The organism is Candidatus Binatia bacterium (assembly GCA_029243485.1).
GTDB lineage: Bacteria > Desulfobacterota > Binatia > UBA12015 > UBA12015 > VGTG01.
In genome coordinates, this window is the sequence record JAQWRY010000062.1 from 1 (window position 1) to 57,671 (window position 57,671).

Genomic DNA, 57,671 nt, shown 5'->3' on the forward strand with positions numbered 1-57,671 from the left:
CAATTGCGCCCCAATCGAGTTCAAGCATCGATTGCGAAATCGCGGTTCGCCTTCCCCAGACGCAGAAAAGCCCCGCCGAAGCAGGGCTCTTCAAAGTGCGCCCGGAGGGACTCGAACCCCCGGCCCTCTGGTCCGAAGCCAGATGCTCTATCCAACTGAGCTACGGACGCCTATGTCATCGCTCGGGCGCGGCTTGCCGGACCTACTGTCCGCCACTCTACCCCGAGACTGCGTGCAATGTGCGCTCTCTACGTAGACGACTCCGATCGATCGCGCCAGCACCTGACCGTGTAAACCACGCACGCTTCGCGCAGGTCGTCCTCCGTATAGCCATCGCCGCGGTTCACAAGGGCAGGCCGCGCGACCGGCCGAAGGGCCCATCACTGCAATGCACAGTTGCCCCTACTCGCCCGGAGCGCGCATCAGGTACCAGGGGAACCGATGCGCTCCCCCAACACTTCACGGCCCACCCCATCTTCCGCCCTGCGGTCGAGCCCACTTCTCGTCGCGGCCGCGATCGTGGCCCTCGTCGCGACCAACGCCGCCGCAACCACCCTCTGCCTAAACCCTGCCGGCACCGGCGGCTGCTTCGCCGACGTCCAGACCGCCGTCGACGCGGGCAGTCCCAAGCACCCCAAGACCAAGAGCTTCAACTGCCACCCCACGGACCAGCGCGGCGCGGCCCGCAACTGCGACATCGGCGCCTACGAGTCCTGATCGAGCGACCCGCGCCTCACCGCGGTGCTACGACATACAGATGTCGAGCTCCGGCAGACCCATCCGAGAGGGGTACGAACGACCGCCCCGGCCGCACGATCGAAACCCGCCCCAACCTGCGCTAGATCCTCCGGACCCATGCATTTCGGTCGCGTCTCCTCCCCCGAGGGCATCCACTTCGATCCCGTGCCATCCGATCCCCGAACGATCGGCGTTCTCGGCGGCCGGCCCACAGCACACCCACAGCTCTTCATTGGGGCACCGATCTGGGGCGTCCCCGGGTGGGTCGGCGAGGTGTACCCGCCGCGCACGCCGGCGAAACAGTTCCTGCGCCACTACGCGCACCGATTCCCGACCGTCGAATTGAACCCGACGTTCTACACGATCCCACCCGCCGCGCGCCTCGAAGCGTGGCGCGACACCGTCCCCGACGGTTTTCGCTTCTGCCCTAAGGTCCCTCGCGACGCCTCGCATGCTCGACCAGGAAAACAGCGCGACGACGCACTCACCGCATTCTCAGAAGCACTCGACATCCTCGGAACGAGCGCGCCCCTGCCCTTCCTCCAACTCCCTGCGGAGATCGCCCCGATGTCGCGCGCGCAGATCCGCAACATGATCGACCGGCTTCCCGAGCGACATCGCCCAGCAATCGAGTTCCGCCACCACGGCTGGTTCCACGACCAACGACTCGACGACGAAACGTTCGCGTGGATGCAGGACACGAACCTCGCGGTCGTCGTGACCGACGTCGCCGGCCGTCGCGACGTCTTGCACGGGTCACTCCCCTCGCGCCGCGTCGTCGTTCGCTTCGGCGGCAACCGGCTACACGAGACCGACTACCAACGGATCCGAAGTTGGGCCGAAACCCTTACGAACTGGTTCGAACTCGGGCTCGAGGAAGCCTACTTTTTCGTCCACCAGCCCGAGGATGAGTTCACGCCCAGGCTCATCTCGGTCCTCGAAGAGGAAATTCGAGATCGAGCCCCGGAACTCCTCCCCCCGCTCCCACACCTCCTGCCGGAGCCGTCGGGAGACGGACAGCTCAGCCTTCTATAAAGGAAGGAGAACTCCGCAGACCGATGATGGGAGCCCCATGAGCCATTCCGACGATAAAACCTCGAACCCGGCGGACAAATCCGCCCCCCTGCGCAGCGAATTGGGCGACGGCCACGAGGATGGGCTGGAGCCCGTCCGCTCCCTCGACCTCGGCGCCGTCGGCTCGGTGGATGACCTCGTTCGAGGAATGGCGAAAACCTCGTTCGGCGGACGGAACCTGGGCGAAGCCGCCGACGTCTTGGAGACGATGGTCCGCGACCCCGACTGCTTCGTCGTCATGACGCTCGCCGGTGCGATGACCGTCGCGAAGCAGGGCCTCGTCATCGCCGAGATGATCGATCGCGGATGGATCCAGGCCGTCGTTTCGACCGGAGCCCTCATGACCCACGGTCTCGTCGAGAGCGCGGGCATGGTCCACTTCAAACACGACCCGTCCATGCCCGACGAAGAGCTGCTGAAGAAGGGATACAACCGGGTTTACGACACCGTCGAGCTCGAGAAGAACCTCGACGACACCGAGCGGCTCTTGCACGGCATCCTCGATGCCGTCCCCGACGGCGAGACGCTCTGCAGCCACAAGCTCAACCGCATGATCGGCGAGCTTCTCAGCAAGCAAGACCAGGGGCGCGGCCCGCTCCGCTCCGCCTACGAGAAAAACGTTCCCGTCTACGTCCCGGCCTTCACCGACTCCGAACTCGGCCTGGACTACGCAACGCACAACCACCGCCGGCTGTCGCAGGGACGACCGCGCATCCCGTTCGATCCATTCTTCGACCTCGACCACTTCCACCAGCGATTCATCGCGGCCAAGCGACACGCGATCTTCACCATCGGCGGCGGCGTTCCGCGCAACTGGGCGCAACAGGTCGCGCCCTACATCGACATCCTCGGCAAGCGCGTGCCTGAGCTCTTCCACAAGCCGTGTCGCTACCGGTACGCGGTCCGCATCTGTCCCGAGCCCGTCGAGTGGGGTGGACTGTCCGGCTGCAGCTACAGCGAATCCGTCAGCTGGGGGAAAATCATCCCGGCGAGCGAAGGGGGTCGCTGGGCCGAGGTAAAGGCGGATGCGACCATCGCGTGGCCTCTCATCGTCCGCGCGGTCATGGAGCGCCTCGACCGAGCCGCTTAACTTGGGCTTCCCGCAGGCTCACATCTCGGCTCGCAGGGGGATCTGGGAATGGGACGAAGATCATCCGCCGGGACCCTGGCGCGGGGCCTGCTCGCCAGTGCCTGCGGCAATGTCGCGATCGAGTAATCGCCCAAAGGGACGGTGCTCGCGGCCTACGTGCTCCTCGGTCCGTCTACGAATGCCCAGCCACGCGCTAACGCACGCGTGATCGTCCCGGGCGAAGAGCCCTTCTGCTCGGAATTGATCGCCACCGATGGCCGCGGCTACTCGATGCAGTTCCGCGACAATCTACACGGCTTCTCGGTTCGGGTCTGCGAGACTCAGATCTCGTTCGAGACCGGGTCGTCGAGGCCGGCCATCAGATGGAGCAAGCCGGACTTGCCCGACCCACTCGCACCGACCAGGCTAACGCACTCTCCGCGCCCGATCTCGAGTGAAACGTCGTGGAGGGGGCGGACCGCTCCGCCCCCTTCTCGGTAGATCTTTGACGCCGCTTTGACCTCGATAGCTCGAACGTCTGCCACGAGCGGGCGTTCGCAGCGCTCGCGAAACACGGTCAAGAATAAGCGGAATCTATCACCCGCACTCATACGCGTCCGCCGCGCAGCAGAGCTCGCCCGAATCCCGCGAGTTCCGCCATGGAGTGCAGGTGCTCCACTCCATGGCCGCGCGGCAGATCCGCGGACGAAAAGCCCGCGCCGCCGACTATGAAGCCGGGGCGGCGGTCGGGGGCGAGCGAGCGGAAGTGCCGAACCTCGGGCCGCAGGGAGCGGCCCGCCCCCGGGATCGAGGCGCATCGCCACACGAGTAGTGGGCCATAGGTTTCCGCAGCCGACACGAGGGCCGCACTCGGGACGTGCGGCCCTAGGTTGAGCGAGCGGAATCCGACGTCCGCCAGAACTACGGAGGTCATGATGGACGGCAGGATGTACGGGTCGCCCTCCACCGCACCACCCAACGCGACGGGAGCCGCGAGCCGGTCCGGGATGGCGCTGCGAATCTCCATCAGCGCGTGAAGGCAGGCATCGACGGCACGTTTCTCTTGCACGATCCCCGCGGGGCCCTCCCTCCACAGGAACCCGATCTCGCGCAGCGCTAGGCGAATCGGACCGTCGCACAGGGTCGATAGCGGGGTTCCGTCCAGGAATGCCGAGACCAACATCCGCCGGACCGCCGAAGTGTCGGACGCCCGAAGGGCGGCGAGTAGCGCCTCCGCCTCGGGAGCCGAAGCGAGCCCCCGGCTCGGCTCGCTCCGCGGAAAACCCAGCAGGTCCGGCCGCAAGAGCTCCAGCCCGGTCTCCCGGATGAACCGCACGGCCTCGGCCCGCGCGATCCGTCGGTGCCCCCCCGCAGTGCGCTCGGCGCGCAACCGACCGTCATCCGCCCAGCGACGGACGGAGGATTCGGACAGCCCCACCGCGCGGCCCAGATCGCGGGGAGAAAGGTATTCGGCGATATCCACGATCTACCAGTTCTGAAGGATATGAAAGTTCTGTCAATTTAGCCTTCAGGCTTGACTCGGCTTAAAAGCTCTCATAGTGACAGTTTTGAAAGTTTTAAATGAGTACGGGAGGAGCCATGAGCAAAGAAATCACCAGGTTGATCCCCTCCGGCCGAGGCCGGGATCTCGCGAAGCTCGACGAGGTCATGGAACGAATTCGGCCCGAATTCGTGTTCGTGGATCCGCAGCAGGCGCCGTTCTACCACCGCGATAACCAGGAGACGGGCGAGAGCCGGCTGGCCCTCGCCATCCTGGAAGACGCGCTACGTTGCGCGGTCCGCCACGCCGACTCGTCGCTGGAGATTCAGCGTCTCGAGGCGGCGGAGGCGCTGGAATGGATCCAGTCCGACGACGACAACTATTGGCTCGCGTTCGAACCGATCTGTCAGCGGTTCGAGCTCGACCCGGGGTGGATCCGGCAGAAAATCGGGCGCCAGCTCGACACCGCCACCCGCGCCACGGACGCTCACGCCGCGTAGCGCGTCACGGACCTGCAAGCAGGCAAGGCCCCGTTCGCAGTCGCGAACGGGCGCCTACGATCGTTCTAGGCGCAAACTCCTAAGGTCGCGACCGACTGCCCGGCGCACTGCGCCTCGCTTCACTGTCCCAGATCTGCCCGTCGCATCCACAGACGGGGTCGATGACCAGTGGTTCGTATCGAATCGGCTTCATCCCGTTCGTGGTGCGCGAGCGCACGTGGTCGATCGTGTCGGTCGTCGCGCTCCTCCGCGGGACCCGCGGTCACGCGGCCTGAGGCTCCTAAGCCAGCCGGCCAAGGGCACCCGCCCGACGTGCCCATTCGAGCGCCAGACAACCAAAGGACACGAAGAAGACCCCGACGATCAGGAGGACGTCGTGCTGCCCGTACCGATCGACGGCCGCGCCGACGACCGGACCGACGACGAGGAAGCACATCCGGAAAAGTAGGCTCCGCAGCGAGAGGAAGCCGGCGCGGTCCGACGAGGGAATGAGCCGTTGCTCCTGATGGGCGAGCGCGGGTCCGATGAAGCCACGCATCGTGGTCAGACAGAAGTAGAACGCGAAGCCGAAGAGCGCGTGGGCGAGACCCAGCCCCGCGTACCCCACCCCGATCAACACGACACCGACACCGAGGAGAGGACCGAGACCCAACCGGCGGCGACCGGGATCACTGGCAAGCGATCCCAGTGCGACCGTGTAGTTCGCGACGGCCCACAACGGACCGAGCCAAATTACGGGAACGCCGGCACCCTCGGCGTAGAGCGGCACGAGCCACACGGGCAGGAACGAGGACATGCCCAAGACGATCGCAAGAACGATGATTGCGGTGAGCTTTCGATTCGACACCAGAGCGGTCCGCACGATGCCACGCACGTTTTGCCAGTGCCCCCTCGTCTCCGGCGGATGACGCCGCGGCTCGAGAAGCGACCAAGCAACGAAGAAATTGGCGGACCACAGACCCACCTCCAGGAGAAACGGCAACCTTGGCGACCACGCGTACATGACTCCGGCGAGCAGAGCCGCCGTCCCTTCCGCGCTCTGACCGAAGAAGCGCACGCGCCCCGTCCACTTCGCAAACGACTCTTCGTCGTCGGTTTCTCGCAGCGACTCGTAGAGGAGCGCGCTATCGCATCCCGAGACCAGCGCCATCCCCAGACCGAGAAGGACCTCTCCGAGGAGGATCATCGCGAACGTGTCGGCGTACGAGTAGATCGCCCACGCCACGGCGTTCACGGCCGAAGCGGCGATCAGCGTTCGGCGGTACCCGATCCGATCCGCGACGTACCCCGAAGGGAACTCGAAGACCGCCATCGAGAGACCGAAGAAGCCCTGCAACAGCAGGATCTCGGCCATGTCGAGACCGATCGAGTGCTTCCAGAAGAGAGTGATGACGGCGACGGGAAACAACGCCATCTGCAGCGCGTGAAAGAGGCAGAGTCGCGACGGGTTCCGCGCCAGGCTGGGGCCCGAAGGAATTATCCGGTCCCCTCCCCGCTCCCGGCGGTCTCCTCGTCGTCGTGGTCCTCTGCAGAGAGCACCTGCACCCCGCCCGAGCCGTCGGTCGTGACCACGAGAATCTCGCAGTTGCCCGACACACTCGAGTGCTCCCACGTCCCGGTCAGATGGGAGCGCAGCGCCAGCATCACACCACCGTGACTCACGACGACGGTTTGGTGGTCCTCACGAAGAAGCGCATCGACGATCGGACCGGCGCGATCGACCACGTCGAGCAGCGATTCTCCCTGGGGCGGACGCCACTCCCAAAACCGCGCGGGGTCATAGTCCGGATGCTCACGCATCGCATCGTACGGGGCGCCCGCGAGCGCCCCGATCTCACGCTCGCGGATCTCGGGAACGGTTTCGATCTCGCCAGCGTGCCCAATCGCGTCGGCAATGATCGCCGCGGTGCGCTGGGTCCGGTGGTACGGACTCGCCACCATACGGGTGGGCGCAAAGCGGGCTCCGATCGTGACGCCGGCCTCACGCGCCTGCTCGGTGCCCAGCCCAGTGAGGTCGATCTGGTTATCGCGCGAAAACTGCCGGAGCCGATTCCCCTCGCTCTGCCCGTGCCTAACGAGAAGAAGACGTACGACCCTGAGCCCACTCACGGGCAGGTTCCGCTCGGGCCCTGGAGAGCGTCGAGCCCGATTGGGCCCGGCGTGTGCGTGAGCACCATTCCGGTCGTCTACACGTCGGGGCCTGCTCGGTCCACGAAGCCGATTCCCGCTGTCGCCCCGCCGCCACAGGCTCCAATACGATTGCCTGGTCGGCGCACCCGTCGCGATGGAGAATCACGCGTGGCTCGGCTGTCAGGCAGCGCTCCATCTCGATCGATCGCTTCGGGAGCTGGCGCAAGAGCTGCGGCGGACCGTGGGTATCGGCCTCTCGACCCAGATGGGCCTGCACTCCGCCGAAACCGTCCTCGGCGCGATCGGGCACTGCCCGGGCAAATCTGGATCAGCGACTCCACGGCGCGGCTCGTGTCGGACTACTACGAGCTGCGAGACCTCGGGCACTCACTCTGCGCGGTCCGGCACCCGCTGCTGCGAGCGGCGGCGTATCGATTTTCTTGGACGAGCCCCGAAGCGAGGCATCCTCTCCGCTCTGTCCCCAACAGTGAGGGCATGCAGGGATCCGATTCAAGCCGAACGACTCACTCGGGAAGCGCTCGAACTGTCGCGCGGTCACGCAGCGCGGGTGTACGAACTCGGCGCTCGGCTTTCTCGCGCGCACGCCGCACTCGCCGGTCGCCAGGCGTTCCGCGCCGATGAGATCGCCTGCGAACTCGCCCAGATCGAGCAGGCCATCGGCGTCGCAGGCGTGCGCAGGGCCGCGCCCGACCTGCACTGCTACCTGGCTCGCCTCGGGCGGCTCATTCGCGACGAAGACACCTACGAGCGGGGAATGGAGCGAACCCGCGCGCTGTACGTCGAACTCGGAGCCCCCGCGCGGGCCGACCGGCTTCTCGCGACCCCCGACTGATCGGTCGAGATTAGTGATCCCCGCATGGCAGCTGCCCTTTGACTGCCCACGCGGTCCTGCCGTAGCTTGACCGCCATGATCTCATTGCGCGCTCGCGGCCGTGCCTTCCTCCCTCTCCTCCTCGGACTCTCCCTGCTCATCACCGCTTCGGTTGCGGGCTGCGGCGACAGCGCGACGACCGGAGGTAAACCCGCGCCGCTGCCCATCGACGTCGACACGCCCGATGCCGACGTCTGCGAGATCCTCTCGGACCAAGAATGCCTTCTCCCCTTCCCCAGCGACGCACTGACCGTCGCCGACGGATCGATGGACACGGGACGTCGCGTGAACTTCGCGCGCGCCGCCATGCCGAGCAACGCGTCGGGCATCCGAATCGACCCGACCGAGTGGAACCGCAACGACGGCTTCAGCCCCGGAGCCCAGATCATGGTGCGAATACCAGGCCTCGATGACACCGCGTCTGATCTGCCTCCCGTGACGGACCTCGCGCGCTCGCTCGATGCGGACTCCGGTCTCGTACTCCTCGACGCCGACACCGGCGAGCGCGTCCTCGCATGGGCCGAAGTCGACTCGCACGACGAAGATCCCGCGCGCCAGGCACTCCTCATCCACCCCGCACGAAGCCTCCGCGAGGGACACCGGCACGTCGTTGCCCTGCGCCGCCTGGTCGACGGCTCCGGCAACGCGATCGAAGCCCCGGAAGTCTTCCGCGTGCTGCGCGATGGCATCGCGACGACGAACGATGCGGTCGAGGCGCGCCGATCCTCCACGGAACGTATACTGATGGATCTCGCCGACCACGGTGTCGACGCCACCGACCTCTACCTGGCGTGGGACTTCACCGTCGCGAGCGCCCGTAACCTCTCCGAACGGCTCCTATACATGCGCGACGATGCGTTCGGCGCGCTCGGCGGCGACGCCCCGGCATTCAACGTCGACACCGTGACGGAGTCGGACACCTCACGCGTAGTCGTGGGGACGTTCGACGTCCCGCGCTACCTCACCGGGGACGGCTCCCCGGGGACCGTTCTCAACAACGCCGGCGACGACCCGCGCCCTCGCCGCAACGGGACCCAGACCGCCAACTTCGTCTGCGTAGTCCCCACCGCGACCGTCGCCTCCTTCATTCCCCGGAACTTCCTTTACGGCCACGGCCTCCTCGGCACCGCAAGCCAGGTCATCGGCACGGGTCAGGCCGGGGCGGCGGCGAACATCACGTCGTGCGCCAGCGACATCATCGGAATGTCGAACGAGGACATCGGGAACGCGATCGCCATCCTGCAGGACTTGTCCACGTTCCGCGCGTTCCCCGACCGACTGCAACAGGGCCACCTGAATTTCTTGTTCCTCGGCCGCCTGATGCTCCACCCCGATGGCTTCGGCAGCGACCCCGCCTTCCAACTCGACGGGGAGTCCGTCTTGTCCACGAAGGACCTCTTCTACCTCGGTGCGAGTCAGGGCGGGATCACCGGCGGCGCCCTGGCCGCCGTCGCACAGGACTTCACCCGCGCCGTGATGGCCGTCGGCGCGGCGAACTACAGCCTCCTCATTCCGCGCAGCGTCGACTTCGACGAGTTCGACCCGCTGTTCGGCGAGTCGTACCCGGACGCGTTCACCCGACGGCTCGGATTCGGTCTCGCGCAAATGCTCTGGGATCGCGGTGAGGCGAACGGCTACCTCGAGCATTTGACCTCGAACCCGTACCCGGACACTCCGGCGAAGGACATCATGTACTTCATGGCATTCGGCGACCATCAGGTGGCCAACGTCGCGACCGAGGTTGCCGCGCGCACGATCGGTGCCTCGGTACGCGAACCCGCTCTCGCCCCCGGGCGCTCGACGTCCGTCGAGCCGTTCTTCGGAATGCCCGCCATCCCGAGCTACCCGTTCGAGGGATCGGCGCTCGTTGTGTGGGACTTCGGCACGCCCGCGCCCCCCGACACGAATCGCCCTCCGCGCGACGGAGAGGATCCGCACGGGAAGGCCGGAGACGTGGGCGAAGTCCTCGGGCTCATCACGGAGTACATGCGGGCCGCCGGCACCGTCGTCGACGTCTGTAGCGGGGAGCCCTGCACCACGCCCGAGTGAGCGTGTAACCAGAATCGGACTCCTGGGCGTGGTACCGGTAGACGGCGCCTGCGCGACCGTCGCAACCGGGGGGAACCCATGACAGAAGCGACATCTACGAACCGCAGCAGCGACGTCCTGATCGTCGGAGGCGGCCTCGACGGCCTATCGGCCGCCGCCCATGCCGCACCCACCGGCGCCTCGATCACAGTCTTGGAGAAGGCTCGCGAGCTTGGCAGACGCGGCTCCACGCAGAACCGGGACGGCTTCCTGCTCAATCAAGGCCGGCACGCGCTCGACCCGCGATCCGAAACGAGCTTTCATCGCAGGGTGGACTACCGAAACAAGGTCGTGATCGTGACCGGCGCATCTTCGGGCATCGGCCTCGTCACTGCGAGGGCCTTCGCCGCCCGCGGCGCCACTGTGATGTGCGTCGCCCGACGCGAAACTCTGTTGAAGAAGTTGGTCAAGGAGTGCCGTGACTCCTCCCCCGAGACGACCTACCTGTGTGGCGACCTCGGCGAACGGGCCTTCGCCGAACGCGTGGTCGACAAAACCGTCGAGCGCTTCGGTCGCGTCGACGTTCTGGTGAACAACGCCGCCGTGTCCAAACACAAGGAGATCTACCACTCCTCGATCGAAGAGGCGGAATGGGTCATGCGGGTAAACTACCTCTCGCCGGTGTGGCTGAGCTTCACCGCGATCCCGTACATGCTCCGGGCCGGCGGCGGCACCATTGTCAACGTGTCCTCGATGGGAGGGCGAATCCCTCCACCGCGCGAGGCGCTGTACGCCGCATCCAAGAGTGCACTCAGCGCATTCTCCGAGGGGGCGCTGGCCGACCTGGAGGGCTCCGGCATCCACGTCGCCCTCGTCCTACCCGGCGCGATCGACACGGAGATATGGGACAAGGAAGACGAACCGGTCGGGTTCATCGGCAAGAAGTACCCGCCCGAGTTGGTGACCGACGCCATCCTCGACGCGATCGAGAACAGACGGGCGGAGGTCATCGTGCCGCGCTTCGCACCCGGGCTTCTCGCCGCACGCTTTCTGCAGACCTTCTTCCCGAGTTTCCTTCGTCGCGCGGTGGCGCGAACGCATCCGAGCCAGCCCGACGTCATCGCGCGCGCCCGAGCCCGCGCCGAGAACGGCAAACGGCTGGGCGACCTCAGCGAGGGCTGACCGCAGGGCGGGCCGGACGGAGCACCCCACTTCGCGCCGTATCCCCGACGACGGATGCCCACGGCATCGCGGCCGCGTTGCACGCGTACCCAATCCGACCTTCGCGATCGACCAGGATGAGCCCGCCCTCGCCGCCCCCGACCTCGGCGATCTCCAGGGCGACCGCCTCGGCGACCACGATCGGCAGGTGTCCCGAGGCCAGCATTTCGACCGCACGCCGCGCACTCAGCGCCCGAATGATCGCTTCGCCGTCGCCGGTCGCGGAAACGGCGCCGTACGCCTCTTCGGCCCAGGTCCCGGCGCCGGGCAGTGGAGAGTCACCCACGCGCCCGGGCCGCTTGCGCGCGATCCCGCCGGTCGACGTTGCCGCCGCCAGGCCACTGTCCCGATCGAGCGCACACGCTCCGACCGTGTCCCCGCGCCGGTCGGTTCGATCCTCGAAACGCGCGCGAGCCCGGTCGCTGATCATCTGCGCGGGCGCATCCGGCTCGATGCCGTGCTCGCGTGCGAAGCCGAGCGCGCCCGGGCCGCACAAGAGTACGTGCTCTCCGTCGTCCAGGACTAGCCGCGCCAGGCGGACCGGATGACGAAGCCAGGGCACCGCGGCAACCGAGCCGATGCGACGCTCGCCCGTCATCACGCAGGCATCGACCTCGATCTCACCCGCCCGGTTCAGCACCGCACCATGTCCCGCGTTGAACTCCGGATCCTCCTCCAGCACCTCGACCGCGGCGACCACGGCATCCAGGGCGGGCCCCCCGGCCTCCAGGACGGCCGCGCCAACCGCCGCGGCTTTCGCACACCCGGCCCGCAGCAGTTCATCGCGGGCGCCGTCGATGGACCCGGCGCCCCCGTGCACGACAATCGACGAGCTCGGATCAGTAGGTGAAATGCTTGATCCTCTCGCCCTTCTCGTCCATCTCGGTCATCGCTTCGATTCCGATGTCGAGATGTATCTCCGACCACAGCTCGGTGACCTTCGCGTCCGACTCTTCCGTCTTCACGCCTTCGGGCGTGATCGGCACGTCGGAGACCAGGAGCAACGAGCCTCGCGCGATGGCGTTGTCGTGACCGACGATGAAGAGCGTCGCCACCTCCATGTCGATCGCAATGCAGCGTAGGCGCTTCAGCCGATCGAGGAACGCGTCGTCGTGTTCCCACACGCGGCGGTTCGTCGTGTAGACGACGCCGGTGCGGTACTCGTGGCCGTGGCCCACGATCTTCTCCGACACGAACTTGTGCAGCTTGAACGACGGCAGCGCCGGTACTTCGGGAGGCATGTAGTCGTTGCTCGTCCCCTCGCCGCGAATCGCGGCGATCGGGAGTATGAAGTGACCGATCTCCGTCGTGGGTTTGAGGCCACCGCACTTGCCGAGATGCAACGCGGCCTTCGGCTCGCGCGCGGCGAGAAGGTCCATGATCGTCGCCGCGTTCGCAGAACCGATTCCGAAATTGACGATCGTGACGCCAGCACTGCTGGTCGCGGCCTGCATCGGGCGCCCCTCGCCGTACAACTTGCAGCGAAACTTCCCACAGAACTTCTTCACGTAATCGTGGAAGTTCGTGAGCAGGATCCAATCGCCGAACTCGTCGATCGGCATTCCTGTATAGCGAGGAAGCCAGTTTCGAGCTAGATCAAGGCGCTCCGTCACGGCGTTCAGACTACCGCAGACCCGCAGGCACGACTACTGGCGGCTCTCCGGATTTCCGAGAAGGACCAGGCGAACGAGCGCCGCTACCGAGGGAGCTTCCATCTTTTTCATGACGCGAGCCCGGTAGACCTCCACGGTCTTGGGGCTGAGGCCCAACTCGGCGGCAATGGCCTTCGTGGTCCCCCCGGCGACGAGCAGCTCCATCACCTCGCGCTCGCGCGGGGTGAGCGCGGCCGAGCGACTCGCGAAGTCGCGACGTTCGGTGTTCTCCCCTCCCTGCAACCACAGTGGGCTCGGGCCGGAGGCCGTGAGACCGCGCGGGTCCCCGCCGCGGACGATCCCCTGCGGATCCTGCACCGTCTGCACCAAGCGCGCAGCGTGTTGGCGCGCCTGCGCGAGCATCTCGGCGGCCTTCTTACGGCCGGTCACGTCTTCGACGATTCCGGCCACGTGTGTCACGGCGCCGACCGAATCCTGCAAGCCGAACATACGCATGTGCAGCCAGGCGCGGATCGACTGGTCGGAATTGACGAGCCGAAGCTGCAGATCGACGCGCTCCTTGTGGATCCGCGCCACCTCCCCCACCAGCCGCTGGCGGTCGTCCGGATGCAGGGCCGCGAGCGTCGCCGGGCCAGCGACCGCGCCTTCATCGGCCCCGGCGAGGAGTGCCACGAGCCCCGCGCTCGCGTGAACGACCGTCTGCAGGTCGGGCGTGAGCAGCATAAAGCCATCGTGAACGTTGTCGCTGAGCTGCTGAAACCGACCGCGCGCCACCTCGAGCTCGCGGGCGAGCCTGCGTTCTTCGGTTTCATCGCGAACGAGAACCAAACGCGCCTTGGCAGACTTCCCGGGTGCGGTCGCCTCCGCTTCGGAGACGTGAACCCAAACCGGAAGGTCGCCCTTTGCGAGCAGACGGACCTCGCCGCCCGTCGCTTCGGGCCACTGCTCGTCGGCACACAGAAGCGATTCCAGCGTTCGCCCGCGCAGCTCGTCCTCGGTCTGCGCGAGAATCGTTTGCGCTGCCGGGTTGGCGGCCAGAACCTTCCCCGCGCGGCTGGCGAGAAGCACGCCGATCGGCGAGGCCTCGTACAACGGAGCAAGCGGCAACCGATCGAGCTCCATGACCTCGGACCCCGCAAGGGCTTTCGGCTTCGCCCGGCCAGCTCCACCTCTCGAACCTTTGGCGCGACCGTTCGGCCGCACCTCCCCTCGCTCCGCCATCACCACCTCGCGGCCGTCGCCACTAGAGGCGCGCCTTCAGCGCCGTATAATGTACACTAATCGACGAAGTGTCAACTTTTTGATGCTATTTGTCGGCGCTGCGCGACGGGCCCGCGTCAATCCGCAGCGTTTTTGCAAACGTGGTGCTCACAGACGAGGCCCGCGTCACAGCTTCCGTCGGGACTACAAGGACCTCCGTAGTGGCCCGGCGTCCCGTCTTCAACGCTCACCGTTAGCGGATCCGGTGCGCCGCCATCGCAGCCCCCGAGGAGCGCCAGCGCGCAGAAGATTCCTGGCACCACCGAGCGCCACGACCGCAAATCCGCCTTCAATCGCCACATACCTTCCCCCTTGGTTTTTCGTCGCGCGAGCGGACCGCGAGCGACTCCCTCAAGAACCGCCTTTCTCCGGCGCGCTCCGTTCGATATATCATCCGCGGTCCCCTGTTCGAAGGTCGTTTGCGTTTTTTGCAGGCAGCCCTTCATGGAGAACCGCGCCTTCGGCGCACATAGCTCATGCAACTCGAGTGCTACGCAAGGACAGAGACCGGTCGGGTCCGGCCCACGAACCAGGACGCGATCGGCTGCTTCCCCGACATCGGCCTGTTCGCTGTCGCCGACGGCATGGGCGGCCACGAAGCCGGCGAGGTCGCGAGCCGGATGGCCGTCGAGAATCTCCACTCCTCGTTCGCCGGCAACCCGGCCACAGAGCACGGAGACCGACTCGCCCACGCGATTGCCCAGAGCAATGAGGCGATCTTTGCCGCCGGCCGGCCCGGAGGAAAGACCTCTTCCCGACCGATGGGCACGACGGTCGTCGCCCTCTCGTTGTCGATGGCGCCCCGTCGCGCGAACTGGGCATACGTCGGCGACAGCCGCCTTTACGTCTGCCGCAAGGGCGAGCTCCGATTGCTCACCGCCGACCACACGCGCTTCGGAGGAAAATTCTCGAAGAGCGGCGAGATCCCGCTCGACGTCGCCCACACCAACGAACTGCTCGCGGCGCTCGGCATCGAATCAAGGGTTCAGCTGGGAAGCGGCTCGGACTCCTGGCGCAACGATGACGTCTATCTTCTTTGTAGCGACGGAATCTCCGGGCTCGTGACGCCCGAACAGATCCGAGAAGGCCTGTCGCAATCCGCACCGGTCGACGAGATCGGCGCACGCCTGGTCGACCAGGCGATCGACGCGGGCGGCTCGGACAACGCGAGCGTCGTCCTCGTCCGCCCGACGATGTGATCCGGCCCTACTGAATCCTCTTCAGCTTGGGCTTGGCGTCGGAGCGGGCTCCGCGCGAGCGACGCTCCGGTCGCGGGATCTCTGCTTGGAGCTCGGCGTTGCGGCGCTTGTTCCAAATCTCCACGTCGTGGAAGTCGGCCATCGTGTCACCACGAAGTCCGAGACGAAGGGTCTCGAGTGCGATGACCTCGTTCGACGCGATGTTCCCGAGGTTCACCTCAGACCCGAGCTTCTGAACCATGTAGACCTGCTGGGTCTTCTGCGGCGACTCGAAGATGAGATCGGCCGGGTCGACCTTGGCGACGATCTCGTCGATCAGTCCGGCCCGAGCTTCACCGGAGCCGAAGTACAGCCCCACAGTACCGCTCTCGCGCGCCTCACAGATGACCTTCCAGGCGCCGGCGTCCTGGTCGGACTGGATGAGCTCGACCCAACGGAACGGCGGGATGACCTTGTCCGAGTCCTTACTACCGACCTCGGAGAGCACCGTGAATTCCTTGGTGAGCTCACGGATGTAACGCGCCTTCTCCTTCATCGACATGTCGATGACACCGTTCGAGATCTCGACGTGCGTGACGCCGACCTCTCGCGCCATGTCACGGAACTCATCGAAGCGCTTCTGCAGAATCGCGACCTCGACCAACGTTCCGCCGAAGCAGACCGGGATGCCGGCTTCGCGGTACACCTTGATCTTCTCGATGACGTTCTGCGTGACGTAGCCAGTGCCCCAGCCGAGCTTCACGATATCGATGTAGTCCGAACACGTATCGAGCATGTCCTCGACCTGACGAATGCCCATCCCCTTGTCCATGACATGGGTGACACCCACATCTCGGGGCTTGGCGCTTCGGGTCGGCAGGGAGAAGAAATCGAGCATCGTATGTCTCCAGTCTCGGTTGGGGTCTTCGGGGAAGTTGCTCAGGCCGAAGCCGCTCGCTCACGTGCGAGTTCAAGCAACGCCTCCTCTTTTGTTCGTAGTCGATCGGCGGTCTGCTGACGCCAGGCTGCGTGTTCCCCCAGTGCGGCCCGGCACTCTTTGATCATGGCGGCGACCGGCTCTGCGGCCGCCCCCCCTACACCCCTTCTCGTATCCACTACTTCGGCTGGATCCCGCAGCGACTGGAGCGCCGCCTCATCGATCCCCAGAGAACGGCCCAGCACCTGCTGTGCCGCGTCGTCGAGCCGTGCCAGGGTGACACTGTCTGCCTTCGGGTCGGCTTCGATCTCGAGCCGGACCGCCAGAGCGACCAGACGATGCGATTGACGGTAGGAGAGCCCTTCGGCCTGCATGACGAGTTCGGCCAGGTCCATCGACGTGGTGAAGCCTTTTCCTGCGCGCTGCCGCATCAGGTCCGTGTCGAACGTGAGTCCGGCTAGAACCCCGGCCATGAGCCTCGTCGTGCGAATGCCGTCGTCCAGCGCGCGCGGCACCTCACCCAGGGCAAATATTCGATTGTCCATCTGAGCCGAGGGGGTCTTACCCACCGCAGCCATGGAGACGAGACGGCCCATCACGCTCCCCGTGATGCCACGAACGAAGGCCAGAGAGTAAGGGTTTTTCTTTTGCGGCATGATCATGCTGATCCGCGTGTGTCGGTCGGCGAGCTCCACCAAGCCGAACTCCTGCGTGTTCCAGATCTGCAGATCCTCGGCGAGTCGGTCCAGATGGAGCAGATGCGTCAGCACCTGGGTCAAGACTTCAATCGGTTGATCGACCTGCCACATCGCATCCCGGGTGTTCTCAATGGCGCCGTCGAAGGCGAGTAGCTCGGCAAGGCGCGATCGCGCGAGTGGGAGGCGCGAGCCATTGATGTTGCCGATTCCACCGGGGCACTGATTGTTGCGCGCAAAGACTTCGCGCAGACGGTCTAGATCGCGAAGAAGCGGGAACGTGAATGACAGCAAGTAGTGCCCGAGGCTCGTCGGTGTCGCAGGCTGCAAGTACGTGTAGTCCGGCATCACCGTCGTCGGATGCGCTTCCGCTTGTGCGATCAGGGCTTCGGCCGCCGCAATCGTCTCGGCCGCCAACTCGAGCAGCCGGTCTCGAACCGCGATCCGGTAAGCGATGGTCGCCGGTTCCCGACGGGGCCTCCCGGCGCCCATCCAACCCGCAACAGCTTCGTCGCGCGCCTTCACCCACGCCTCGCGATTGGAGTAGACGTCTTCGATCGTCGGATCGAGCGGGAAGTCTTCGAGCGGCACGTCGTGCAAGTCGAGGAGGTGCGCCAGCAACGCGCGGCCCGGCTCGTCCGGAACGACGCCGACCTCCATCAACATCAGAATATGCGCGAAATCGGAGAGGCTCAGCCCGCGATAGAGAATGGGTGCATCCGCGATCTCACGGGCAAACGATGCCTCGACGAGTTCGCGCGCGGGCCCTTCCTTCAGTCGAGCGCCCTCCCCCTGCCCTTTGGAGGGAGGACCGCTGTCCTTCGTTGCGCTCAAACCGTCCTCAATCGACCGTGACCCGACGGAGGCCCTGCCCGACCGTCGGATCAGCCGCCAGCAGTAACTCTTCGAGGTGCTTCGGACGGCTCTGGCGGGTGCGCTCGGCCTCCGGCTCCTTGTGTTTCGCGCGGCGACGGATCCGGCCCATGCCGGCATCCACGATGCGTGACAACGAATTCAGAAGCGGGCCCGGATCGTCCCACGCGGCGTACGCATAGGTGCGTTTGCCGCTGTACGACTTGAGCCAGGACCAGGGCGTCAGGCGTTTCTCGGGCAGGAAGTAGAGCGAAACCGTCTTCAGGTCGCGCTCCTCGTGGATCCACTTGACCCCCTCTTCGAAGCTCGTTTGCCGAGCGACCGGCAGGCCGAGCACCTCGCGGTACCAGATATTCGGGAGGTTGATTCCCGACCGGGTCACGAGGCCATGCGGGAACCACGTACGTCCCCCGGTCGCCTCGGTCATCTTGTAGCTGCCATCGCGGCGATCCTTCTTGAACTCGACCACGCCGTAGCCCACGTGCCCGACTCCCTGCAGGATGCGCACGGCTTCCTTCGCGACCCAAGGTTGGTTGAGACTCTCCGCGAGCGTCGCGGTTCCGAAGCCGCGAGGGTACATGCGCAGCTTTCGCCCGCTCCAGATCGCGAGGGGATTCTGATCCTTGTCGAGGTACGTGACGCCCCACACTACCTGACTGTCGTCACCGGGCATGTACTCCTGAATGATCAGATCCTGGTGAACGGGGTAGATCAGGTCATAGAGCGACTTCAGCATGTCGGCCGAGTCGGCCAGGAACAGCCGCGTGTCGAACGTGTCGCGCCAGTTTGCGGTCGGCTGGAACGGCTTGATCAGACACGGGTACGAGATGTCGCGCACGATCTCGTCAATGTCGTGCGCCTCGTCGGTGAACCAAGTGCGCGGCAGCGGGTAGTCGCGCTCCATCGCGATTTTGTAGAACGACTTCTTGTCCATGAAGAGTTCGAGCACTTCTTTGGACGGCAGCCGGTAGTGGAACCACTCGTCCAGTTCGTCGCGGTGCTGCGAGATCATCTGGACGTTCAAGTCGCCGCTCGGGATCAGGACGGCCTTCTCATCCAGGGAACGCCCGATCTCCTGGAGGGTATCGATCAGGCCCGGCCCGCCCTTCACGAAGTCATCGCATTGGACCTTCGTGGCGTAACGGGTCTGGGCACCGGGCTGTGTGAGATCCGTGTCGATGCCGATCACGGGGACGCCGACCCGGCCGAGGGCACGACAGGTGGCGAGGCCGTTTTGGCCGAGCCCCAGGACGATCGCCGGGGGCCGGTCGAATTTGGGCAGATTCATCAGGTTCTAACCTCAGAGAACTTGGAGAGCGACTGGCGGGGGGGTGAATTCACCGAAGGCTTGCGGAGGATCACTCGATCCCCGAATCCAGCATGATCACGGCTCGGCGCACCGAAGGCAAGGGACTGCCCTCGCGCGAACCCCTGCTCCGGCCTGGGCTTGCGGCCCCGCTGGCGTTCGCTATCGCCCCGGGAGACGATGGAATCCGAGCCCAGGCGAACAATGGCCGAGCGCTATGACCCCCGTGAGATTCGGGCCCGCAGACGAGTCGAACGGGCCGTGGAGTCCCTCGGCCAGCGTGCCATGGACCTCGGGCTGGACCCGCTCGCCTTCCGCCTGACCCGGCCCTTGCGCGTGGAGCCGGATCTGCGCCCGAGGCCCTGGATCGTGGTCCTGAGCGGTGGAATCACGTCGAAAGGCCTGCTGAACGCGACCACCCAGGCCCGGGTGGAATGGGCGGCTCAGCTGTACCGGGACGGCCTCGCGCAGCACCTGGTCGTGAGCGGCGGCCCCCGGCGGCCCGGCCGGCCCCCGAGCGGCCCGGCCATGAAAGCCCTCGCGGTCGATTTCGGCGTCCCCGAGGACCAGATCGAGATCGAGGGCCACTCCAGCCGGACCGCGGAGAACGCCGAGGAGGTGGCCTCCCTGGTCCGAAAGCGCGGCGAACCCTCCATCCTCCTCGTGACCAGCGCGATCCACATGCGCCGAGCCAAGCTCTGCTTCCAAAAGCAGGGCGTGGACGTCGGCGCGGCGCCGGTCCCCCGGATCGAGGGGGAACCGCCCGAGCGCGCGAGCGTCGTCTCCCAAGCGCTGCACGAGTACATCGGACTGCTCTACTACGGTCTGCGCCGCTGGATCTGACTCGCCTCTTGACACTTTCCCCCAAAAGGCGAACAAATGGCGAATGTCGACCGCACAACTCCCGGGCCGAGGAACCGGTCTCGAACCGCCCAACCGATTCGACGGCATCCAGCTGCTCCGGGCCGATCTCGACCAGGAACGACAGAGCCAGATCGATCAGGGTCTCGAGCCGACCAGCCCGGCGATCGCCACCTCGTTTCACCGCGACGCCAGCCGCTCGATCCTGGCCGGGAACAACAGCCCTGACATCGGCTTCCAGTACAGCCTAAACCCGTACCGAGGTTGCGAGCACGGCTGCATCTACTGCTACGCCCGCCCCAGCCACGAGACCCTTGGCTGGAACGCGGGCATCGACTTCGAAACCCGAATCACAGTGAAGGAGGAGGCTCCCTTCCTCTTGCGCGCGGCCTTCTTCTCCGCGCGTTGGGAGCCTCAAACGGTTGCGCTCTCCGGCAACACCGACTGCTACCAGCCGATCGAGCGTCAGCTCCGCATCACGCGGCGTTGCCTCGAAGTGTTCGCCGAGTTCCGCAACCCCGTGGCGATCATCACCAAGTCCGCCCTCGTGGCGAGGGACGCCGACCTCCTGGCGTCCCTCGCCCGCCGCCACGCGGCGCAGGTCCGGATCTCGATCACCACTCTCGATTCGACCATCGCCCGTCGCATGGAACCTCGAGCCGCAAGCCCCGAACGACGCCTGGACGCCATCCGACGCCTCACCGACGCCGGGGTGCCCACCGCCGTGATGATCGCTCCGGTGATCCCCGGGCTGACCGACGAGGAGATCCCCCGAATCCTCGAAGCCGCCGCCGATGCCGGCGCGCAGAGTGCCAGCTGGACCCTGGTACGACTCCCCCACCCCGTAGAGGAACTGTTCGTCGAATGGCTCGGGCGCCACTTCCCCGACCGACGAGACCGCGTCGTCCACCGGATTCAGGAAACACGCGGCGGCAGCGGTCGCCTGTCCGACTCCAAGTTCGGCCGCCGCATGCGGGGCCAAGGCGAGTACGCGCGCACCCTTGCCGCCCTCTTCGCCGCGAGCGCGCGGCGCTACCGGCTCGATTCACCGCTTCGCCCCCTCGACACCTCATCGTTCCGACGCCCGCCCACGCCAGGAGAGCAACTCGCGCTGCTCTAGGGTCCCGAGTCCGAAGGATCCAGGACCCCGCCGCCGTCATGCAAACTGACGATTTTGGGCGAAAAGCGTCGAGAACTTGACGCACAGCGCGCCGCAGATCCGAAATTCCCTAGGGCAATCGTTCGACGCGCGGGGGCATACTTCTTGCGCACTCAAACTTCAGATGGGAACGCCCAGAGTAGGAGACCGGCTCCGTGCGGTCCTCCATAGCGAAACACAGCCGGTTCTCGCCGACCACATACGCGGCCTGTGCTGGCTCGCGGCGATCTCGATCTCCTTCTCGATCCTGCCCGATCTGAAGCTGACCGGCGTCGGCCAGGTCGTGCTGATCTCGACGAAGCTCGGCGGCGTTTTGATCTCGTTCCTCGGCCTCCTCGTCATCCGCCGGCTCGCGACGGGAGAGTGGCGAGCTCTCGCGGTCACCTCGGCAGGCCTGGTGTTGTGCGTTCTCGCAGTCCCGACGGTCGGTGCGATCGTGTACGCGGACCCGGTTCGCGGAGCGTTCACCCTCACCTTCATCTCCGTGGCGACGGGAGTCGCCTTCCCATGGGGCACCCGCCCGCAGATTGCCGTCGCGTTGGCCGCGGCTCTCGGCGTGACCGCAGAGGTTGCCTTCCAGGAGCCGGCGGTCTCCGTCCCCGCCAACACGCTCGTCGCGGCGTTCGCCTTCATCAGTGCGAGTGTCTGGCTCGCTTCAGTGCTCGATCGCCAGCGGCGCGAGAGAGCACGAGCCGATCTCCTGCAAGAAGGGCAGCAGCGGGTCCTCGAGTTGGTCGCGCGAGACGCGCCACTCGAAGAGGTCTTTCACGCCCTGATCGACAGCGTCCAAGAGCGAGAGCCGTCGCTACGCGCCGCCGTGCGACTGCTCTGCTCCGAAGAGGACGTCCCCGTCCTGTCGCTGAACTCCGCCCCCGCGCTTCCCGAGCAATTCGTGATCGAGACCCTGGTGGTACCCATCGGCCCGAGTGAAGGCGCAAGTGGGACCGCGGCCTTCCGCGCGCAACGCGTGGTGACACCCGACATCCAGTCCGACCCTCTTTGGAAGCACGACCGCGCGGTTGCGCTCGCGAGCGGCTTGCGCGGCTGCTGGGCCGAGCCGATCCGAGGCGCCGACGGAACTCTACTCGGCACCATCAGCGCCTACTACGAAGTCGCTCGCGACCCCTCGCAGGCGCAGTTCGAACTCCTCGAGATGGCAGCCAACCTGAGCGCCATCGCGATCGAGCGCGCTCGCTCCCACGAGGCACTCGTCGCCGCACGCGACGTCGCTGAAGAGGCGGCGCGCGCCAAGGGCGAGTTCGTCGCGAACATGAGCCACGAGATTCGGACGCCCCTCAACGGCGTGATCGGCATGACCGGGCTGCTTCTCGATACGAAACTCGATCAGGAGCAGAACGAGTACGCGGGCATCATTCGCACGAGTGGCGAGAGTCTTCTTTCGATCATCAACGACATCCTCGACTTCTCGAAGATCGAGTCCGGGCGGGTCGAACTCGAAGAACAACCCTACGAAATCGGACGCTGCGTGACCGAGGCCATGGATCTCGTCTCGCTACGTGCCGCCGAGCAGAGCCTCGAACTCGCGTACTGCCTCGGACCCGACGTGCCCCAGATAGTCCTGGGCGACATCACCCGCGTGCGACAGATTCTGGCGAACCTGCTCGGCAACGCGGTCAAGTTCACCGAACGCGGCGAAATCGTCGTTTCGGTCGAAGTGCGCTCGCGCGACGGAGACGCCTGCGAACTCGAGTTCTCTGTACGCGACACGGGGATCGGCATTCCTGCCGACCGCGTCGAACGGCTCTTCCAACCGTTCACCCAGGTCGACTCGTCCACAACGCGCCGCTACGGCGGTACGGGGCTCGGCCTCGTCATCGCCCGCCGGTTCTCCGAGATGATGGGCGGTGAGATGTCCGTCGAGACCGAGGAAGGCCTCGGCTCGACGTTCCGGTTCACCATCCAGACGCGAGCGGCGGCTACCACCAACTCCGATGGCAACTTGAAGCTCGACACCCTCCGAGGCCGTCGCCTCCTCGTCGTGGACGACAATGCAACGAACCGCGTGATCCTCGAGCGCGAAGGCCGGTCCTGGGGCATGGACGTACAATGCGCCTCGTCGGGAGCTGAGGCCCTCGCGTGGATCCAGCAAGGAGGCCGCTACGACATCGCGGTCCTCGACTTCCTCATGCCGGACATGGACGGCGTCTCGCTCGGACGCGAGCTGCGAAACCAGAGCGCCGTGCGACTGGCGCCCCGGATTCTCCTGAGCTCCGTTGCTGCCGACGACATGGGCGCGTTCCGTATCGACGACGACGCGCGCGGAGAGTTCACCGCCGTGCTCACCAAGCCGATCCACCTCGGCCAGTTGGAACGCGTGCTCGCCAGCGCGCTGGGCCCGCCTGAAACCGAGGCGAACCGCCCGGCGAACCCCTCCGAGGTCGATTGCAAACTCGAACGACGTCACCCGCTGCGGGTGCTCCTCGCCGAGGACAATCGCATCAACCAGCGCGTCGCGATCAAGATGCTCGAGCGCATGGGCTACCGTGCCGACGTCGCCGCGAACGGCGCCGAAGCCGTCGAGGCCATCTCACGCCAGCCATACGACGTCATTTTAATGGACATGCAGATGCCCGAGATGGACGGCCTCGCGGCGACGGAGCGAATCCGCGCGACCCTTCCTGCGAACTCGCAACCGCGGATTATCGCCATGACGGCGAACGCTTCCGTGCAGGATCGCGAGACGTGTCTCTCTTCCGGCATGGACGATTTCCTGAGGAAACCGGTCGTCGCACGCGATCTCGAAACAGCGCTCGAGAAGGCAACGCCGATCCTACGCTCCAACGTCACGGCTCCGATCGAACCGCATCCCGTCTAGGCGTACCCCGAGCGGCTCAATCGCCTCGTTTGATCTGCGAGGTCAGTGACGCCCGGACGACACCACCGGCGCCTCGGCGGACCGCGTCCTTCCCATGGCGATCGGCGATCTTGTCCAGCGCCTCGTTGAGCTCGTGCTTGCGCGGCGCGTCGAAAATCGAGAGCTGTCGTCCTCCACCCTGCTCCACCTGCTGGATCCCCGCTGCCGTGACTCCGACGAGGCGGATCGGTCTCGGCAGCTCCCCGTCCCGCAGCAGAGCCCGCGCCGCCTCCGCGAGAGTCGCGCCGTCGTCGGTCGCCTCAGGCAGCGTGAGTTGGCGGGTGTAGGAGCGGTACCCTCCCGGGCGCTCGAGCTTCTCGGTCGACTTGACCTTCAGCCGAACGACGCGTGCGAGAACTTCGTCGCGTCGCAGGCGTCGCGCCACGGCTTCCGCATGCTGTCCGATGACGTCTCCGAGTATCTGGTCGTCTTCGACATCAATCGCAAACGTGTTTTCCTCGCCGTACGAGCGCGCGTCCCGGTCGCGCTCGATCGTCCGCACGTCGTCTCCCTGGGCAAGGTGCCAGAGCCTCCGAAGCCCCGTGGGGACCGCGCGATCTTCGATCTGAGCCAGATCGCCGATGGTGAGGATTCCCCTCAGACGCAGCTTCTCTTCGGTGACGGCACCGACTCCCCACAGGCGCGAGATCGGCAGCGGCTTGAGGAAGCTCCGGACCTCGCCGGCGGGCACCTCAAGCAGACCGTCGGGCTTCGACAGATCACTCGCGATTTTCGCGACCATCTTCACGGGCCCGATTCCGACCGAAACCACGAGTCCGACGTCTTCCATCACGCGGGCCTTCAGCCGCTCTCCAACTTCGAGCGGTGAGTCCGCCCGGAGGGCCCGCATGGTCGACGTGATGTCGATGAAGGCCTCGTCGAGGGAGAGCGGCTCGATGTCCGGGGAAAACTCCTCGAACACCGCCCGAATCTGCTTCGAGACCCGGCCGTACTTTCCCAGATCACCGGAGAGGAACACGGCCTCGGGACAGCGGCGTTGCGCTTCGATCGCCGGCATTGCCGAATGCACGCCGAAACGACGCGCCTCGTACGATGCCGCCGATACCACGCCCCGCGGCGGCTTCCCCCCCACCACGACCGGACGGCCCCGCAACTCGGGTCGATCGCGCTGTTCGACCGACGCGTAGAAGGCGTCCATGTCGGCGTGCAGAATGACGGGTGACCGAGGCATCGGCACCACCGAGAGTAGCACGCCTCAGAGGCCAACCGGCGTCTCGACCTTGAACCGAATCGGGGATCGTGAGCAAGCCGCGGAGGCGAACGATGGACTTTGACCCGACTGACGACGAGCGCGCCTTCCAACGCGACCTGCGCGCCTGGCTCGACCGGAACCTGCCCGACGCATGGAGGACCGAGCACCCACGCGAGCCGTGGACGGCGGAGACCCGTGAAATCGCCCGGCAATGGCAAGCGCGACTCGCATCGGAGCGCTACGTCGCGCTCGGATGGCCGGCAGCGAGCGGTGGCCGGGAGGCATCACTGGGCACGCGCATTCTCCTCCAGACCGAACTTCTGCGGGCCCGAGCCCCTCGCCTCCTCGGCCACGTCGGGCTCGACCTCGTGGGCCCCGCACTGATCGCTCATGGCTCGGACGCACAGAAGCGTCGCCATCTCGACCGGATGCGCACCGGCGAGGAGTTCTGGTGCCAGGGCTTCTCGGAGCCGGGCGCCGGCTCCGACCTGGCGAGCCTCGCGACACGCGCCGAGCGCCGGGACGACAACTACATCGTGAACGGACAAAAGGTGTGGACGAGCGTGGCCGACGTCGCAGACTGGTGCTTTCTTCTCGCACGAACCGATCCGAGCGCTTCCAAACACGCAGGCATCTCCGTTCTCCTCGTGGACATGCGCAGCCCCGGCATCGAAGTCCGACCGCTTCGCCAACTCACCGGCGACGCCGAGTTCAACGAAGTGTTCTTCGACGACGTGTCCGTCCCCGTTTCGAATCGGCTCGGAGCGGAGGGAGCCGGCTGGTCGGTCGCAATGGGAATCCTCAGCCACGAGCGTGGCCCGATGTGGACCTTCCTCTTCCAAGGGCACCTCCGCCACGAGTTCGACCGACTCGTCGCTTTGGTCCGAGCCCGCGGCGAGTCCGAGGCACCGCTTCTCCGCCAGGCGCTCGCCGCCGCGCACATCGATCTCCAAATCATGCGACTCCTCGGATGCCGCGGGCTCACGACCGACCAGCGCGGGGGCAACCCGGGCCCCGCCTCGTCGCTCGAGAAGCTATTCGGAAGCCAGGTCTCCCAGCGCCTCCGAGCCCTCAGCGTGAAGACACTCGGGCCCGAGGCTCTACTCGCGAGCGACGACCCAAGGTCCCCATGGGAGGGTCGGTGGCTCCGCTCCTATCTCTACTCGCGGGCCGAAACACTGCTCGGCGGTACGTCCGAGATCCAGCGCTCCGTGATCGCACGGCAGCTTCTGGGCCTGCCGGGCTAGGCCGGCGCTGCGCCCCGCTAGTCTTCGGACGCGAGGACGCCGAGCGTCTCGAGGAGTTCGTCTGATTCAATCGGTTTCGAAACGACGGCGTCGAAGCCCGACGCGATCGCCTTGCGCCGTTCTTCTTCGCGACTGTGCGCGGTCAGCGCAATCGCAGGCAGTCGTGGCACTCGGGAGCGTGCCTCGTTCTCTCGGATGGCGAGCATCAGCGCGTACCCATCATGCCGCGGCATCGCGAGGTCGGAGACGAGGACGCGCGGTTTGAAACTCACGAGCGCGCCGAGAGCTTCTTCCGCACTGCCGACCGTGCGAACGTCCGCCCCCCAGTGGGCGAGCAGCGCACTCGCAGCCTGCGTCGCGTCCGGTTCGTCGTCGACCACCAGAACGCGAACACCGGATAGATCTCCGCACGCGGCCTCCTCCCGGGACGCCTCTTCGACGCCCGCCTCTGGGGGCTCCGCGGCCGGCAACTCGACCGCGAACGAAGCCCCGCGGCCATTGCCGCCGCTCTGGGCAACCACGGAACCGCCATGAACTTGTACGAGCCGACGCACGACCGCCAACCCGAGACCGAGCCCGCGATGGCGTCGAGTGATCGCGCTCGAGACCGGCCAGACGCGGTCGAAAATGCGGCTCAAATCCGCCGCTCCGAGTCCCCCGCCCGTGTCCGTCACGACGAGACGGACCATTTTGCCCGACCGACTCGCTTCGACTTCCACCCTCCCGCCGTGTGACGTGAACTTCACGCCGTTGCCTACGAGGTTCCGTAGAATCTGGCGCAACCGCCGCGTCTCTCCCGAGACGACGAGGGAGTCTTCGCAGCGATACACGATCTTGACGCCCTTGCCCTCGCTTTCCGCGCGGAACGACTCCGCGATGTCGGCCACGAGGGGACCGATAGCGACCCGATCCGGGGTGTACGGAAGACGACCCGATGCGGCCCGCGCCGCAACGGAAAGATCGTCAATCATGGCCTGCAGCGAGCGTGCGTTCCGTTCGATCGCACTGATCGCCGATGCCGTTTGTGCGGCGTCCATGGTCTCAGCCCGAAGCAACTCGGCCCAGGTGAGGATCGGCGAGAGCGGCGTGCGCAGCTCGTGCGTCAGCAAAACGAGGAAGTCATCGTCGGCGAAGCTGCTCGGGACATCGTCGTCGCGCGACAGATCGCTCATCCGGCGACGGCGCGCCGCCTCGTACGCGCGTCCGATCTCGAGCATCAGCTCTGCGATGCGAGGAGCGGCGACACCCAGCGGAACATCCGGCGACGCCTCCGCCAGCCGACGGAGCGCACCCGCGTGGATCTCCTCCATCGCGGAGTGTGGCACGCCCTGGTCGTCGAGCTCTCCGCCGATCGACCGCGCCTCGGCCATGATCGTCGGCTCGTCGCCCTCGTCCAGACACCGGCGCAACAGCGCGCCGTATCGCTCATCGACCGACTTCATCTCTCGCAGACCGCCCCACCCTTTTGTTGCCACGACCGGCAGGGGCGCGCCAACCCCTGGCTGGAAATTCCCGGAGAAACTGCGGCGCCGGCATTGGCCCGTAGCCACCATACGAACAGGCCCGCAAAGAACAGATTCCCGCTGGCGAGAAAGGCGATCTGCCCTGGAACCGAACCACCTACGCAAAGAGCGCACACGATGGCGACCACGCCCCCCTTCCCCAGCGCACCAAACGCCACGAGGGGCCGCTGGATCTCAGCCTGCTGGGCCAACCAGCCATAGAGCAGCCCGAACAGGGCGATCGTCCATGCCAGAAGTATCGCGTAGACTGCCGGCACGCCGCCGGGGAGACCGGCCACCTGCCCCAAAACCGAGTCCGGCATGGAGGCGACGAGGGCGAAGACCACGTTGAACACAGCGGTGACCCACAACGCGGTCCGTAGGATTCTATCAGGGTCCATCAGAAGCCTCCGGACCCGCATACCCGTCCGGTGCGATGACCGCGAACACGCCGGTGTGGTCAGAAACCCACGGAGGCACCGCCTCGGCCCGCCCCCGCCAGCCTACGGGAGTTCCAAGAAGAGCCGCGCGGACAGAACGCTGGCGTGGTCGACGAACAGGGAATCGATGCTCTTAGTCGCAGCCGGCTCGACGGAACGAAGCGACGTGTGTCGAAGGTGGCGCCACCACCGTGCGGGTGAAGCTCCGCCCACACATCGGTCAGCCCCGCTGCGGGCAGCCGATCGATCGCCTCCGAGTACGGCGTGGAATTCAGATCACCGCCGACGGCGTTCGGCCATTCCCCGTCCTGCGGCACTTTGCTCCTGCCGACCAACCCGCCGGCTCCTCCGGTAGGAGCCCTCTTGGATCAGGCTCCAAGATGAAGCTCCAGGCTTCGTCCGCTAGGCTGCTCCGCTCTCGTGAGCACCTTCGCCATCGGACAACGCTGGATCAGTGAGGCCGAGCCCGAGCTCGGCCTGGGGACCCTCATCGAGATCGATGGTCGCCAGATCGAGATCGTGTTCCGCGCAACGGGCGACCACCGCCGTTACGCCGCGGCCTCCGCGCCGCTGCGCCGAATCCGCTTCAAGAGCGGCGATCGGATCAGCGGTCGAGACGGTGTGAGCTTCGCCATCGAAGAGGTGGTGGAAGACGGACACCTCCTCCTGTACCGCGGCGACGGCCAGGAGCTTACCGAGGACGAGCTGACCGACACGCTCTCCGCCGGAGGACCCGATGAGCGCCTGAAGCGCGGCCAGGTCGACGAAGCGCGGGCCCACGCGCTGCGCACCGAGGGACTGACGCATCTCAGTCACGTTCGGGGCTCGACCGTCCGCGGCTTCCTCGGGGGCCGGATCGACCTCATCCCCCACCAGCTCTACATCGCCGGTGAGATCGCATCACGGCACGCACCGCGAGTGCTGCTCGCCGACGAGGTCGGACTCGGGAAGACCATCGAAGCGTGCCTGGTTCTCCACCGACAGCTGCTCGGCGGGCGCGTCGGCCGCGCTCTCATCCTCGTGCCCGAATCCCTCGTGCACCAGTGGTTCGTCGAACTCGTCCGGCGCTTCCACCTCTGGTTCAAACTCTACGACAGGGAACGTTGCGACTCGATCCGCGCGACCGAGCCAGACGCAAACCCGTTCCTCGAGGAACAGCTGGTGCTGACTAGCCTCGACTTCTTGCTCTCGAGTCCGGAAGACGCGCAGGCCGCGGTCGAGGCTGGCTGGGACATGCTCATCGTTGACGAAGCGCATCGGCTCGCCTGGTCCGAGGACGAGCCTAGCGACGGCTATCGACTCGTCGAAGCCTTGTCTCACCGCTCACCGAGCACCCTGCTGCTCTCGGGTACGCCCGAGCAGCTCGGCGAAGGAGGCCACTTCGCTCGGCTGCGACTGCTCGACCCCGAGCGACACACAGATCTGGAGGCCTTCCGAAGCGAGCGAGACGGATTTGCAGGAATCGCCGACCTCGTCGACAGCCTTCTCGACGGGACGGCGATCCCCGAAACACAGCGGACGGGCGTCCTGGCAAACGATCCGACCGGAACTCTCGCAGCCGGTTTCGCCGGCGTCGCAGCGGGAGATGAAGATGCGCGCGCAAAGCTCGTGTCCGACCTCCTCGATCGCCACGGCACTGGCCGGGTTCTCTTCCGAAACACCCGCGCCGCGATCGCGGGCTTTCCACGACGCATCCCGCATCTCGTCCCGCTCGAGGGCGGCCCAGAACACGCGGACACCTCCCCGTACGACTACTCTTCGGACCCCCGGACCCCGTGGCTCCTCGACCTCCTTGGCAACGTCGGAGACGAAAAGGTCCTGCTCATCTGTCACAAGCGCGAGCAAGTGAAGGCCATCATCGCTGCCCTCGAGGACCGAGCGCAGCTGAAGCTCGCAGAGTTCCACGAGGGGCTCTCGCTCCTCCAACGAGATCGCAACGCCGCCTGGTTCGCGGAGCCGAGCGGTGCCCGCATACTGCTGTCCTCCGAGATCGGCAGCGAGGGACGCAACTTCCAGTTCGCCCACCACCTCGTGCTGTTCGACCTTCCCATCGACCCCGAACTCCTGGAGCAGCGGATCGGTCGGCTCGATCGGATCGGTCAGCAAGGCGACGTCAACATTCACGTCCCCTACCCGGTGGGAACCGCACACGAGTTGCTCGCCCGCTGGCACCACGAGGCGCTCGACGACTTCGCACAGAGCCTGCGGGGAGGGACCGAGGTCCTGGCCCTTGTGGAAGCTCCGCTTCGCGCGGCGCTCGAACGCGTCGCGGCCGGCGACCCCGACCTCGAGGGCGAGAAGAGTCTCTTCGAGCAGAGCCGCGGGCACCGCGAAGACATCGCTCGACGGCTCGAGCAGGGTCGGGATCGACTCCTCGAACGCAGCTCGCTTCGGCCCGAGCGCGCCGACACGGTCCGTCAATCGATCGCCGCGGAGGACTCCGACCTCGGCTTCGAACGGTACCTGATCCGGCTTCTCGAATACTTCGGTGTCGACGTCGATGAGGTCAGCCCCCGAAGCTACCGACTCGGTACCGATGGCCTCTACGTCGACGCGATCCCCGGGCTCCCCGCGGCGGGGCTCTCCGCGACATTCTCGAGAGAAGTCGCACTCCGCAGAGAGGACCTGGTGTTCCTCACGCGGGACCACCCCCTCGCGCTCGGCGCCCTCGAACTGCTCCTCGGTTCCGAACGTGGCAACAGCGCGTTCGCCCTCTGGCAGGCAGAGGACCCCAAGGGCCTGCTTTTGGAGGTACACTTCGTCATCGAGGCCCTAGCGCCCCGCGAGCTCGCGATCGACCGATTCCTGCCCCCCACGCCGGTGCGCGTCGTGATCGATCAACGCGGCGAGCCGACCGACGGCGATGCACTCGCTGCCGCCGCAACCGAGGGCGCGCGCCCTGACGCCCTCCTCGCCCGCCCCGAGGTGAGCACCCACGTACTGCCCGCAATGTTCGAGGCTGCTCTGGCGGCCTCGGAGCCGGCGCGACGCCGCCTCGTCCACCGCGCGCGGCGCGCAGTCACCACCGACCTCGGCGCCGAGCTGGACCGCCTCCGCGCGCTGCGGATCGTCAACGATCGGGTCCGCGAGGACGAGATCCGACTGGCCGAAGCGGAGATCTCCGACCTCGACAAGCACCTAGGCTCCGCGCGGGTCCGGCTCGACTCCGCGCGCCTTGTTTGGCACGGTCCGAAAGCCCTTCTGGAGCGCTGAACACCCATGGCGCCGCCTCCCACGCGTCGGTATAACTCGACGCGATGCGCAGCTGGACCATCCAGGACGCCCTCGAGCTCTACGACGTACACGCCTGGGGCTCCGGGTTCTTCACGATCAACCGAAACGGGAACGTCGAAGTGCGTCCGCGTGGGGATCGTGGCCCCGGTATCGACCTCGGCGAGCTGATTACCTACTTGCGTGGCCGTGGCCTCCGCCTCCCGCTGCTCGTCCGGTTCTCCGACATCCTCGCTACCCGCCTGCGCGAACTCTCGCAGTGTTTCGGAAGCGCGATCGAGGAGCACCAGTACACCGGCCGCCACCGGGCCGTGTACCCGATCAAAGTGAATCAACAGCGCCACGTGGTGCAGGAAGTCATCGACTTCGGACGCCGCCACGGCGTCGGCCTCGAAGCCGGCAGCAAGCCCGAACTCCTCGCCATTCTGCCGATCGCCGACACTCCGGATTCCTTGATCGTGTGCAACGGCTACAAGGATCGCGCCTACATCGAGATCGCACTCCTCGCCCAGAAGCTCGGCCGAACCCCCATCATCGTCCTCGACCGATTTCACGAACTCGACCTGGCGCTCGAAGTCGCCGACGAGCTGGGCATCCGACCTCACCTCGGCGTGCGGGCAAAGCTTTCCGCGCGCGGTGCCGGTCGTTGGGTGGAATCCGGCGGAGACCGCAGCAAGTTCGGGCTCACCGCCGACGAACTGATCGTCACCGTGGAGCGGCTCCGCGAGAAGGGCATGCTCGATTGCCTCGAGCTCGTCCACTTCCACGTGGGCTCCCAGGTCACGAGCATCCGGGCCATCCGCGAAGCCGTTCAGGAAGCGACTCGATTCTACGTCGGACTCGTCGAGATGGGCGCCGGCCTGCGCTACCTCGACGTCGGCGGCGGCCTCGGCGTAGACTACGACGGCTCGCAGACGAACTTCGCGTCGTCGATGAACTACACGAACACCGAGTACGCCCGCGACATCATCTCGACCGTCGTCGAGGCCTGCAACGAGAAGAACGTCGCGCATCCCGACATCATCACCGAGACGGGTCGCGCCATGGTCGCGCACCACTCTGTTCTCGTCTTCAACGTGCTCGGCGTGAACGAGGTGCTCCCGAAGTCGGCCCCTGCGGTGCCGGCCGAGAAAGACCACAAGGTCGTCCACACGCTGTACGAGACGTTCCAATCAATCACGCAGAAGAACACGATCGAGGCGTACCACGACGCCGTCCAGGCCAAGGAAGAAGCGCTCACGCTTTTCAACCTCGGCTACCTGGATCTGAAGACTCGCGGAACCTGCGAGCGCCTGTTCTGGGCCTGCTGCGCCCGCATTCTACGCCTCGTGCAGGACATGGAGTACGTGCCCGACGAACTCCAAGGCCTCGAGCGCGCGATGGCCGACACCTATTACGGCAACTTCTCCGTGTTCCAATCCGCCCCCGACCACTGGGCGGTGAAGCAGCTCTTTCCCGTCATGCCCCTGCATCGCCTGAACGAGCGCCCGACCCGTCGGGGCGTCTTCGCCGACCTCACGTGCGACTCCGACGGAAAGGTCGACCAGTTCATCGACCGACACGATACGAAGAACGTCCTGGAGCTCCACGGGGTCAACGGCGAGCCTTACTACATCGGGATCTTCCTCGTCGGAGCGTACCAGGAGATCCTCGGCGACCTTCACAACCTCTTCGGTGACACCGACGCCGTTCACGTCCGACTCGGCGAAGCCGATCGCATCGAAATCGAGCATCTCGTGGAAGGCGACTCCGTCGAGGAGGTCCTCGGCTACGTCCAGTACAGCAAGCCCGAACTCGTCGAGCGCGCCCGAGGTGCGATCGAGGTCGCTCTCCGGGAAGGCCGGATCTCCGTGGAAGAGTCCGCGCGTCTTCGCCGCCGCTACGAGGAGGGCTTGTCGGGCTACACCTACCTCGACGTTCGCGATCCGACGCAGGAGATCTCCGTGGTCGGCCCAAAGGCCGGCTCCTGACACCAGACCCGTGACTCGACGACTCCTTCAGCTCGCCCTCGTCGCGACATTCCTGGTCGCCCCCGTCGGCCTCTCGGCGGCGGCACCGCAAGCCTCGCGGCGAACGCACGTCGTCGAGGCCGTCGAGAAGATTCGTCCTGCGGTGGTGAACATCTCCGCCGAAGAACTGATCGTGGTCCGTCCCGACCCGTTTTTCCAGGATTTCTTCGGACGCTTCTCGCAACCCCGCCATCGGCAGTACAAGCGGACGAGCCTCGGCTCCGGCGTCCTCGTCCGTGCCGACGGCTACGTCGTCACCAACGCCCACGTCGTCGCCCGCGGTGACCGCATCACCGTCACTCTCGCCGACGAGCGGGAGTTCGAAGCTACGCTCGTGGGAACGGACGAGCACGCCGATCTCGCCGTGCTGCGGATCGAGGGAACCGACCTACCCCACGCGATGTTCGGGCCCAGTCACGACCTGATGATCGGCGAGAGCGTCATCGCGATCGGAAACCCGTTCGGGTTCTCCCATACCGTCACGACGGGGGTGATCAGCGCGACGGGACGCTCCCTGCGACTCGAAGAGCGCACCTACTTCGACTTCATCCAGACCGACGCCTCGATCAATCCAGGGAACTCCGGGGGGCCCCTCCTCAACATCCACGGCGAACTGATCGGCATCAACACCGCGATCTGGGGCCGCGCGGAGAACATCGGCTTCGCGATCCCCGCCGCTCGGGCTTCGCGAGCCGTCCAGGAATTGATCGACCACGGCTACGTACGCGTCGGCCACACCGGCGTCCTCGTACAAGACCTCACCCCGGCGCTGGCCGCAGCGCTCGAGACGAAGGCGACGCGCGGTGTCGTCGTCCGCAACGTGGATCCGGGGAGCCCCGCCGAGTCCGCCGGACTCGAAGTCGGCGACATCGTCGCCTCGCTCGACGGGCAAACCATCCGCGACCGCGTGGAATTCGACGAACGATTGGCAAGCGCAGGGGTCGGGACGCCCATGGAGCTCGAAGTGCACCGCGCCGACGAACGCGTCGCGGTCACGATCATCGCGGCGGCGCTCAGCGAAGAGCGGATCGACGACATTGGGTGGCACCGACTCGGCCTCCGGGTCGACGAAGGCGCGACCAAGGAGGCGGTCGCGATCACGGAAGTCCGGCGACGCAGTCACGCGGCACGCGCCGGGATAGAGCCGGGCGACCTCTTGCTCGCCATGGAACAGAAACCAATAGTAACGGTCGCAACGTACCGACGCGCAGTCGCGCGACTCCGCGGCATCGGGCCCATTTCGATCATCGTGCGGCGCGGCAACGCAACCTACCGCGTCACGCTCCCCGCCGAGGGCTAGTGCATCGTAGGCACTAGGTGTTGCCCCCGACAAATTCGAAAAATACGAATCCATGCTTCGCCTTCTCGTTTGCTTCTGATATCAGGTTCGCCAAGAAAGACTGCGAGTGCGTCTCCCCGATGATTGGAGTGACTCGCCGAGTTTTAGAAGTGGAGCATCTTATGCCACAGGGTCGCATCAAGTGGTTCAACAACGCGAAGGGCTACGGCTTCATCGTGCAGGATGGAGGCCCCGAGATCTTCGTGCACTACTCCGCCATTGAAGGTGAGGGATACAAGACTCTCGCCGAAGGCCAGGAAGTGGAGTTCGAGATCTCGGACAGTGACAAGGGTCCACAAGCGACCAAAGTCACCCGGAAGGACTGACCCCTCCCCCCTGAGATCGCATGCGTCTGCGGCTAGCAATCCGGGGACGCGTGCAAGGCGTCTGGTTCCGCGGTTCCGCCCGTGAAGAAGCACTGCGGCTGGGACTGGTCGGCTGGGCGAGAAACCGGGGGGACGGATCCGTCGAGATCGTCGCGGAGGGCACCCCGAGCGCGATGAACTCGTTCCTGGAGTGGTGCCATCATGGCCCGCCCGGAGCGCACGTCCACGACGTAACGCAAAACGCCGAACCTTCGGGCGACGACCTGGTAGACTTCCGCGTCCGCTATTGAGTTCGGATGCCGCACGAGCCAGGCTATGACTCATGATGATCCGAGCCTTTTCGTGGCTGCCCCTTCTGCTGGTCGCCCTCCTCTTTCCGACGAGTGGGTCCGCGGGAATCGACGTGAAGACCCGAACCGTCGGCTCCGCCGGGACACCCGACTCGAGTCGCCTGCGCGCCGACGGGAACCAACTGCGCATTGATACCGCCGCGCCCCCGAGCGGCCAGGGCGCGACATCGATCGTCTTCGACGCCAACACCGAAGTTCTGCGGGTCTATCGTCACGCAGAGAACTCCTACGTCGAGATCGACAAGGAGTTCGCCGCCCAACTCGGCGCGAAGATGGCGGAGGCCCAAAAGATGATGGAGGCGCAGCTTGCGAAGATGCCTCCCGAGCAGCGCGCCATGATGGAAAAGCTGATGAAGAGCGGGGCCATGCCGTTCCCGAACCCGGGTGCGAAAAAGAACGCCGTGCCGCTCGAGGCCAAGTCCACCGCAAAGACCGAGACCATCGGTGAGACCGTGTGCACCGTCTACACGCTCAGCCGCGGCGGCACGCCCAAGGGAGACGTCTGCGTCGCCGCCTGGGACACCGTCGCGATCGGCCCGAACGACATCAAGGTTCTGAAGAAACTCGGTGCTTTCCAGAGCAAGATGACCGAGTCCCTCGCGGGTGCGGTCCCGGGAGCCGCGCAGCCCTTCGAGTTGCTGGACCGCGTCGACGGGTTTCCGCTTCGCACGCGTCGCACCGAGGGTGGGAAGGTCGTGTCCGAGACCTACTTCGAAGATCTCCAGCAAGCCGAAGTCGATCCGGATGCCTTCTCGATCCCGGCCGGGTACACGAAAAAGGAGACCGCCGCCCCGGGCGGCTGAGTCGCCGTCCGAAGACCCCTCAGTGCATCGTCTTCGGTAGGCGGATCTCGTAGAAGCCGCCGCTCAACTCACCGAACAGCTCACACACTTGCGGGTGGCCGATCGGCTCGCCCGTGTCGTCGGCGAGCAGGTTCTGCTGAGAGACATACGCGACGTAGTAGCTCGTCTCATTTTCGGCGAGCAGGTGGTAGTAGGGCTGCTCCTTGTGGGGGCGCACATCTTCGGGAATCGACTCCCACCACTCTTCTGTGTGGTTGAAGATGGGGTCGACATCGAAGATCACGCCGCGAAAGGGGTAAATCCGATGTCGCACAACCTGGCCGATTGCGTACTTGCCGTCGTGGTCGTCCACAACGCAGACAGTAAGGACGCGATCCCCGGCGGTCAATCGGTCTCCGACTCCTCGATCGCGCGGCGATAGACGTCCCGCCTGGGGAGTCCCAGCTCCAGGGCCACCGCGCGCGCCGCGCGGGAGGCCGATTCCCCTTCCGCGAACCGGGCACGGAGCCGTTCACCGACGATGGGATCGTCCACGCCGCCTACTTCGGTGCGCGGATCCGGCGCGCCGGCGATGGCCAACACCAGCTCGCCCCGCACCCGCTCCGCGTCGTCGGCACCGGCATACCGGGCAGCGAGTTCCTCCAGCGTCCCCCGGACGAGTTCCTCGAACTTCTTCGTCAGCTCTCGTCCGATGACTGCGTCACGCGGCCCGAGAACCTCGGCGAGATCTTGCAAGGCAGCCGGAAGACGTCGCGCCGTCTCGAAGAGCACAAGCGTGTCCCGGTGATCCGAGTACTCAGCCGCGAACTTCCGGCGAGCCTGCGTCTTCGCGGGCAGAAATCCCAGGAACGTGAAGCGCCCCGCGGGCAACCCCGCGCATGACAGTAGAGCGAGCGGCGCCGACGGACCGGGAATTGGGATCACCCGAACCCCCGCCGCATGCGCCTCCCCGACCAGGCGAAAGCCCGGGTCCGAAAGAAGCGGCGTACCCGCGTCGCTGACCAACGCGATCGACTCGCCTGCGAGAGCGCGCTCGATCAACTCCGGCGCGCGAGTGGCCTCGATCGCGTCATAGTAGGAGACGAGCGGCTTCGACAAGCCCAGGTGCTGAAGGAGCACCCGCGTTCGCCGCGTGTCCTCGGCCGCAACGACATCGACCTCACCGAGAATGCGCTCGGCCCGACGGGTGATGTCCTCGAGATTCCCGATGGGCGTTGCGACCACGTAGATCGTGCCCACCGCCACAAGCCCGACCCCTCAGACTCAGCCGACGAACAGTCGGGCCGACCGGTCAGCGAAATCGAAGAGCGGTCCCCAGAAGAGCCCGAGCACGATCGTCCCGATCGTCAACAGTCCGAGCAGAAGCCCGTTGTGCATGTCGACCTCGACGACGCCCTCGCCCCCTTCGGGCTGGTCGAGGAACATCGTCCGCACGATCTTCGCGTAGTAAAAGAGCGAGACCACACTATTCGCAACGCCAATGAGCGCCAGGATGTAGAACTCCTCCTTCACGACGGCCGCGAAGAGATGGAATTTGCCGATGAAGCCGGCGAGCGGCGGAAGCCCCGTCAGCGAGAACATGAAGACCGCCATCGCGATGGCCGGCAAGGCACCGCCCCGCCACGCGAGGCCCCGGAAGCTCGCGAGATCTTCGCGGCCCGTCGAGTTCGCCACCATCATCACCACGAGGAAGGCCCCGATGTTCATGAGGTAGTAGACGGTCAGATAGAAGATCATTGCCCGCAGGCCATCGTCCGTCAGAACGACGAGGCCCATGAGCGCATAGCCCGCGTGAGCAATGCCCGAGTACGCGAGGAGTCGCTTCACGTTCGCCTGCTGATTCAGCGCGGCGAGGTTTCCGTATGTCATCGTGAGCGCCGAGAGCACCAGAAGAAGGTGATCCCACCTGACTCCGCCGACGATCTCATACGTGCCGCCGCCACCGGGCTGCGCGAGCGCGGTCAGGAAGAAGCGAATCATCAACGCGAAGGCCGCCGTCTTGGAGCCAACGGCAAGGAACGCGGCGACGGGAACCGGAGCGCCCTGATAGACGTCGGGTGCCCACATGTGGAACGGGAAAGCGGAGATCTTGAAGCCCAGGCCCGCCACCGTGAGGATCAGCGCGACGTACAGAGCAAGCTGCCCGGAAGCGTCGAGTCCTGCGAGCGCCTGCTGGATCGCGTGGAACTCGAGGCTACCCGCGAGCCCATAGATCCAGCTCATGCCGTAGATCATCGCGCCCGAAGCCACACCACCGTAGATGAGGTACTTGAGCGACGCCTCGCCCGAACGCCGGCTGTGCAGCGAGTACCCCGCGAGCACGTAGGACGTGAGACTCACGAACTCGAGCGAGAGGTACGCCATCAGCAGGTTGTTGGCGGACGCCATGTACGCCATGCCCAGCGTCGCCGCCAGCAGGATCGCCCAGTACTCCCCCTGGTTCAGGCGTCGTACTTCACGCGAACCGAGCGACATCCAGATCGTCGCGAACGAAGACAGTAGAACGAGGAGCTGGAAGTAGAGTCCGAACTCGTCGAGAACGATGGACTTGTGGAAGAGCGTCCCCGTCTCCGAGGACAGCTGCATGACGACGAGAAAGATCGCCGCCGCCACAACCAACAAAGCGATGTCGCCGAGCCACTCCTTCTTCTCGATCACCAGGTCGAGAAGGAACACAGCCACCACCGAAAACGCCAAGAGCAGCGCCGGCAAGCTGTGGGAGAGGCTCGCGAAATTTGCGAGGTCCAAGCGCCCGCCCCTTCCCTACCGCGCGCTCAGGATACCGGTCGCGGATGCGACCGGCCCTTGGCCGGCGGAGAGCACGGTCTCATTGAGGTGCGTGAGCGAAACATCGATCAGACTGAGAACCGGCTTCGGGTAGACGCCCAGGATGATCACGATGATCGCGAGCGGCACCAGCATGCCGACTTCGCGCATGTTGATGTCGGGCAGGTCCAGGTACTTCTCGTTCGCCGGACCGAGGTAGATGCGCTGCATGGTCCAGAGCATGTAGCCCGCGGTCAGAACGACCGCAGCGGCCGAGATCACCGTGAGCACCGGGTAGTAGCGCCAGCCGCCGAGGAGAACCAGAACCTCGGAAATGAACGCCGAGAGCCCTGGCAGGCCCATGGCGGCGAAGAACGCGAAGGCCGTCCAGCCGGTGTAGAACGGCATGATGCTGGCGAGCCCGCCGAAGCCGTTGATCTCACGATGGTGCGCCCGGTCGTAGATGACACCGACCAGAAGGAACAACATCGCGGTGACCGTTCCGTGGTTGAACATCTGAAGGACGGCGCCGTCGATGCCCTGCTGCGTGAACGTCGCCATTCCGAACATGACGTAGCCCATGTGGCTGATCGACGAGTACGCGATCAGCTTCTTGTAGTCGGTCTGCGCCATCGCGCAGAGGGCGCCATAGATGATGTTGACGACCCCCAACACCACGAGGAAGTAGTACGCGAACTCCAACGTGCCGACCGGCAGAATCGCGTAGTTGATCCGCAGGATTCCGTAAGCCCCCATCTTGAGCAGGACGCCGGCCAGGATGACCGAGATCGCGGTCGGCGCCTCGACGTGCGCGTCGGGCAACCAGGTATGGAACGGGAACGCCGGGATTTTGATCGCGAACCCGATGAACAACGCGATCCAAGCGAAGCGTTGGAAGTTGTCCGAGTACGTCGGTGCTCGGCGGGCGAGCTCGAGCATGTCGAACGTGTGCGGGTCGTTGTAGAAGTACAACGCCAGCATCGCGACCAGCATCAAGACACTGCCGACCATCGTATAGAGGAAGAACTTGATCGCGGCGTACTCGCGCCGCGGCCCGCCCCAAATACCGATCAGGAAGTACATCGGCAGGAGCATCACTTCCCAGAAAACGAAGAACAGGAAGAAGTCGAGCGCACAGAAAACGCCCATCATCGCCGTGTCGAGGAGCAGGAAGAGCGGGAAGTAGGCCTTGACCGCCTTGTCGATGTTCCACGAAGCGACGATGCAGATCGTCGAGAGCAGCGCGGTCAACAGGATCATCGTGATCGAGATCCCGTCGACACCGACGTAGTACTCGATGTTGAAGGCCGGAATCCACGCCACCCGCTGCACGAGCTGCATGTCGGGCGTCGTACGATCGAAGCTTCCAAAGAGCTGGAAGGCCATGATCAACGGCGGAACGGTCGCGCCGAGCGCAACCCACTTGATCGCCGCCTCCGCCTTCTTAGGCATCAGCAGGATCAAGGCCGCTCCGATCAGCGGCGTAAAGATCATCCAGGTCAGCATGTTCCCCTCATTTGTTCTCGAACGCCCCTCGCCCTTCAGATCAGCTGAACGAAGAGCACCACCGCCACGCCGATTACGATCACGTAGAGGTAGGAGTAGATGTGTCCCGTCTGGATCGTGCGGACACGGTTGCCCGCCCACGAGGTCACGCTGCCCACCGCGTTCACCGCCCCGTCGACGACATACGTGTCGAAGGCAGCCTCCACCGTGGCGATGGTGCGTGTAACCGCAGCGACTCCGTTCACGAGCCCGTCGATGATGATTCGGTCGAAGTTCGAGAGCAGGCCCGAAATGGCCAGCGTCCCGCGAATGACCGTCGCTTCGTAGAGTTCATCTACGTAATACTTGTTGTAGATCAGCTTGTACGGCACGCCCGCCAGGATGTCGCTGAAGCGCTCCGGCGCGATGGCCTTCTTGATGTAGATCAGCCAGGCGAGCAGGATCCCGCCCATCGCGATCAGAACCGAGACACCCATCAGGATGTACTCGAACGGATCGTGCGCGACGCTGTGGGCCACGTGCTCGACGTCGGCCGCGACCTCGGCGACGATTCCCTGTGCGCCGTGTGCGGCCGCCGCGGCAGCGCCGTGGCCTCCCGCGGACATGACCGGCGCGAGCCAGTTGTCGAAGATGTGATGACCGCCGAGGGCCCCGGGGACGTTCAGGAAACCGGTCAGAACCGCGCCCGCTCCGAGAACCATCAGTGGGATCGTCATGACGAGCGAAGACTCGTGCGGCTCGTGGTGCCCGTGGTCGCCATGGCCGTCGTCGGCCGCGTGACCCTGGTCGTCTTCACCCGCATGCCCCGGGCCGCGGTACTCCCCGTGGAACGTCAGGAAGACCTGCCGGAACATGTAAAACGCAGTAAAGCCCGCCGCGATGCTGCCGAAGAGCCAGATCAAGCCGGACCCGTGCGGGCTCGACCAGGCCTTCCAGAGAATTTCATCCTTAGAGAAGAAGCCGGCGAACGGCGGAATGCCGGAAATGGCCAAGGTCGAGACCAGGAACGTCCAGTACGTGATCGGCATGTACTTCTTCAGGCCACCCATGTTCCGCATGTCCTGCTCGTGATGCAGGGCGTGGATGATGCTGCCCGAGCCGAGGAACAAACAGGCCTTGAAGAACGCGTGCGTGAAGAGGTGGAAGATGCCGGCCGAATACGACCCCACACCCATCGCGATGAACATGAATCCCAGCTGCGAGACCGTCGAGTAAGCGAGAACCTTCTTGATGTCCCACTGCGCGACACCGATCGTCGCCGCGACGAACGCGGTCGCCGTACCGATGAAAGCGATCACGCCGAGCGTCGCTGGCGCCATGTCGAACAAGAAGTTGAGTCGGGCGATCAGGTAGACGCCCGCTGTGACCATCGTTGCGGCGTGGATCAGAGCCGACACCGGCGTGGGGCCGGCCATCGCGTCGGGCAGCCAGACGTACAGCGGAATCTGCGCCGACTTGCCGGCGGCGCCCACAAAGAGCGCCAACGTGATGAAGGTGGCCGCGCCGAGCCCGAAGATCATCTGGCCATCGAGCAGGTGCACGCGCTCGGCGATCTCCCGCACGACGAGCGTGCCCTGCCCCGTCTGGTCCAGACACCAGTAGAGCGCGAACATCCCCAGCACGAAGCCGAAGTCGCCGATGCGGTTTACAATGAACGCCTTCGAACCCGCCGTCGCGTTCGCGTTGACCTTGTAATAGAAGCCGATCAGCGCGTAGGAGCAGAGCCCGACGCCTTCCCAGCCGACGAACAGCGTGAGCAGGCTGTCACCGAGAACGAGCGTGAGCATCGCCGCGGTGAAGAGGTTCAAGTAGGCGAAGTAGCGCCAGATGCTCGGCTCGTCGTCCATGTAGCCGGCCGAGTACATGTGGATCAGCCCGCCGATCCCGGTGACCACCAGCAGCAACGTGCTCGAGAGCGGATCCGCCCACCACGCCAAGTTCACCTTCAGGTGCCCGACGTGGATCCACTCGGACATGTCGTCCAAGAGGAAGCGTTGGTCCGGCTCCATCCCGACGAGTTGCAGGAACGCGGTCACCGCGAGGATGAAGGCGAGCGCAACCGGCGCGCAGGCTATCCCGATGACCGCTCCGCGGCCCAGGCGCTTTTGAATGTGAAAGCCGAACAGCCCGTTGATCGTCGCTCCGATGAGCGGCAACAGGATGATCCAGCGCAGGTAATCTACTTCAGTAGGATGAGACACTGGCAGCTTCCCTCAGCCCCTGAGCGTGTCGGTCGCTTCGACGTCGATCGTCTCGAACTTCCGATAGATACCGAGAACGATCGCAAGCCCGATCGCAGCCTCTGCGGCCGCGAGCATGATCGCGAAGATGGTGAAAATCTGTCCGTCGTACCCGCTCCCGCCGAAGCGCGAGAACGCGATGTAGTTGATGTTGGCGGAATTCAGGATCAGCTCGACGCCCATGAGGACGCCGATCGCGTTGCGCCGCGTGAGAACCGTGAAGAGCCCCGCGATGAAGACCAGAATGCTGACCGTCAGGAAATGATGCAGGCCGATGTCGAGCATCAGTCGCGAATTTCCTTCCGGGAGAGAACGATCGCCCCGACGAGTGCGGTCAACAGCACGACCGACGCCAGTTCGAACGGCAGGAGATAGGGGCCGAGGAAGAGCTCCCCGATCGCGTATGTACTCGGCGTGGGGTCACCGGGATCGACCAACTTCCAGGGCGCCCGGAAAGCCGCCGTGAACATCCCGAAAGCGACGATGCCGACGACCAGAGCGGCGGGGATCCTCCCGACGGAGCGGTTCGACACTTCCACCTCCGCGATCTGATGCGTGAGCATGATCGCAAAGAGCGTCAGGACCAGGATCCCGCCGACGTAGACAAGGATCTGAACGACGGCGAGGAAGTCGGCAGAGAGAAATGCGTACATCCCCGCGGTCCCCAGGAGAGCGCCCATCAATGCGAACGCCGAGTACACGACGTTGCGCGACAGCGCGACACCGAGGGCACAGCCCACGGTCAGCCCGGCAATCAAATAGAATAGTGCGGCGTAGACCACTTCAGAGCACCACCACGGCGGCCCCGAGCAACGAACGGCGAGCGATGAGGCCCGTCATTTCGAGCTGCCGGGGGTTGCAAACTCTTCCAGATACTTGAGCCCACGCGTAAGAATCGGTGCGACCTCGGGATCCGTCTCGGGTCCCTTGACCGGCTTGTACGCGGGGATCGGCGCTTTGACGTATCGGCGAATCAGACTCTCGAGAGAGTAGTCCGCCCCTTCGAACTCCGTCGTGTGATGAATCGAGCCCGTCGGGCACGGCTCCGAACACAGTCCGCAGTACATGCACTTCGCCAGATCGATGTCGAAGCGCTTGAGCGTCATTTCCTTCGTCTGCTTGTTCTTGTCGGCATCGATGACGATGCAGTCGATCGGACAGGCGCGTTCGCAAGCGAGACAACCGGTGCAGATCTCCAGGTCGACGTCGAGCAGCCCGCGGTAGCGGAACGGCAAGGCGTCCTGGAGCCGAATGTCGAGCCGGTCCGGGTACTGAATGGTGAACGGCTTGCGCACGAAGTGCGACGCCGTAATCGCCATCCCCTCGAAGATGGTGGTGATCGTGTCTTTGATGTTTCCGAAGTAGCCCATTTTCCTACTGCCTCACGCGAGCGGACTCAGGTGCATCTCAGGCTTGGCCCGACGCAGGTGGAACATGACCCGAGAGAGGAAATACAGCATTACGCCGACCCCCAAAGCGAACATCAGGATCCGCACGGGAAGGAAGCCGTGGGGGAAAATCACGAACCAGATCATTGCGCCGAGCAGATTCACGAACCCGATCGGCGTAAGGTACTTCCAGCAGAGCGTCATGAGCTGATCGACGCGGACGCGCGGCAGCGTGCCCCGGACCCACATCGCGACGAATACGATGAAGTACGACTTGAGGAAGAACGTCGCGAACTGCAGGAGCCCGACCAGAACCGGATTGTCCGTGACCGGCGGGATCTGCCAGCCACCGAGGAACATCGTCGCGCACAGCGCCCCGATGACGTAGAGGTTGCCCCACTCCACCAGGAAGAAGAGGAGATTGCGCAGTCCGCTGTACTCGGTGAACGCGCCGGCGACGAGCTCCGACTCGGCCTCGGGAAGATCGAACGGCGTCCGGTTCCCTTCGGCGAGTGCCGACACGAAGAAGAGGAAGAACCCGATGAACAGGAATGGGTTGTCGAACAAGAACCAATTCCACGGCTCCCAGCCCTGCGCCCGGATGATCGACTGCATGCTGAGCGACCCGGTGAAGAGCACCACCGTAATCACGGCGAGCCCCGCGGGAATCTCGTAGCTGATGATCTGCGCCGCGGAGCGGATCCCGCCGAGCAGCGCCCACTTGTTGTTCGATGCCCAGCCGGCCATCAACACGCCGACGACGACCAGTGCGGTCACCGCGGTGATGTAGAGGAGTCCGACGTCGAGATCGGCGGCCACGAGGCCGTCCCCGAAGGGGATGACGGCGAAGGTCGCGAAGAAGCCCATCATCGCGAGGTACGGCGCCGCCTTGAACAACGGCGCGTCCGCTTCCTCCGGAATGATGTCTTCCTTCATGATGTTCTTGAGGCCATCGGCGAGCCACTGAATGCTGCCCTGCGGGCCCACGCGGTTCGGTCCGATGCGGGACTGGATTCGTCCCCACACGCGACGCTCGAGCCAACTCGTGACTCCGGCGACCAGCATGATGAAGTTCAGCAAAACGAAGGCGAAGAACGCGACGATCAGCACGTAGCCGAGCTCGGTCGGCATCCCGGTGAAGATGCCGCCGTCGAGCATGCTGTCGGCGAGCTTTTGCATTACCGGTCCACCTCCGGAGCCACGATGTCGAGGCTCGCGATGACCGCGATGAGATCCGCGATCATGAGGCCCTTGCTGAGTTCTTCAACGATGGCCATCGCAGCGTACGAACCAGTTCGGATGTGGGTCCGTGCCGGGAACGCGGTGCCGTCGCTGACGACGAACCACCCCATGTCACCGCGCGAACCTTCGACGCGAACGTACGTCTCGCCGGCAGGCGGCTTGAACGTGCGTGCGACCTTCGCAACGACGGGACCTTCGGGAATGCCGCCGAGCGCCTGACGAAGGATCTTGCAGCTCTCCTTCATCTCGTCCATGCGCACCATGTAGCGATCCCAGCAGTCGCCGACGATGCCCATCTTGCCCTGACCGACCGGCACGTCGAAGTCGAACTCCGGATAGCAGGAGTACGGCTCATCCTTGCGGACGTCGTACTTCACGCCCGAACCGCGCAGGTTCGGGCCGACGAGGTTGTAGGCGATCGCCATCTCGCGCGAGACCGGAGCGACGCGGCCCATCCGCTCGGTGTAGATCTTGTTGAACGAGATCAGCTCGTTGTATTCGTCGATGAGCGGCTCGAACGCATCGAGGAAGGCGGTGGCGCGCTTGATGAAGCCGGGCGGGAGGTCCCACGCACATCCGCCGATGCGCATGTAGTTGAACGTGAGACGGGCACCACACAACTCTTCGAGAATGTCGTTGATCTTCTCGCGTTCGCGAAGCGCGTGGGTGAACGGCGTCATCGCCCCGATGTCCATGGCGGTCGCGCCGACCGAGATCAGGTGGCTCGCGATACGGCCGAACTCGCACGCGATCACGCGGCAGTACTCACCGCGTCGCGGCACTTCGATCCCAGCCAGAGTCTCACAGGCGATCGCCCAGCCCTGGTTGCACTGCATCGCCGAGACGTAATCGACGCGATCGGTGTACGGCATGAAGCCGTGGTAGCCGACCTTTTCTGAGATCTTCTCGATCGAGCGGTGCAGGTAACCGATGTCGGGAATGGCGCGGCGCATGATCTCGCCGTCCGCCTTCACGACGAAACGCAGCACGCCGTGGGTGGAGGGATGCTGCGGACCCATGTTGAGGGTCATCTCCTCCGTTTCGAGACCGGCGGCCGTCTCGCGCTCGAGACCAATTTCGATTGAGGTCGTGCTCATAGCTTCAGCAAGCTCTCTCGGCGCGTCGAGATGCCGTGGTATTCCTCTGGCTCGACGAAGTCCTTGCGAAGGGGATGGCCGACCCAGTCCTCGGGCATGAGAAGGCGGCGCAGATCGCCGTGACCGATGAAGTTCACACCCATCAGATCGAAGGCTTCACGCTCGAGCCAATCGCCGATGGGCCACACCGTAGAGACGGTCGGCAGAACGGGATCGAGCCGCGGGCAGGACGCCTTGAGCGTCAGCTTGTGGCGGTGCTCGTAGCTGTACAAGTGGTAGTAGACGTCGATCAGGTCGTCGGCCTTGCGGTCGACGGCCGTCAGATTCGACAGGCAGTCGAAGGCAATCTCGGGATCTTCCTTGAGATGCCGGCAGGCCTCGGCGACCGCGGCGGGAAGCACCTCGACGATCGCCCACTCGGCCTCGGCCACTTCCGGGAGGACCGAGTTGCCGTGTCTTTCCCGGAGACGGCGGTGGATCTCTGTTGCGTCCATTACCGCTTCAGACCGCCGCGCTCTCGGGCGCACGGACGAGCCAGCGCTCTTGCTGGATCTTGTCCTGGAGCTTCAGGAGGCCCTCGGTCAGCGCCTCGGGGCGAGGCGGGCAACCAGGGACGTACACGTCGACCGGAATGACTTTGTCGACGCCGTCGCACACGGAGTAGGCGAGCTGGAAGAGCCCCCCGCAGTTCGCACAGCTGCCCATGGAGATCGCGTACTTCGGATCGGGCATCTGCTCGTAAAGCAGCTTGGTGCGCAAAGCCATCTTCAGCGTGAGCGTGCCCGACACGATAATGAGGTCGGAGACGCGCGGCGTTGCCCGGGGGACGGCACCAAACCGGTCCAGGTCGGAACGCGGCCCGCCGGCCTGCATCATCTCGATGGCGCAGCACGCGAGTCCGAACAGCATGTACCAAACCGAAGATTTTCGGGTCCAGTTGAGGACGTCGTCGATTTTGCTCGTGACGACGGTCTCCGGAATCGTGTTGATCAAAGACATCGAGAACTCTCTCCCCGCACCCGTGGCCGAGTCAGCCGGGTTCGACGACCTTCTTGAGCCATTCGAGATCCTGCTTCACCCACACGTAGATCAAACCCACGAAGAGGATCGTGATGAAGACGAACAACTCGAGAAACGCGACGAGGCCGTTGCCGTCCAACACGAATTGTCGGAACGCGGTCGCGACCGGATAGACGAACGCCACCTCGACGTCGAAGATCACGAAGATCAACGCAATGAGGTAGAAACGAATGTTGAAGTTGATCCACGCACTGCCCGAAGGGGGCTCGCCGCACTCGTACGTGGTGAGCTTTCGCCGCTCCGGATTGTCCGGACGAAGGAGGAACCCGAGCCCCATCATGAGGGCCGCGGTGATCGCCCCCAGAAGCAGGAAAACTAATACATTGGCTAGGTCAAAGTTCACAAAAACTCCAAATTCAGAATCGAATGTAGCTACCACCGGCCTTCGCGTCGAGTCAACGCGCGCCGGGGTCCCGCAACGCCCTCCGGAGCGGAAAAACCCCCGAATCCACGGGGGATCAGCCGCGCCGAGGCCCGCCGGGCGGCCCGCCGGGGGCCTGCAACCACCCCGGCAGGGGTAGAACGACGATCTGCCCGGTGACATCGTTCGGTGCCACGTAAAGGTCCGTGCCGTAGACCTCACACAAATCGGCGTATCGTAGGACCGACGGGGGTGCGCCGTACGAGTGGAGGCGGCCCGCCGAGAGAAGGGCCAGCCGGTCGCAGTACATTCCGGCGAGATTGAGGTCGTGCAGCACGAGCACCACCGTGAGTTCGCGCTCGGCACAGAGGTTTCGCACGAGGTCGAGTAGAAGCACCGTATGCCGCAGGTCGAGATAGGTCGTCGGCTCGTCGAGCAACAGGACGCGCGGCTCCTGTGCGAGCGCCCGCGCCAGAACCGCCCGCTGACGCTCCCCGCCGGAGAGCTCATCGATGGGTCGATCCGCGAGAGATGACACGTCCGTGCGCTCCATCGCTTCGCGCGCGATGGCGAGGTCGTGCGCGGTCTCCCATCCGAAGGCCCCGGTATGCGGCGAACGCCCGAGGAGAACGAGTTCACGAACGAGGAGGGGAAACGAGACGTGCGTCTCCTGCGGAACGAGAGCGATCGCCCTCCCCCGCTCACGACGCCCGACCTGATGGAGATCGCGGCCGTCCAACAAAACTTGCCCACGGTCGGGCGCGCGCAGCCCACCGAGCGCGCGAACGAGCGTGGACTTCCCCGAACCATTCGGACCGATGATCCCGAGGACCTCGCCGGGCGCCACAGTCAGGTCGACGTCCGAGATCGCCTCGCGCGCCCCGTAACGCACCGCGACGCCGCGCGCCTCGATACGCATCAGACCGCCAACTCCCGCCGCCCCTGCCGACGCAGCATGTAGAGAAAGAACGGACCACCACAGAGCGCGGTCACCACCCCGACAGGAAGTTCCGTCGGCCCCATCGCCGTGCGCGCCGCGGTGTCGGCAAGCACGAGGAACACCGCACCACCCCAGAGCGACGCCGGCAGCACACGACGCTGATCGCTGCCCACGACCAGCCGTACGGCGTGTGGAACGATCAGGCCGACAAAACCGATCATACCCGACACCGGGACGGCACCGGCGACGAGAAGTGCCACGGCGAGATAGACGCGACGACGGGCCCGCCCGACGTCCACGCCCAGACTCACCGCCCCCTCTTCGCCCAGCGCCATCGCGTTCAGATCTCGTGCGCTCGCAGCGAGCAGTACGAGTCCGGCGACCAACGTGCCGGCGGCTGCCCATGTCCAGGCATCGCCGCGGACGACGAGCGTCCCGACGACCCACGCCAGGATGCCATGCGCGCGATAGAAGTCGGCCATGCTGTTGATGAACGTGATCAACGCCGCCGCGAACGCGTTGAACACGACCCCCGTCAAGAGCAAGGTATGGGGCGTCACCCGACCACTCGCCGACGCCACCGCGCGCACCAGTGCTGCCGTCCCGAGCGCACCGACGAACGCTGCGACCGGCACGAGCGCAAGCGCGGTTTCACTCCCGAGCCCTAGAGCCGCAATCGCCGGCAGTGGAGCCACGATCATCGCAAGGATGCCGAACAACGCGGCACCGCCCGAGATCCCGAGGATGTGCGGGCACGCCAGCGGGTTGTGCAACAGCGCCTGCAACCCAGCGCCGCCGAGCCCCAGAGCGCCACCGACGAGCGCGGCGAGCAACACACGTGGGAGACGCGCACCGAACAAGATCACGTGCGCGGGATCATCCACCGGCGCCGACCACGCGGCCAGCGGGTCGATGTCGACCGGCCCGACCGCGAGACCGAACAAAGCAGCGACCAGGAGAAGCGCGGCGCCACCGAGATGCAATAACAACGCGCTCCGCACCGTAATCTGCATCACGGCGCATCCGGCGTCGGCGTCGGCGTCGGTACGGACTTCCCGTGTACCAACTCGAACAGCTCTCGCGCGGCGACGCCCAGCCTCGGGCCCGGCCGAAGGAGCGCATTGGAGCGCTGCGCTCGGACCCGCCGGTCCCGGACCGCGGGCACCGAGCGATAGGGCTCCCACCATCGCAGCAAGCCCGCGTCCCCACCCGGGCCGGCCTCGGTACCCATCGCACCGTCTATGATCACTTCGGGCGCCGCGGCGACCACCGTCTCGAGCGATAGACGCGGCCACGTCCCCCCGCCGATCGCGCCCACGTTTTCTCCGCCCGCCACCTCGATGAGCTCGTTCAAGAACAGCGCGCCCCCGGCGACCACGAGCGGATCATGCCCGACGACGAAGAGAACCCGGCGTCGGGGTTCGGCAGCCGCCGCGCCGCGCACGGCCGCGAGTTGCCCCTGCACGTCCGCAACCAGGGCTTCCGCCTGCTCGGGTTTCCCCAACCACCGGCCGACGGTCCGCATGGAGGCAAACGCGTCGGGGACGGTGTCTTCGGAGACCACGACGACCTCCACTCCCAGCCGCCGGAGATGATCCACCGCGGCCCGGTTGCCCGGAGTCGGCACGCCGATCACGACATCCGGTTCCACGCCTAGGATCGCCTCCACGTTCGGCTGCAGATAGGAGCCGACCCGCGGGAGTGCCCGGGCCGCCGGCGGGAAATCGCAGTAGCTGGAGACGGCTACTAGCCGGTCCTCGGCGCCAAGGGCGAAGATCGTCTCGGTCACGGACGGCGCGAGCGAGACGACTCGGCGCGCCCCGCCGGCAGGCGGTTCAGCGGCCATGGAGGTCGCCCCGAAGAACAGGCACAAAGCGAGCCCGGCCCGGGCCCCTCGGAGGCAGGCTGCCGAGAATTTCGGCAGCCGACCGCGGTGGCTTTCGTCTGAACGCACGTCTGTGGCTCGGGAGATCAGCCTCGCCGTAGCAAGCCCGCGCAAAAGGCTCCAACCGTCAGCGGCTTACGGGGTTTCCCCCCTAATCACCCACCATCCCGAAACCCCCGAAACAAGCCCATTTCCTTTGCATCATCCCTATAAAGTGCTAACCCAACTGGGAAATTCTGGTCGACTTCTTCGGGCACCCGCACGCGAGCGGACGTGGACCCGAATGGGCTGAGGAAGAGGAGGAGTTATGTCGACGCGAGCGGGGAAGTTGGCGGCCGCGCTGGCCGCAATAGTGCTTGGTGCCTTTACGGGTGTCGCGCATGCGGATGAGATCGTGGCCGAGGAGATCATCGTCGGTGAAGAGGTCATAGCGCCTCCGGCAGAGGCACCTCCTCCCGAGGAGCCGTGCTGCGTCGTGCCCCCGTTGGGCTATCTGGACACGACGTTCGACGACATCGTCGCGTGGTGGGCCAAGCCCAACCGCGACCTGAAGATCAGCTCGGGGCTGTCCACGTCGTTCCAATGGGACTTCAACGAGCCCTCGAACTACAAGGTTCCGTTCCGATTCAACACGACCCACAGTCGATACTTCGTCGACCTGTTCCAGCTTTCGCTCGGCTACCGGGCCGAGCCGGAGCCCGGCGACTTCGGCGGCCAGATCGTGTTCGATGCAGGACGCTTGGCGCGCCGAGAAAAGTCCGACTGGAACGGATCCGGTGTCGTCCCGGACACATGGTGGGAGAACAAATCGGCTGCGCTTCAGCAGGCCTTCGCCGTTTACAACGTTCCCATCGGGAACGGCCTCACCCTCAAGGGCGGTAAGTTCGTCACGCTGAACGGCAACGAAGCCATCGAGCCGTGGGCCAACCCCACGTACTCCCGCTCGTACCTGTTCACGTGGGCCGCGCCGTACACCCACACCGGCGGCTACGCGACCTACCCGGTCACCGATATGGTGTCCCTCACGGCGGGTGGCGTGATCGGCTGGGACAACGTGTTCGACAACAACTCCGCGCCCGCAGCGATCGGGGAGATCATGATCGACCCGAGCGAATACGCGAACCTCAAGGTGAGCGGTAGCTTCGGGCCCGAGCAGACCTGTCGACCCAACCCCGGCGTCCTGCCCACCTTGCAGGGACAGGGCTGTGACTCGAACATGCGCGGCCTCGTAGACGTCGTCCTCAACGTGGACCCCGTCGAAGACCTGCACACCTCGATCAACTTCCTGTGGGCTTCCGAGGATGAGGCGAGCCTGGTCAACCCCGGACGCCATGCGCAGTGGCTCGGAGCCACAGGCACCGTTTGGTACGACTTCCTGGATTGCTTCACCGTCGCCACACGCGGCGAGTGGTTCCAGGACCAACAGGGCGTGCGACTCGGCACGACCAACGCCGCCGGCAACCCGATCGGCGCGACCGTCTGGGCGGTCACCGGCGACCTCAAGGCGATGCTCTCGGAGCACGTCTACATCAGGTCGGAATATCGCTACGACGGTTCGCCGCAGCCGATCTTCACCGCGACGAATGCCGCCGGCCAGACCGGTGCGTGGCGCGGACAGAACACCGTCGCCGTCGAACTCGGGTACTCCTTTTAGGGCGACCCAAAACCGACCCGGACCCAAACCGAGGGGCCGCGTGGAAACACGCGGCCCTTCGTGCGTTCGGGGTAGGCGTCGGTCAGAAAAACGCGCGCCCGCGACGGTCGACGGCGCCCTGGACCAGGGACGCGACACGACTGCGCGTGCGCTCGGTGAGCCGGGTCACCTGCACGCCGTCGCCTGCGGCCTGGGGGCCGAGTTCCGCGAAATCAGCCATAGGCGTACCGAACTCGATCCGCCATCGACTCGGCAGAGGCAGCAGGCCTCCCAGACCGAGCCACGGGAACGTCGGCGTGACCGGCACGACCGGCATCCCAATCTTCCGGGCCACCCAATCGAGCCTTCCAAGGACCGGATGCGTCTCTTCCGCGCCTACGATCGCCACCGGCACGACCGGTGCGCCCGAACGCAACGCGGCGCGCACGAAGCCGCCATCTCCGAAGGAGTCGAGTTCGTACCGACGCCGGAACGGCCGACCGAGGCCCCCTCCGCCCTCCGGAAAATACGCGACGACTGCATCGCGCGCGAGCAGCGACTCCCCGTTCTCATCCGATGCCCGCACGCCCCCGCAGCGAGCCATCACGTCCCCAAGAACCGGCAGATCGTACACCCCCTGGTCGAGCAACGGCCGCACCGAGCGGCGTGCGCCGTGGTCCTCTGCCACGGCGAAGCGCAGCATCGCGCCATCATAGGCAAAAAGGGTTCCGGAATAGTTCGCGACCAGGATCACGGGCCCGTTCGTCGGGACGTTCTCGAGACCGGCCGTCTCGACCCGCCACCAACTCCGGTACAGGAAGCGGAGCAACGGGCGCAGGGCGTGGTCAAAGTTGGCGTCGTAGCCGAAGTCGTCGAGATCGCCGCTGTCCCTCGACCCGAGCTCCTCGAGCGCACTCGCAACCGACCCCTGCTCCAGCGTCCGACCAAGTCGCGCGTACACGTCCAGGAGGCTCTCGGCCGCGCGCACCACGGGGCCCTCGTCCTCCACGGCCCCCTGCTCATCCGCACCGGTCTCGCGCGCAACGTCGTTCAGCATCTCCTCGAGCGAGTCGAGACGGCTGCGGAACTCCGCCGGGCGCACTGACGACCGCGCGCCCCCCGGGCTCTTCTTGGCGGAACTCGCGGATGCAGCCTTCGCGCCCCCGCAGGGCCTCCGTCCCGCCTCGGGTTTCGGTGACGACTCCCGCTTCCTCGCACGCTTCGGTCTCGCGCCCAACTCCGTCACCGCGTTCTTCGCACCGGGTGAGGACGTCGGCTTCGGCGCGGGCTTGGGCTTCGGCGCGGGCTTGGGCTTCGGCGCGGGCTTCGGCCTCCGCTTCGGCGCAGACTTCGGCTTCGGCGCGGGCTTCAGCTTCGGCGCGGGCTTCAGCTTCGGCGCGGGCTTCGGCTTCGGCGCGGGCTTCGGCTTCGGCGCGGGCTTGGACCTCCGCTTCGGCGCGGGCTTCGGCTTCGGCTTCCGCTTCGGCGCGGGCTTCGGCTTCGGCTTCGGCGCAGACTTCAGCTTCGGCGGGGGCTTCGACCTCCGCTTCGGCGCAGACTTGGCCCCGGGCTTCGGCTTCGGCGCGGGCTTCAGCTTGGACGCAGACTTCAGCGTCGGCACGACCTTCGATCTCGGTATAGGCTTCGGCTTCAGCGCGGACTTCGACCTGGCTGCACGCTTCGGTGCAGGCGCGGGCTTCGATCTCGATCCAGGCTTCGGCTTCGGCTTCGGCGCAGACTTCGACGCAGACCGCCGTTTCGTTACGCGCTTCGCGGTCGGCTCCGCCACCGCGGCGACGTCCGTCTTGCCCCCGGACGCGGCCTTCTTCCCCCGATTCCGCCCCGCCTCTTTTCCCGTCGCCGCCATTGAGGCTTCCGCTCCCCCTCTCGCGCTCAATCGAGGAGCGCGCGCGCGACCGCTTCCAACGCAGGCGCCTCGGGAGCGTAGCGAACCGCAAGGCTCTGCGCGCGCTCACTATGGAATCGCAGGGGATGCTCGACGACGAAGCCGGCGCCACCGTGGATGTGATGCCCGCCCACACACAACTCGCGAAAGGACCGCCCCACATAGGCAAGAGCACTCTCGACCTCGTGCCCTTCAAGCTTACCAGCATCGACCCGCGTGATCGCCCGCCACGCCAGATGGCGCGACGCGGATAGTCGGATCGACATGTCGGCGAGCTGATGACGGACCGCCTGAAACAACGCGATCTTCTGCCCGAACTGCTCACGCTCCTTGGCGTAGTCGACCGTCGCGTCGAGCACGGCTTCCATCCCGCCGACCATCTCCGCGAGCGCCAACGCCTCCTGCGTGCGCTGCACCCGCAAGAACAGCGCGGCTCCACCCCCGAGCGCCTCGCGTACTGTAGCGCCGTCGTAGTCGACGTGCGCCTGGCGATCTCCGCCGAACGTCTTCAACTCCTGGAGGCGCACGTGACCGGCTCCCGCGTCGACAAGGACAAGGGCGGCTCCGTCGGGCCCCTGCCCCGCGACCAGGTGAAACTCCGCGGCCTTTGCATCCGGGACGTACGCCTTCGCGCCCCGCACGACGTCTCCGGTCGGCGTGGACTCGATCTTCGTCTCAAACGACTCCGGACGGCGAGCCCCCTCTTCGTCGAACGCGATCGCCAGCCTCTTGCGGCCCGCGAGAAGCTCCGGCAGAACCGCGCTCCCCGGGGCGACGGACGCGAGCACCACGACGCCGCGGATGACGCCCAGAACAGATCGCGGCACGAGCCCGCGGGCGCACTCCGCCACCAGCAGCGCGACATCGGTGAGCGAAGCCCCGCTCCCCCCCGCGGAGACGGGCGCTCCGAGCCCCAGCCATCCGAGCGCGGCGACCGCGGCGCGCAAGGCCGGATCCGCACCGTCAGCCGTCGTCTCCCACGTCTGCAATCGATCCGGGGTGACTTCGCGTGCGCAGAAATCGCGCACGGCGAAGCGAAGCTCTTCCTGCTCGGGTGTCGCAGTCGGCCGCATGATCTACTTCCGCGGCAGCCCGAGGCCCATGAATCCGATTATGTCGCGCTGGACCTCGTTGGTCCCACCGCCAAACGCAAGCATCGGAGATAGCCGATAGAGCCACTGCATCCGGCCGCCCGCGAGCGCGCGTTCGTCATCTGCATGGAGCTGTCCATTCAAACCGAGGATCTCACACCCCTCGTCAGCGATGCGCTGGCTCAGCTCCGACACCTGGATCTTCGCCATCGAAGATTCCGCCGCCGGAACCCCGCCCTGATCCTGTGCCCATGCGGTCTGGAGCCCCAACATGCCCGCCGCATCGATCTCGACCTGCAGCCGCGCGAGTCGCTCTCGTACCCACGGAACTTCACGGAGCGGACGACCATCGACCACACGCGTGCGGACCTCGTCGACGAGCGCTCGAAAATGACAGCGGGCCATCCCGATCGAACCGATCGAGAGGCGCTCGAAATTGAGCGCCATCGCCGCGTAGTAGAACCCCATGCCCCGCTCGCCGATGAGGTAGCTGCGGGGCACGCGGACGTCGTCGAAGAAGACGGCGTTCGTCCGAAGCCCCGGCCATACCCAGATTGGCTGGACGCTCACTCCGGGGGCATCCATGGGCACGATCATCATCGAGATGCCCTTGTGTTTGCGCGCGTCGGGCTCCGTGCGGACGGCGAGCCAGTTGTGGGTGGCGTGGTGCGCCATCGTGTTCCACATCTTGGCCCCGCTCACGACCCATTCGTCCCCGTCGAGGACGGCCTGCGTGCGAAGCGACGCAAGGTCGGTGCCCGCCTCGGCCTCGGAGTAGCCGAGAGCAAACTCGATCTCGCCGTCCTGGATCCTCGGCAGCCAGTCCTGCTTCTGGTCCTCGTTCCCGATCCTCATGATCGTCGGCGCGACCGACGTGACCGTGAGGGGCAGCATCGGAGCCCCGGCGGACTCGATCTCGTCGATGAAGATCCACTGCTCGATCGCGGACTTCCCCAGACCACCGTACTCCTGGGGCCATGCGAGCCCCCACCAACCGCGCGCCTTGAGTGCCTCGAGAAACGCGAGCGCGAGCGGGCCACGGCCTTCGTTGCCCCGGGCTCTCGTCTCGTCGGCCAGCGCGTCGTCGACGTGTGCCGAGATGAACCCCCGCACCTCTTCCCGCCACGCACGCTCGCGAGGACTGAGCTCGTAGTCCATAGAGACAGAGACTGTCACGCACGGACCGGATCGGCAATTGACGCTCAAGTGGGGCTGGGGTACCGAACCCCTCCATGTCCGGCGCACGTCTCGCGATCATCACCGGGAAGGGGGGCGTCGGTAAAACGACCGTCGCCGCCGCCCTCGGCCGCGCCGCAGCCCAGGAGGGACGCAAGGTTCTGGTGATCGAGATCGCGACCCCCGGACGCCTCGCCAGCGTGCTCGACGTCGACGAGCTCGCGACGGAGCCGACCGAAGTCCACCCCAACCTCTACGCGGTCGGCCTGGACGAGGCCCGGTCGCTGGAACATCTCGTCGACGGCCTTCTGCCGCTTCGCTTTCTGTCCCGCCAGTTGCTCTCCAGCGAGACGTTCCGGATCGTGGCAGCAGCGGTTCCGGGCATCCTCGAGATCGCCCTCCTCGCACAAATCGAGGAATGGATGAACGCGTCGAGCTTGCGCCGAGGCGGCTACGACCTCGTAATCCTCGACGCCCCGGCCAGCGGTCACTCCGTCCCCCTGCTCGCCTCCCCCCGCACCCTCTCCGGACTCGCGGCGATCGGGCCCCTCGCAGACACCGTCCGACGGATCTCCCGCTGCCTGGAAGACCCGCAGCGCACCATGGCCTTCGTCGTCGCGATCCCCGAGGAGTGGGCCGTCGCCGAGGCCATCGAACTCGTTGCTTCTCTGCGCGACGACCTGAAGGTGCCCGTCGCCCGTCCGCTGCTCAACGCCGCGTTCCCCAGGCGGTTCTCCAAGAAGGACGAGAAGCTGCTCGACGAGGCGGAACAGAACGGCACGATCGACCCCGAATTGCTGATCGCCGGCCGCTACTTCCTCCAGCGACGAAAGGCGGCCCAAAAGCAGGGGAAGTCCCTCAAGAAGGGCACGGGACTCGGCCCCGTCGAGCTACCGTTCGTGTTCTCGCCGACGATGGCGTGGGAGGATCTCGACCCGGTGGCCGACGCCCTCCGAGCGGGACTGGCCACATGATCGAACGCGTTCTCGA

At 65.7% G+C, this 57,671-nt stretch carries 54 protein-coding genes and 1 tRNA gene (1 of these 55 running past the window's edge); 21 read left to right on the forward strand and 34 right to left on the reverse strand.

All coding sequences use genetic code 11. The features are described 5' to 3' along the window. Positions 1-96: 96 nt before the first annotated feature. Positions 97-170, reverse strand: a tRNA-Arg gene (locus tag P8R42_17020). Positions 171-441: 271 nt separating this feature from the next. Here P8R42_17020 and P8R42_17025 point away from each other — a divergent pair. The 3 genes from P8R42_17025 (at position 442) to P8R42_17035 (ending at position 2,902) form a co-directional block, all read left to right on the forward strand. Beyond that, positions 442-717: a choice-of-anchor Q domain-containing protein gene (locus P8R42_17025; protein MDG2306314.1), complete on the forward strand. Its 276-nt coding sequence runs from the start codon at positions 442-444 to the stop codon at positions 715-717. Between the two features lie 138 nt (positions 718-855). Further along, positions 856-1,773, forward strand: a complete 918-nt coding sequence (locus tag P8R42_17030; protein MDG2306315.1) for a DUF72 domain-containing protein — start codon at positions 856-858, stop codon at positions 1,771-1,773. A gap of 37 nt (positions 1,774-1,810) precedes the next feature. Continuing rightward, positions 1,811-2,902, forward strand: coding sequence for a deoxyhypusine synthase family protein (locus tag P8R42_17035; protein ID MDG2306316.1), 1,092 nt, complete (start codon positions 1,811-1,813; stop codon positions 2,900-2,902). A 320-nt stretch (positions 2,903-3,222) separates the two neighbouring features. Here the strand turns inward: P8R42_17035 and P8R42_17040 are convergent, their stop codons facing one another. Continuing rightward, positions 3,223-3,426, reverse strand: a complete 204-nt coding sequence (locus P8R42_17040; protein MDG2306317.1) for an ATP-binding cassette domain-containing protein — start codon at positions 3,424-3,426, stop codon at positions 3,223-3,225. 62 nt (positions 3,427-3,488) lie between these two features. Continuing rightward, entirely contained in the window at positions 3,489-4,364 is an 876-nt protein-coding gene (locus P8R42_17045; protein ID MDG2306318.1) for a hypothetical protein, read from the reverse strand. A gap of 116 nt (positions 4,365-4,480) precedes the next feature. On the opposite strand from P8R42_17045, the gene P8R42_17050 reads away from it, so the two are divergent. Continuing rightward, entirely contained in the window at positions 4,481-4,882 is a 402-nt protein-coding gene (locus tag P8R42_17050; GenBank protein ID MDG2306319.1) for a hypothetical protein, read from the forward strand. A gap of 280 nt (positions 4,883-5,162) precedes the next feature. Here the strand turns inward: P8R42_17050 and P8R42_17055 are convergent, their stop codons facing one another. Continuing rightward, complete coding sequence (locus P8R42_17055; protein ID MDG2306320.1) at positions 5,163-6,467, reverse strand: MFS transporter; 1,305 nt, start codon at positions 6,465-6,467, stop codon at positions 5,163-5,165. Beyond that, positions 6,359-6,991 (reverse strand): histidine phosphatase family protein, encoded by a 633-nt coding sequence (locus tag P8R42_17060; GenBank protein ID MDG2306321.1) that lies wholly within the window; start codon positions 6,989-6,991, stop codon positions 6,359-6,361. The genes P8R42_17055 and P8R42_17060 overlap by 109 nt, the downstream gene beginning before the upstream one ends. Before the next feature lie 508 nt (positions 6,992-7,499). Here P8R42_17060 and P8R42_17065 point away from each other — a divergent pair. The 3 genes from P8R42_17065 to P8R42_17075 all read left to right on the forward strand — a co-directional run bounded on the left by P8R42_17065 (position 7,500) and on the right by P8R42_17075 (position 11,114). Then, positions 7,500-7,865, forward strand: a complete 366-nt coding sequence (locus tag P8R42_17065; GenBank protein ID MDG2306322.1) for a hypothetical protein — start codon at positions 7,500-7,502, stop codon at positions 7,863-7,865. Positions 7,866-7,940: 75 nt separating this feature from the next. Further along, entirely contained in the window at positions 7,941-9,953 is a 2,013-nt protein-coding gene (locus P8R42_17070; protein ID MDG2306323.1) for a hypothetical protein, read from the forward strand. Between the two features lie 78 nt (positions 9,954-10,031). Next, positions 10,032-11,114: an NAD(P)-dependent oxidoreductase gene (locus P8R42_17075; protein ID MDG2306324.1), complete on the forward strand. Its 1,083-nt coding sequence runs from the start codon at positions 10,032-10,034 to the stop codon at positions 11,112-11,114. Here the strand turns inward: P8R42_17075 and P8R42_17080 are convergent. From P8R42_17080 to P8R42_17090, 3 genes are read right to left on the reverse strand one after another with little or no spacing between them, the layout of a single operon-like run. Then, positions 11,101-11,973 (reverse strand): isoaspartyl peptidase/L-asparaginase, encoded by an 873-nt coding sequence (locus tag P8R42_17080; GenBank protein MDG2306325.1) that lies wholly within the window; start codon positions 11,971-11,973, stop codon positions 11,101-11,103. The two genes, P8R42_17075 and P8R42_17080, sit on opposite strands and share 14 nt — an antisense overlap. Positions 11,974-11,992: 19 nt before the next feature. Continuing rightward, complete coding sequence (locus P8R42_17085) at positions 11,993-12,766, reverse strand: AMP nucleosidase (GenBank protein ID MDG2306326.1); 774 nt, start codon at positions 12,764-12,766, stop codon at positions 11,993-11,995. Between the two features lie 33 nt (positions 12,767-12,799). Next, the gene (locus P8R42_17090; protein MDG2306327.1) at positions 12,800-13,888 is read right to left on the reverse strand and encodes a LuxR C-terminal-related transcriptional regulator; all 1,089 of its coding nucleotides are present in this window, start codon (positions 13,886-13,888) and stop codon (positions 12,800-12,802) included. A gap of 614 nt (positions 13,889-14,502) precedes the next feature. On the opposite strand from P8R42_17090, the gene P8R42_17095 reads away from it, so the two are divergent. Then, on the forward strand, positions 14,503-15,225 hold the full coding sequence (locus P8R42_17095; GenBank protein MDG2306328.1) for a protein phosphatase 2C domain-containing protein: 723 nt from the start codon (positions 14,503-14,505) through the stop codon (positions 15,223-15,225). A 7-nt stretch (positions 15,226-15,232) separates the two neighbouring features. Here the strand turns inward: P8R42_17095 and P8R42_17100 are convergent, their stop codons facing one another. From P8R42_17100 to P8R42_17110, 3 genes are read right to left on the reverse strand one after another with little or no spacing between them, the layout of a single operon-like run. Next, a complete protein-coding gene (locus P8R42_17100) occupies positions 15,233-16,102 on the reverse strand; it encodes a phosphosulfolactate synthase (protein ID MDG2306329.1) in 870 nt (289 codons plus the stop codon). Positions 16,103-16,143: 41 nt separating this feature from the next. Beyond that, entirely contained in the window at positions 16,144-17,670 is a 1,527-nt protein-coding gene (locus tag P8R42_17105; GenBank protein MDG2306330.1) for a lyase family protein, read from the reverse strand. Positions 17,671-17,677: 7 nt separating this feature from the next. Beyond that, on the reverse strand, positions 17,678-18,997 hold the full coding sequence (locus P8R42_17110; protein ID MDG2306331.1) for a hypothetical protein: 1,320 nt from the start codon (positions 18,995-18,997) through the stop codon (positions 17,678-17,680). Between the two features lie 279 nt (positions 18,998-19,276). On the opposite strand from P8R42_17110, the gene P8R42_17115 reads away from it, so the two are divergent. The 3 genes from P8R42_17115 to P8R42_17125 all read left to right on the forward strand — a co-directional run bounded on the left by P8R42_17115 (position 19,277) and on the right by P8R42_17125 (position 23,871). After that, positions 19,277-19,858, forward strand: a complete 582-nt coding sequence (locus P8R42_17115; protein ID MDG2306332.1) for a YdcF family protein — start codon at positions 19,277-19,279, stop codon at positions 19,856-19,858. A gap of 43 nt (positions 19,859-19,901) precedes the next feature. Beyond that, positions 19,902-20,996 (forward strand): PA0069 family radical SAM protein, encoded by a 1,095-nt coding sequence (locus P8R42_17120; protein MDG2306333.1) that lies wholly within the window; start codon positions 19,902-19,904, stop codon positions 20,994-20,996. A 163-nt stretch (positions 20,997-21,159) separates the two neighbouring features. Then, the gene (locus P8R42_17125) at positions 21,160-23,871 is read left to right on the forward strand and encodes a response regulator (GenBank protein MDG2306334.1); all 2,712 of its coding nucleotides are present in this window, start codon (positions 21,160-21,162) and stop codon (positions 23,869-23,871) included. Between the two features lie 16 nt (positions 23,872-23,887). Here the strand turns inward: P8R42_17125 and dinB are convergent, their stop codons facing one another. Beyond that, positions 23,888-25,102 (reverse strand): DNA polymerase IV, encoded by a 1,215-nt coding sequence (gene dinB, locus P8R42_17130; protein MDG2306335.1) that lies wholly within the window; start codon positions 25,100-25,102, stop codon positions 23,888-23,890. A gap of 92 nt (positions 25,103-25,194) precedes the next feature. Here dinB and P8R42_17135 point away from each other — a divergent pair, with 92 nt between their 5' ends. Continuing rightward, a complete protein-coding gene (locus P8R42_17135) occupies positions 25,195-26,370 on the forward strand; it encodes an acyl-CoA dehydrogenase family protein (protein ID MDG2306336.1) in 1,176 nt (391 codons plus the stop codon). Between the two features lie 17 nt (positions 26,371-26,387). On the opposite strand, the gene P8R42_17140 is transcribed toward P8R42_17135, so the two are convergent. Together P8R42_17140 and P8R42_17145 are read right to left on the reverse strand one after the other, a co-directional pair. Beyond that, a complete protein-coding gene (locus P8R42_17140; protein MDG2306337.1) occupies positions 26,388-27,812 on the reverse strand; it encodes a hybrid sensor histidine kinase/response regulator in 1,425 nt (474 codons plus the stop codon). Continuing rightward, positions 27,809-28,273, reverse strand: a complete 465-nt coding sequence (locus tag P8R42_17145; protein ID MDG2306338.1) for a hypothetical protein — start codon at positions 28,271-28,273, stop codon at positions 27,809-27,811. The genes P8R42_17140 and P8R42_17145 overlap by 4 nt, the downstream gene beginning before the upstream one ends. 459 nt (positions 28,274-28,732) lie before the next feature. Here P8R42_17145 and rapA point away from each other — a divergent pair, with 459 nt between their 5' ends. From rapA to P8R42_17175, 6 genes are all read left to right on the forward strand, one after another. Continuing rightward, positions 28,733-31,525, forward strand: a complete 2,793-nt coding sequence (gene rapA, locus P8R42_17150; GenBank protein ID MDG2306339.1) for an RNA polymerase-associated protein RapA — start codon at positions 28,733-28,735, stop codon at positions 31,523-31,525. Between the two features lie 44 nt (positions 31,526-31,569). Further along, entirely contained in the window at positions 31,570-33,513 is a 1,944-nt protein-coding gene (speA, locus tag P8R42_17155) for a biosynthetic arginine decarboxylase (protein MDG2306340.1), read from the forward strand. A 10-nt stretch (positions 33,514-33,523) separates the two neighbouring features. Continuing rightward, positions 33,524-34,852 carry a trypsin-like peptidase domain-containing protein gene (locus P8R42_17160; protein MDG2306341.1) on the forward strand — a complete coding sequence of 443 codons (1,329 nt, stop codon included), beginning with the start codon at positions 33,524-33,526 and terminating at the stop codon, positions 34,850-34,852. A gap of 161 nt (positions 34,853-35,013) precedes the next feature. After that, entirely contained in the window at positions 35,014-35,217 is a 204-nt protein-coding gene (locus P8R42_17165) for a cold shock domain-containing protein (protein ID MDG2306342.1), read from the forward strand. 20 nt (positions 35,218-35,237) lie between these two features. Beyond that, positions 35,238-35,507, forward strand: a complete 270-nt coding sequence (locus P8R42_17170) for an acylphosphatase (protein MDG2306343.1) — start codon at positions 35,238-35,240, stop codon at positions 35,505-35,507. A gap of 32 nt (positions 35,508-35,539) precedes the next feature. Then, positions 35,540-36,370, forward strand: a complete 831-nt coding sequence (locus P8R42_17175) for a hypothetical protein (GenBank protein MDG2306344.1) — start codon at positions 35,540-35,542, stop codon at positions 36,368-36,370. A 19-nt stretch (positions 36,371-36,389) separates the two neighbouring features. Here P8R42_17175 and hspQ read toward each other — a convergent pair whose 3' ends face one another. The 16 genes from hspQ to P8R42_17255 all read right to left on the reverse strand — a co-directional run bounded on the left by hspQ (position 36,390) and on the right by P8R42_17255 (position 50,836). Next, entirely contained in the window at positions 36,390-36,722 is a 333-nt protein-coding gene (hspQ, locus tag P8R42_17180; GenBank protein ID MDG2306345.1) for a heat shock protein HspQ, read from the reverse strand. Positions 36,723-36,754: 32 nt separating this feature from the next. Beyond that, positions 36,755-37,615, reverse strand: coding sequence for a 16S rRNA (cytidine(1402)-2'-O)-methyltransferase (gene rsmI, locus P8R42_17185; protein MDG2306346.1), 861 nt, complete (start codon positions 37,613-37,615; stop codon positions 36,755-36,757). Positions 37,616-37,633: 18 nt separating this feature from the next. Then, positions 37,634-39,118: an NADH-quinone oxidoreductase subunit N gene (locus P8R42_17190; protein ID MDG2306347.1), complete on the reverse strand. Its 1,485-nt coding sequence runs from the start codon at positions 39,116-39,118 to the stop codon at positions 37,634-37,636. Between the two features lie 15 nt (positions 39,119-39,133). Next, positions 39,134-40,642, reverse strand: coding sequence for an NADH-quinone oxidoreductase subunit M (locus P8R42_17195; GenBank protein MDG2306348.1), 1,509 nt, complete (start codon positions 40,640-40,642; stop codon positions 39,134-39,136). A 35-nt stretch (positions 40,643-40,677) separates the two neighbouring features. Next, the gene (nuoL, locus tag P8R42_17200) at positions 40,678-42,843 is read right to left on the reverse strand and encodes an NADH-quinone oxidoreductase subunit L (protein ID MDG2306349.1); all 2,166 of its coding nucleotides are present in this window, start codon (positions 42,841-42,843) and stop codon (positions 40,678-40,680) included. A 12-nt stretch (positions 42,844-42,855) separates the two neighbouring features. Beyond that, on the reverse strand, positions 42,856-43,167 hold the full coding sequence (gene nuoK / locus P8R42_17205; GenBank protein ID MDG2306350.1) for an NADH-quinone oxidoreductase subunit NuoK: 312 nt from the start codon (positions 43,165-43,167) through the stop codon (positions 42,856-42,858). Then, the gene (locus tag P8R42_17210) at positions 43,167-43,664 is read right to left on the reverse strand and encodes an NADH-quinone oxidoreductase subunit J (protein ID MDG2306351.1); all 498 of its coding nucleotides are present in this window, start codon (positions 43,662-43,664) and stop codon (positions 43,167-43,169) included. Before P8R42_17210 ends, nuoK begins: the two co-directional genes overlap by 1 nt. A 54-nt stretch (positions 43,665-43,718) precedes the next feature. Further along, a complete protein-coding gene (locus tag P8R42_17215) occupies positions 43,719-44,252 on the reverse strand; it encodes an NADH-quinone oxidoreductase subunit I (protein ID MDG2306352.1) in 534 nt (177 codons plus the stop codon). 12 nt (positions 44,253-44,264) lie between these two features. Continuing rightward, positions 44,265-45,449 carry an NADH-quinone oxidoreductase subunit NuoH gene (gene nuoH / locus P8R42_17220; protein MDG2306353.1) on the reverse strand — a complete coding sequence of 395 codons (1,185 nt, stop codon included), beginning with the start codon at positions 45,447-45,449 and terminating at the stop codon, positions 44,265-44,267. Next, positions 45,449-46,609, reverse strand: a complete 1,161-nt coding sequence (locus P8R42_17225; GenBank protein ID MDG2306354.1) for an NADH-quinone oxidoreductase subunit D — start codon at positions 46,607-46,609, stop codon at positions 45,449-45,451. Before P8R42_17225 ends, nuoH begins: the two co-directional genes overlap by 1 nt. Further along, positions 46,606-47,103, reverse strand: coding sequence for an NADH-quinone oxidoreductase subunit C (locus tag P8R42_17230; GenBank protein ID MDG2306355.1), 498 nt, complete (start codon positions 47,101-47,103; stop codon positions 46,606-46,608). Before P8R42_17230 ends, P8R42_17225 begins: the two co-directional genes overlap by 4 nt. A gap of 7 nt (positions 47,104-47,110) precedes the next feature. Beyond that, a complete protein-coding gene (gene nuoB, locus P8R42_17235; protein MDG2306356.1) occupies positions 47,111-47,608 on the reverse strand; it encodes an NADH-quinone oxidoreductase subunit NuoB in 498 nt (165 codons plus the stop codon). A gap of 31 nt (positions 47,609-47,639) precedes the next feature. Beyond that, the gene (gene ndhC, locus P8R42_17240; protein MDG2306357.1) at positions 47,640-48,032 is read right to left on the reverse strand and encodes an NADH-quinone oxidoreductase subunit A; all 393 of its coding nucleotides are present in this window, start codon (positions 48,030-48,032) and stop codon (positions 47,640-47,642) included. Between the two features lie 115 nt (positions 48,033-48,147). Continuing rightward, positions 48,148-48,969: an ABC transporter ATP-binding protein gene (locus P8R42_17245; GenBank protein MDG2306358.1), complete on the reverse strand. Its 822-nt coding sequence runs from the start codon at positions 48,967-48,969 to the stop codon at positions 48,148-48,150. Beyond that, positions 48,969-50,003: an iron ABC transporter permease gene (locus P8R42_17250; protein ID MDG2306359.1), complete on the reverse strand. Its 1,035-nt coding sequence runs from the start codon at positions 50,001-50,003 to the stop codon at positions 48,969-48,971. The genes P8R42_17245 and P8R42_17250 overlap by 1 nt, the downstream gene beginning before the upstream one ends. Next, positions 50,003-50,836 carry a helical backbone metal receptor gene (locus tag P8R42_17255; protein ID MDG2306360.1) on the reverse strand — a complete coding sequence of 278 codons (834 nt, stop codon included), beginning with the start codon at positions 50,834-50,836 and terminating at the stop codon, positions 50,003-50,005. The genes P8R42_17250 and P8R42_17255 overlap by 1 nt, the downstream gene beginning before the upstream one ends. A 346-nt stretch (positions 50,837-51,182) precedes the next feature. Between P8R42_17255 and P8R42_17260 the strand changes: the two genes are divergently transcribed. Further along, entirely contained in the window at positions 51,183-52,529 is a 1,347-nt protein-coding gene (locus P8R42_17260) for an outer membrane beta-barrel protein (GenBank protein MDG2306361.1), read from the forward strand. An 82-nt stretch (positions 52,530-52,611) separates the two neighbouring features. Here the strand turns inward: P8R42_17260 and P8R42_17265 are convergent, their stop codons facing one another. The 4 genes from P8R42_17265 to P8R42_17280 are packed head-to-tail and all read right to left on the reverse strand — an operon-like array spanning position 52,612 to position 56,663. Beyond that, a complete protein-coding gene (locus P8R42_17265) occupies positions 52,612-53,565 on the reverse strand; it encodes a lysophospholipid acyltransferase family protein (protein ID MDG2306362.1) in 954 nt (317 codons plus the stop codon). Beyond that, positions 53,528-54,466: a hypothetical protein gene (locus tag P8R42_17270; GenBank protein MDG2306363.1), complete on the reverse strand. Its 939-nt coding sequence runs from the start codon at positions 54,464-54,466 to the stop codon at positions 53,528-53,530. The genes P8R42_17265 and P8R42_17270 overlap by 38 nt, the downstream gene beginning before the upstream one ends. Beyond that, positions 54,402-55,487 carry an acyl-CoA dehydrogenase family protein gene (locus P8R42_17275; protein MDG2306364.1) on the reverse strand — a complete coding sequence of 362 codons (1,086 nt, stop codon included), beginning with the start codon at positions 55,485-55,487 and terminating at the stop codon, positions 54,402-54,404. The genes P8R42_17270 and P8R42_17275 overlap by 65 nt, the downstream gene beginning before the upstream one ends. 3 nt (positions 55,488-55,490) lie before the next feature. Next, positions 55,491-56,663, reverse strand: coding sequence for an acyl-CoA dehydrogenase family protein (locus P8R42_17280; protein ID MDG2306365.1), 1,173 nt, complete (start codon positions 56,661-56,663; stop codon positions 55,491-55,493). Positions 56,664-56,737: 74 nt separating this feature from the next. On the opposite strand from P8R42_17280, the gene P8R42_17285 reads away from it, so the two are divergent. Beyond that, the gene (locus P8R42_17285; GenBank protein ID MDG2306366.1) at positions 56,738-57,655 is read left to right on the forward strand and encodes an ArsA-related P-loop ATPase; all 918 of its coding nucleotides are present in this window, start codon (positions 56,738-56,740) and stop codon (positions 57,653-57,655) included. Next, positions 57,652-57,671 carry the 5' end (the start) of an ArsA-related P-loop ATPase gene (locus P8R42_17290; GenBank protein MDG2306367.1) on the forward strand. Its footprint extends 1,147 nt past the window's final position, so only the first 20 of its 1,167 coding nucleotides appear in the window; it begins with the start codon at positions 57,652-57,654; its stop codon lies off the right edge, out of view. Before P8R42_17285 ends, P8R42_17290 begins: the two co-directional genes overlap by 4 nt.

What these genes read in the sequence shown, in the direction of transcription:
- P8R42_17035 (MDG2306316.1), top strand. Translation starts at nt 1,811, where the DNA reads ATGAGCCATTCCGACGATAAAACCTCGAACCCGGCGGACAAATCCGCC.
- P8R42_17135 (MDG2306336.1), top strand. Translation starts at nt 25,195, where the DNA reads ATGGACTTTGACCCGACTGACGACGAGCGCGCCTTCCAACGCGACCTG.
- P8R42_17280 (MDG2306365.1), bottom strand. Translation starts at nt 56,663, where the DNA reads ATGGACTACGAGCTCAGTCCTCGCGAGCGTGCGTGGCGGGAAGAGGTG.
- P8R42_17285 (MDG2306366.1), top strand. Translation starts at nt 56,738, where the DNA reads ATGTCCGGCGCACGTCTCGCGATCATCACCGGGAAGGGGGGCGTCGGT.
- P8R42_17140 (MDG2306337.1), bottom strand. Translation starts at nt 27,812, where the DNA reads ATGAAGTCGGTCGATGAGCGATACGGCGCGCTGTTGCGCCGGTGTCTG.
- P8R42_17260 (MDG2306361.1), top strand. Translation starts at nt 51,183, where the DNA reads ATGTCGACGCGAGCGGGGAAGTTGGCGGCCGCGCTGGCCGCAATAGTG.
- P8R42_17050 (MDG2306319.1), top strand. Translation starts at nt 4,481, where the DNA reads ATGAGCAAAGAAATCACCAGGTTGATCCCCTCCGGCCGAGGCCGGGAT.
- P8R42_17025 (MDG2306314.1), top strand. Translation starts at nt 442, where the DNA reads ATGCGCTCCCCCAACACTTCACGGCCCACCCCATCTTCCGCCCTGCGG.
- P8R42_17090 (MDG2306327.1), bottom strand. Translation starts at nt 13,888, where the DNA reads ATGGAGCTCGATCGGTTGCCGCTTGCTCCGTTGTACGAGGCCTCGCCG.
- dinB (MDG2306335.1), bottom strand. Translation starts at nt 25,102, where the DNA reads ATGCCTCGGTCACCCGTCATTCTGCACGCCGACATGGACGCCTTCTAC.
- P8R42_17245 (MDG2306358.1), bottom strand. Translation starts at nt 48,969, where the DNA reads ATGCGTATCGAGGCGCGCGGCGTCGCGGTGCGTTACGGGGCGCGCGAG.
- P8R42_17255 (MDG2306360.1), bottom strand. Translation starts at nt 50,836, where the DNA reads ATGGCCGCTGAACCGCCTGCCGGCGGGGCGCGCCGAGTCGTCTCGCTC.
- P8R42_17250 (MDG2306359.1), bottom strand. Translation starts at nt 50,003, where the DNA reads ATGCAGATTACGGTGCGGAGCGCGTTGTTATTGCATCTCGGTGGCGCC.
- P8R42_17215 (MDG2306352.1), bottom strand. Translation starts at nt 44,252, where the DNA reads ATGGGCTACTTCGGAAACATCAAAGACACGATCACCACCATCTTCGAG.
- P8R42_17070 (MDG2306323.1), top strand. Translation starts at nt 7,941, where the DNA reads ATGATCTCATTGCGCGCTCGCGGCCGTGCCTTCCTCCCTCTCCTCCTC.
- P8R42_17120 (MDG2306333.1), top strand. Translation starts at nt 19,902, where the DNA reads ATGTCGACCGCACAACTCCCGGGCCGAGGAACCGGTCTCGAACCGCCC.
- P8R42_17095 (MDG2306328.1), top strand. Translation starts at nt 14,503, where the DNA reads ATGCAACTCGAGTGCTACGCAAGGACAGAGACCGGTCGGGTCCGGCCC.
- P8R42_17230 (MDG2306355.1), bottom strand. Translation starts at nt 47,103, where the DNA reads ATGGACGCAACAGAGATCCACCGCCGTCTCCGGGAAAGACACGGCAAC.
- P8R42_17030 (MDG2306315.1), top strand. Translation starts at nt 856, where the DNA reads ATGCATTTCGGTCGCGTCTCCTCCCCCGAGGGCATCCACTTCGATCCC.
- P8R42_17265 (MDG2306362.1), bottom strand. Translation starts at nt 53,565, where the DNA reads ATGCTGAACGACGTTGCGCGCGAGACCGGTGCGGATGAGCAGGGGGCC.
- nuoH (MDG2306353.1), bottom strand. Translation starts at nt 45,449, where the DNA reads ATGCAAAAGCTCGCCGACAGCATGCTCGACGGCGGCATCTTCACCGGG.
- P8R42_17225 (MDG2306354.1), bottom strand. Translation starts at nt 46,609, where the DNA reads ATGAGCACGACCTCAATCGAAATTGGTCTCGAGCGCGAGACGGCCGCC.
- nuoK (MDG2306350.1), bottom strand. Translation starts at nt 43,167, where the DNA reads ATGCTCGACATCGGCCTGCATCATTTCCTGACGGTCAGCATTCTGGTC.
- P8R42_17170 (MDG2306343.1), top strand. Translation starts at nt 35,238, where the DNA reads ATGCGTCTGCGGCTAGCAATCCGGGGACGCGTGCAAGGCGTCTGGTTC.
- speA (MDG2306340.1), top strand. Translation starts at nt 31,570, where the DNA reads ATGCGCAGCTGGACCATCCAGGACGCCCTCGAGCTCTACGACGTACAC.
- P8R42_17125 (MDG2306334.1), top strand. Translation starts at nt 21,160, where the DNA reads ATGGGAACGCCCAGAGTAGGAGACCGGCTCCGTGCGGTCCTCCATAGC.
- P8R42_17145 (MDG2306338.1), bottom strand. Translation starts at nt 28,273, where the DNA reads ATGGACCCTGATAGAATCCTACGGACCGCGTTGTGGGTCACCGCTGTG.
- P8R42_17195 (MDG2306348.1), bottom strand. Translation starts at nt 40,642, where the DNA reads ATGCTGACCTGGATGATCTTTACGCCGCTGATCGGAGCGGCCTTGATC.
- P8R42_17075 (MDG2306324.1), top strand. Translation starts at nt 10,032, where the DNA reads ATGACAGAAGCGACATCTACGAACCGCAGCAGCGACGTCCTGATCGTC.
- P8R42_17275 (MDG2306364.1), bottom strand. Translation starts at nt 55,487, where the DNA reads ATGCGGCCGACTGCGACACCCGAGCAGGAAGAGCTTCGCTTCGCCGTG.
- P8R42_17100 (MDG2306329.1), bottom strand. Translation starts at nt 16,102, where the DNA reads ATGCTCGATTTCTTCTCCCTGCCGACCCGAAGCGCCAAGCCCCGAGAT.
- P8R42_17110 (MDG2306331.1), bottom strand. Translation starts at nt 18,997, where the DNA reads ATGAATCTGCCCAAATTCGACCGGCCCCCGGCGATCGTCCTGGGGCTC.
- nuoB (MDG2306356.1), bottom strand. Translation starts at nt 47,608, where the DNA reads ATGTCTTTGATCAACACGATTCCGGAGACCGTCGTCACGAGCAAAATC.
- P8R42_17175 (MDG2306344.1), top strand. Translation starts at nt 35,540, where the DNA reads ATGATGATCCGAGCCTTTTCGTGGCTGCCCCTTCTGCTGGTCGCCCTC.
- P8R42_17165 (MDG2306342.1), top strand. Translation starts at nt 35,014, where the DNA reads ATGCCACAGGGTCGCATCAAGTGGTTCAACAACGCGAAGGGCTACGGC.